Annotated in this window: 53 protein-coding genes and 1 pseudogene (1 of these 54 only partly in view); 28 read left to right on the top strand and 26 right to left on the bottom strand. The window is 60.5% G+C overall.

The genetic code is table 11. The features are described from left to right. Window positions 1–91 precede the first annotated feature (91 nt). From ACX3YF_RS07300 to ACX3YF_RS07270, 7 genes are all read left to right on the top strand, one after another. A complete protein-coding gene (locus ACX3YF_RS07300) occupies window positions 92–952 on the top strand; it encodes a MurR/RpiR family transcriptional regulator (protein WP_130208076.1) in 861 nt (286 codons plus the stop codon). Window positions 953–981: 29 nt separating this feature from the next. Then, window positions 982–1,542, top strand: coding sequence for a D-alanyl-D-alanine dipeptidase (gene ddpX / locus ACX3YF_RS07295; RefSeq protein WP_047535651.1), 561 nt, complete (start codon window positions 982–984; stop codon window positions 1,540–1,542). 153 nt (window positions 1,543–1,695) lie between these two features. Continuing rightward, window positions 1,696–3,276 (top strand): ABC transporter substrate-binding protein, encoded by a 1,581-nt coding sequence (locus ACX3YF_RS07290; RefSeq protein WP_103406888.1) that lies wholly within the window; start codon window positions 1,696–1,698, stop codon window positions 3,274–3,276. 74 nt (window positions 3,277–3,350) lie between these two features. After that, window positions 3,351–4,367: an ABC transporter permease gene (locus ACX3YF_RS07285; protein ID WP_130208074.1), complete on the top strand. Its 1,017-nt coding sequence runs from the start codon at window positions 3,351–3,353 to the stop codon at window positions 4,365–4,367. A 1-nt stretch (window position 4,368) separates the two neighbouring features. Beyond that, window positions 4,369–5,250 carry a D,D-dipeptide ABC transporter permease gene (gene ddpC / locus ACX3YF_RS07280; protein ID WP_458973594.1) on the top strand — a complete coding sequence of 294 codons (882 nt, stop codon included), beginning with the start codon at window positions 4,369–4,371 and terminating at the stop codon, window positions 5,248–5,250. 2 nt (window positions 5,251–5,252) lie between these two features. Then, a complete protein-coding gene (locus tag ACX3YF_RS07275) occupies window positions 5,253–6,236 on the top strand; it encodes an ABC transporter ATP-binding protein (protein WP_130208072.1) in 984 nt (327 codons plus the stop codon). Next, window positions 6,236–7,207: an oligopeptide/dipeptide ABC transporter ATP-binding protein gene (locus ACX3YF_RS07270; RefSeq protein WP_130208070.1), complete on the top strand. Its 972-nt coding sequence runs from the start codon at window positions 6,236–6,238 to the stop codon at window positions 7,205–7,207. Before ACX3YF_RS07275 ends, ACX3YF_RS07270 begins: the two co-directional genes overlap by 1 nt. A gap of 190 nt (window positions 7,208–7,397) precedes the next feature. Here ACX3YF_RS07270 and ACX3YF_RS07265 read toward each other — a convergent pair whose 3' ends face one another. From ACX3YF_RS07265 to glyQ, 4 genes are all read right to left on the bottom strand, one after another. Continuing rightward, entirely contained in the window at window positions 7,398–8,177 is a 780-nt protein-coding gene (locus tag ACX3YF_RS07265; protein WP_196585071.1) for a lysophospholipid acyltransferase family protein, read from the bottom strand. A gap of 91 nt (window positions 8,178–8,268) precedes the next feature. Continuing rightward, window positions 8,269–8,808 (bottom strand): D-glycero-beta-D-manno-heptose 1,7-bisphosphate 7-phosphatase, encoded by a 540-nt coding sequence (gene gmhB / locus ACX3YF_RS07260; protein WP_047535681.1) that lies wholly within the window; start codon window positions 8,806–8,808, stop codon window positions 8,269–8,271. A 6-nt stretch (window positions 8,809–8,814) separates the two neighbouring features. Beyond that, window positions 8,815–10,869, bottom strand: coding sequence for a glycine--tRNA ligase subunit beta (gene glyS / locus ACX3YF_RS07255; protein ID WP_454837602.1), 2,055 nt, complete (start codon window positions 10,867–10,869; stop codon window positions 8,815–8,817). Next, window positions 10,866–11,819, bottom strand: a complete 954-nt coding sequence (gene glyQ, locus ACX3YF_RS07250; protein WP_003213601.1) for a glycine--tRNA ligase subunit alpha — start codon at window positions 11,817–11,819, stop codon at window positions 10,866–10,868. Before glyQ ends, glyS begins: the two co-directional genes overlap by 4 nt. Window positions 11,820–11,899: 80 nt before the next feature. Here glyQ and tag point away from each other — a divergent pair, with 80 nt between their 5' ends. The 3 genes from tag (at window position 11,900) to ACX3YF_RS07235 (ending at window position 13,796) form a co-directional block, all read left to right on the top strand. After that, window positions 11,900–12,457 (top strand): DNA-3-methyladenine glycosylase I, encoded by a 558-nt coding sequence (gene tag, locus ACX3YF_RS07245; protein ID WP_448645487.1) that lies wholly within the window; start codon window positions 11,900–11,902, stop codon window positions 12,455–12,457. A gap of 40 nt (window positions 12,458–12,497) precedes the next feature. Next, on the top strand, window positions 12,498–13,385 hold the full coding sequence (locus tag ACX3YF_RS07240) for a lysophospholipid acyltransferase (RefSeq protein WP_047535688.1): 888 nt from the start codon (window positions 12,498–12,500) through the stop codon (window positions 13,383–13,385). 171 nt (window positions 13,386–13,556) lie between these two features. Then, on the top strand, window positions 13,557–13,796 hold the full coding sequence (locus tag ACX3YF_RS07235; protein WP_448645488.1) for a PilZ domain-containing protein: 240 nt from the start codon (window positions 13,557–13,559) through the stop codon (window positions 13,794–13,796). Here the strand turns inward: ACX3YF_RS07235 and ACX3YF_RS07230 are convergent, their stop codons facing one another. From ACX3YF_RS07230 to def, 5 genes are all read right to left on the bottom strand, one after another. Beyond that, on the bottom strand, window positions 13,797–14,114 hold the full coding sequence (locus tag ACX3YF_RS07230; RefSeq protein WP_161793959.1) for a tetratricopeptide repeat protein: 318 nt from the start codon (window positions 14,112–14,114) through the stop codon (window positions 13,797–13,799). A 160-nt stretch (window positions 14,115–14,274) separates the two neighbouring features. Further along, the gene (gene trkA, locus ACX3YF_RS07225) at window positions 14,275–15,648 is read right to left on the bottom strand and encodes a Trk system potassium transporter TrkA (RefSeq protein ID WP_130208060.1); all 1,374 of its coding nucleotides are present in this window, start codon (window positions 15,646–15,648) and stop codon (window positions 14,275–14,277) included. A gap of 21 nt (window positions 15,649–15,669) precedes the next feature. After that, on the bottom strand, window positions 15,670–16,980 hold the full coding sequence (rsmB, locus tag ACX3YF_RS07220; RefSeq protein WP_288098014.1) for a 16S rRNA (cytosine(967)-C(5))-methyltransferase RsmB: 1,311 nt from the start codon (window positions 16,978–16,980) through the stop codon (window positions 15,670–15,672). Further along, window positions 16,977–17,936, bottom strand: coding sequence for a methionyl-tRNA formyltransferase (gene fmt, locus ACX3YF_RS07215; RefSeq protein WP_458973593.1), 960 nt, complete (start codon window positions 17,934–17,936; stop codon window positions 16,977–16,979). Before fmt ends, rsmB begins: the two co-directional genes overlap by 4 nt. A gap of 70 nt (window positions 17,937–18,006) precedes the next feature. Continuing rightward, on the bottom strand, window positions 18,007–18,513 hold the full coding sequence (def, locus tag ACX3YF_RS07210; protein WP_090326993.1) for a peptide deformylase: 507 nt from the start codon (window positions 18,511–18,513) through the stop codon (window positions 18,007–18,009). 171 nt (window positions 18,514–18,684) lie between these two features. Here def and ACX3YF_RS07205 point away from each other — a divergent pair, with 171 nt between their 5' ends. The 3 genes from ACX3YF_RS07205 to ACX3YF_RS07195 all read left to right on the top strand — a co-directional run bounded on the left by ACX3YF_RS07205 (window position 18,685) and on the right by ACX3YF_RS07195 (window position 21,509). After that, a complete protein-coding gene (locus ACX3YF_RS07205) occupies window positions 18,685–19,710 on the top strand; it encodes a LysM peptidoglycan-binding domain-containing protein (RefSeq protein WP_448645490.1) in 1,026 nt (341 codons plus the stop codon). A gap of 80 nt (window positions 19,711–19,790) precedes the next feature. Continuing rightward, window positions 19,791–20,897 carry a DNA-processing protein DprA gene (gene dprA / locus ACX3YF_RS07200; protein WP_458973592.1) on the top strand — a complete coding sequence of 369 codons (1,107 nt, stop codon included), beginning with the start codon at window positions 19,791–19,793 and terminating at the stop codon, window positions 20,895–20,897. Window positions 20,898–20,951: 54 nt separating this feature from the next. Continuing rightward, window positions 20,952–21,509, top strand: coding sequence for an L-threonylcarbamoyladenylate synthase (locus ACX3YF_RS07195; RefSeq protein ID WP_047535709.1), 558 nt, complete (start codon window positions 20,952–20,954; stop codon window positions 21,507–21,509). A 129-nt stretch (window positions 21,510–21,638) separates the two neighbouring features. Here the strand turns inward: ACX3YF_RS07195 and ACX3YF_RS07190 are convergent, their stop codons facing one another. Continuing rightward, complete coding sequence (locus tag ACX3YF_RS07190) at window positions 21,639–22,616, bottom strand: NADPH:quinone reductase (protein ID WP_130208050.1); 978 nt, start codon at window positions 22,614–22,616, stop codon at window positions 21,639–21,641. A 166-nt stretch (window positions 22,617–22,782) separates the two neighbouring features. Between ACX3YF_RS07190 and hemF the strand changes: the two genes are divergently transcribed. Beyond that, complete coding sequence (gene hemF, locus ACX3YF_RS07185) at window positions 22,783–23,697, top strand: oxygen-dependent coproporphyrinogen oxidase (RefSeq protein WP_454837604.1); 915 nt, start codon at window positions 22,783–22,785, stop codon at window positions 23,695–23,697. A 13-nt stretch (window positions 23,698–23,710) separates the two neighbouring features. Continuing rightward, window positions 23,711–24,532 (top strand): shikimate dehydrogenase, encoded by an 822-nt coding sequence (gene aroE, locus ACX3YF_RS07180; protein WP_130208048.1) that lies wholly within the window; start codon window positions 23,711–23,713, stop codon window positions 24,530–24,532. A 32-nt stretch (window positions 24,533–24,564) separates the two neighbouring features. Here the strand turns inward: aroE and ACX3YF_RS07175 are convergent, their stop codons facing one another. The 3 genes from ACX3YF_RS07175 to betC form a co-directional block, all read right to left on the bottom strand. Continuing rightward, window positions 24,565–26,133 (bottom strand): SulP family inorganic anion transporter, encoded by a 1,569-nt coding sequence (locus ACX3YF_RS07175; protein ID WP_130208046.1) that lies wholly within the window; start codon window positions 26,131–26,133, stop codon window positions 24,565–24,567. A gap of 107 nt (window positions 26,134–26,240) precedes the next feature. Continuing rightward, complete coding sequence (choX, locus tag ACX3YF_RS07170) at window positions 26,241–27,161, bottom strand: choline ABC transporter substrate-binding protein (protein WP_448645491.1); 921 nt, start codon at window positions 27,159–27,161, stop codon at window positions 26,241–26,243. A gap of 16 nt (window positions 27,162–27,177) precedes the next feature. Then, window positions 27,178–28,692, bottom strand: a complete 1,515-nt coding sequence (gene betC / locus ACX3YF_RS07165; protein ID WP_458973591.1) for a choline-sulfatase — start codon at window positions 28,690–28,692, stop codon at window positions 27,178–27,180. Between the two features lie 114 nt (window positions 28,693–28,806). Here betC and ACX3YF_RS07160 point away from each other — a divergent pair, with 114 nt between their 5' ends. After that, window positions 28,807–29,757, top strand: coding sequence for a choline sulfate utilization transcriptional regulator (locus tag ACX3YF_RS07160; RefSeq protein ID WP_198132113.1), 951 nt, complete (start codon window positions 28,807–28,809; stop codon window positions 29,755–29,757). Here ACX3YF_RS07160 and ACX3YF_RS07155 read toward each other — a convergent pair. After that, the gene (locus tag ACX3YF_RS07155; protein WP_458973590.1) at window positions 29,754–30,416 is read right to left on the bottom strand and encodes an NAD(P)-dependent oxidoreductase; all 663 of its coding nucleotides are present in this window, start codon (window positions 30,414–30,416) and stop codon (window positions 29,754–29,756) included. The two genes, ACX3YF_RS07160 and ACX3YF_RS07155, sit on opposite strands and share 4 nt — an antisense overlap. An 84-nt stretch (window positions 30,417–30,500) precedes the next feature. On the opposite strand from ACX3YF_RS07155, the gene ACX3YF_RS07150 reads away from it, so the two are divergent. Next, the gene (locus ACX3YF_RS07150) at window positions 30,501–30,827 is read left to right on the top strand and encodes a DOPA 4,5-dioxygenase family protein (protein ID WP_198132115.1); all 327 of its coding nucleotides are present in this window, start codon (window positions 30,501–30,503) and stop codon (window positions 30,825–30,827) included. On the opposite strand, the gene ACX3YF_RS07145 is transcribed toward ACX3YF_RS07150, so the two are convergent. Then, a complete protein-coding gene (locus ACX3YF_RS07145) occupies window positions 30,828–31,229 on the bottom strand; it encodes a GFA family protein (protein ID WP_458973589.1) in 402 nt (133 codons plus the stop codon). A 322-nt stretch (window positions 31,230–31,551) separates the two neighbouring features. Between ACX3YF_RS07145 and ACX3YF_RS07140 the strand changes: the two genes are divergently transcribed. The 9 genes from ACX3YF_RS07140 (at window position 31,552) to ACX3YF_RS07100 (ending at window position 41,907) form a co-directional block, all read left to right on the top strand. Next, a complete protein-coding gene (locus ACX3YF_RS07140; protein WP_198132119.1) occupies window positions 31,552–32,859 on the top strand; it encodes a CitMHS family transporter in 1,308 nt (435 codons plus the stop codon). An 85-nt stretch (window positions 32,860–32,944) separates the two neighbouring features. Then, window positions 32,945–33,712 carry a TerC family protein gene (locus ACX3YF_RS07135; RefSeq protein WP_130208030.1) on the top strand — a complete coding sequence of 256 codons (768 nt, stop codon included), beginning with the start codon at window positions 32,945–32,947 and terminating at the stop codon, window positions 33,710–33,712. Between the two features lie 288 nt (window positions 33,713–34,000). After that, window positions 34,001–35,659 carry a Na/Pi cotransporter family protein gene (locus tag ACX3YF_RS07130; RefSeq protein WP_458973588.1) on the top strand — a complete coding sequence of 553 codons (1,659 nt, stop codon included), beginning with the start codon at window positions 34,001–34,003 and terminating at the stop codon, window positions 35,657–35,659. Between the two features lie 165 nt (window positions 35,660–35,824). After that, entirely contained in the window at window positions 35,825–37,201 is a 1,377-nt protein-coding gene (locus ACX3YF_RS07125) for a M16 family metallopeptidase (RefSeq protein WP_130208026.1), read from the top strand. Between the two features lie 111 nt (window positions 37,202–37,312). Then, entirely contained in the window at window positions 37,313–38,341 is a 1,029-nt protein-coding gene (locus tag ACX3YF_RS07120; protein WP_198132121.1) for a DUF5924 family protein, read from the top strand. Window positions 38,342–38,395: 54 nt separating this feature from the next. After that, a complete protein-coding gene (locus ACX3YF_RS07115; RefSeq protein WP_448645498.1) occupies window positions 38,396–39,544 on the top strand; it encodes an ABC transporter permease in 1,149 nt (382 codons plus the stop codon). Next, window positions 39,541–40,344 carry an ABC transporter ATP-binding protein gene (locus tag ACX3YF_RS07110; RefSeq protein ID WP_130208022.1) on the top strand — a complete coding sequence of 268 codons (804 nt, stop codon included), beginning with the start codon at window positions 39,541–39,543 and terminating at the stop codon, window positions 40,342–40,344. Before ACX3YF_RS07115 ends, ACX3YF_RS07110 begins: the two co-directional genes overlap by 4 nt. A 1-nt stretch (window position 40,345) precedes the next feature. Beyond that, the gene (locus ACX3YF_RS07105) at window positions 40,346–41,284 is read left to right on the top strand and encodes an MlaD family protein (protein ID WP_130208020.1); all 939 of its coding nucleotides are present in this window, start codon (window positions 40,346–40,348) and stop codon (window positions 41,282–41,284) included. Continuing rightward, window positions 41,281–41,907, top strand: coding sequence for an ABC-type transport auxiliary lipoprotein family protein (locus ACX3YF_RS07100; protein WP_130208018.1), 627 nt, complete (start codon window positions 41,281–41,283; stop codon window positions 41,905–41,907). The genes ACX3YF_RS07105 and ACX3YF_RS07100 overlap by 4 nt, the downstream gene beginning before the upstream one ends. Window positions 41,908–41,924: 17 nt before the next feature. Here the strand turns inward: ACX3YF_RS07100 and ACX3YF_RS07095 are convergent. From ACX3YF_RS07095 to ACX3YF_RS07075, 5 genes and pseudogenes are all read right to left on the bottom strand, one after another. Further along, window positions 41,925–42,002 (bottom strand): annotated as a pseudogene (locus ACX3YF_RS07095) (outer membrane lipoprotein carrier protein LolA); the annotation flags it as partial. Between the two features lie 32 nt (window positions 42,003–42,034). Further along, the gene (locus ACX3YF_RS07090) at window positions 42,035–43,264 is read right to left on the bottom strand and encodes a nucleoside recognition domain-containing protein (protein ID WP_130208014.1); all 1,230 of its coding nucleotides are present in this window, start codon (window positions 43,262–43,264) and stop codon (window positions 42,035–42,037) included. A gap of 226 nt (window positions 43,265–43,490) precedes the next feature. After that, window positions 43,491–44,822, bottom strand: coding sequence for a glutamate/aspartate:proton symporter GltP (gene gltP, locus ACX3YF_RS07085; protein ID WP_130208012.1), 1,332 nt, complete (start codon window positions 44,820–44,822; stop codon window positions 43,491–43,493). 865 nt (window positions 44,823–45,687) lie between these two features. Then, window positions 45,688–45,852: a DUF1328 domain-containing protein gene (locus tag ACX3YF_RS07080; RefSeq protein ID WP_003170804.1), complete on the bottom strand. Its 165-nt coding sequence runs from the start codon at window positions 45,850–45,852 to the stop codon at window positions 45,688–45,690. 72 nt (window positions 45,853–45,924) lie between these two features. After that, window positions 45,925–46,212, bottom strand: a complete 288-nt coding sequence (locus ACX3YF_RS07075) for a hypothetical protein (protein WP_130208010.1) — start codon at window positions 46,210–46,212, stop codon at window positions 45,925–45,927. A gap of 382 nt (window positions 46,213–46,594) precedes the next feature. Between ACX3YF_RS07075 and algB the strand changes: the two genes are divergently transcribed. Further along, the gene (algB, locus tag ACX3YF_RS07070) at window positions 46,595–47,941 is read left to right on the top strand and encodes a sigma-54-dependent response regulator transcription factor AlgB (RefSeq protein WP_198132153.1); all 1,347 of its coding nucleotides are present in this window, start codon (window positions 46,595–46,597) and stop codon (window positions 47,939–47,941) included. Between the two features lie 10 nt (window positions 47,942–47,951). Further along, complete coding sequence (locus ACX3YF_RS07065) at window positions 47,952–49,742, top strand: KinB sensor domain-containing domain (protein WP_454837610.1); 1,791 nt, start codon at window positions 47,952–47,954, stop codon at window positions 49,740–49,742. A gap of 6 nt (window positions 49,743–49,748) precedes the next feature. On the opposite strand, the gene ACX3YF_RS07060 is transcribed toward ACX3YF_RS07065, so the two are convergent. From ACX3YF_RS07060 to ACX3YF_RS07035, 6 genes are all read right to left on the bottom strand, one after another. Further along, a complete protein-coding gene (locus ACX3YF_RS07060; RefSeq protein WP_130208004.1) occupies window positions 49,749–51,362 on the bottom strand; it encodes an EAL domain-containing protein in 1,614 nt (537 codons plus the stop codon). 76 nt (window positions 51,363–51,438) lie between these two features. Further along, entirely contained in the window at window positions 51,439–52,218 is a 780-nt protein-coding gene (locus ACX3YF_RS07055; RefSeq protein WP_448645501.1) for an N-acetylmuramoyl-L-alanine amidase, read from the bottom strand. 103 nt (window positions 52,219–52,321) lie between these two features. After that, window positions 52,322–54,382, bottom strand: coding sequence for a GGDEF domain-containing protein (locus ACX3YF_RS07050; protein WP_458973587.1), 2,061 nt, complete (start codon window positions 54,380–54,382; stop codon window positions 52,322–52,324). Then, window positions 54,379–55,257: an endonuclease/exonuclease/phosphatase family protein gene (locus tag ACX3YF_RS07045; protein WP_103405363.1), complete on the bottom strand. Its 879-nt coding sequence runs from the start codon at window positions 55,255–55,257 to the stop codon at window positions 54,379–54,381. Before ACX3YF_RS07045 ends, ACX3YF_RS07050 begins: the two co-directional genes overlap by 4 nt. Before the next feature lie 14 nt (window positions 55,258–55,271). Then, window positions 55,272–55,913, bottom strand: coding sequence for a thiol:disulfide interchange protein DsbA (dsbA, locus tag ACX3YF_RS07040; RefSeq protein WP_130207998.1), 642 nt, complete (start codon window positions 55,911–55,913; stop codon window positions 55,272–55,274). Between the two features lie 199 nt (window positions 55,914–56,112). Then, on the bottom strand, window positions 56,113–56,664 hold the 3' portion of the coding sequence (locus tag ACX3YF_RS07035) for a c-type cytochrome (RefSeq protein ID WP_198132148.1). 72 nt of this gene lie beyond the right edge of the window; only the last 552 of its 624 coding nucleotides appear in the window; its start codon lies off the right edge, out of view — the gene reads right to left on this strand; the stop codon is at window positions 56,113–56,115.

The following is a 56,664-nucleotide window of genomic DNA, read 5'->3' as shown; positions in this document are numbered from 1 at the left end:
ACGTGGTGTTGTCCTGATGATAGATGTTATACATATAACATGTTTAACGATGATGACATCGCAATAACAATCCCTCGATCGGTGCGCTGACATGTCTACAGAAAAGAACAGCTTCCTTCAGTTGCTCGAGCAAGAGTTTTCGAACCTGACCCCGACTGGCAAACGCATTGCCAGTTACCTGTTGGGAAACCCGGATCAGCTACCGTTCGAGTCGGCCGACAGCATCGCGCAGCAGGCTTCCACCACCGGCATTTCCGTGGGGCGTTTTTTCCGTTCGCTGGGTTATCAGAACATCGATGAGGTCAAACAGAGTCTGCGCGGCGAAGCGCCGGCGTCCTGGTTGATCACTGACCGCATCGGTGCCTTTCGCACCGAAAGCACTCGAGAAGACGCACTCGACCGCTCCATGAGTCGCGAGATCGAGGCCATCCGGCACGTTTATGGCCTGGCGCGCAGCAGTGCCTTCGCTGAAATCGTGCAGCGCATCTACGAAGCCGATGCGGTATTCATTCTCGGCATCCAGTCGACCCGCGGGATTCTCACCGCGTTTCATAGCCACCTCGAATACATCCGGCCCAAGGTCTACTACGTCGACGGCTTGTCCGGCATCTACGCCGAAACCCTGAATTCCGGCTTTGCCAACCCTTACGCAATCATTTCGGATTTCCGGGCCTATTCCAGCGTGACCCGGACCTTCTGCGACGCCGCCATCGATAACAACCTGCCCTTGGCCCTGATCACCGATCTGCAATGCCCGTGGGCACGTGACTACCCGCTGGATCTGCTGCAACTCAAAACCGATGTCGGGCAGTTCTGGGACTCCCCTGCCCCGCTGGCCTGCCTGTTGAACCTGATGGTGTCGGCCGTCGCGGAAAAGTACGGCGACCGCCTCGATGAACGTCTGAGCAAAAATCGACAATTGCAAAAAGCTTTCGGCCAGTTCGAAGGCTAGATCCATCCAATCCCAACTGGAGTTTTTGCGTGAACAACAGCCCCCTTGTAGAGATTGATGCCGAGCGATATCAGGTGCAAATCGATCTGATCTACGCCAGTGCCGACAATCTGGCTGGAAAGGTGATTTACCCGAGTGCCCGTTGCCTGCTGCATCGCCAAGCGGCCGACTGCCTGGGCAAGGCCAGTGAACTGGCGCGGCTGGCCGGTTACACACTGCGTATTTATGACGCCTACCGTCCACCTTTCGCCCAATTTCTATTGTGGGAGGCATTGCCTGACGGTAACTACGTGCGCGATCCCCATTTGGGTTCCCACCATAGCCGTGGCGTGGCAGTGGACTTGACCCTGGTGGGCAGCGATGGACAGCCGCTGGATATGGGCAGCGCCTTCGACACCATGGAAGAGAAGTCCCATCAGTTCTACCCCGACCTTCCCGTTCACGTGCAACGCAATCGTCTGCTGTTGCTGGGAATCATGCTCGCGTCCGGGTTCTGCGCAATTCCCACTGAGTGGTGGCATTACGAACTTCCGGATGCCGATGATTACCCCTTGCTGGAAGACAACCAGACCACGTTCTCGAACAACTAAAACCGCAACAAACCAATAACGAAACCACAGAGTTTCGCAGCCAACGCAGCGCAATAACAACAAGCGTTACCTGCTTCACCTGCAACTGCCCGGTTATAGCTTTTATAAAAAACCTGACGTACTTCCATACATCGAATGATTAAGGAAACCGGCATGACCCCAATGAACACCGTGACCCGAAAAACCTCTCCACGCACCAGCAAGCTGCTGCTTGGTCTACTGTGCAGCGCGATGAGCCTGGGCGCCTGGCAAGCCGCTTCGGCAGCGACGGCTCAGGACACTCTGGTCATCGGCAAGCCCGCCGACCCACAAACGCTCGACCCGGCGGTAACCTTCGATAACAACGACTGGACCATCACCTACCCGTCCTATCAGCGTCTGGTGAGCTACAAAACCGACGGTGACAAGAGCAGCACCGAAGTGACAGGGGACCTGGCGGAAAGCTGGACCGTGTCGCCCGACAACCTGGTCTGGGAGTTCAAGATCAAGCCCGGCAACAAGTTCGATGACGGCACCGCAGTGGATGCCGCCGCCGTGAAGTTTTCCTTCGATCGCCTGATGACCCTCAAGCAAGGGCCGTCCGGTGCATTCCCGGAGGACATGGTGGTGGCGGTGATCGACCCGCAGACTATCCGCTTTACGCTGAAAACGCCGTTCGCCCCCTTCCTGTTCACCCTGGCCCACAACGGCGCCTCGATCGTTAACCCGCTGGTGGCCAACAAGGGCGCCGAAACCAATGCCTGGCTGTCCAGCCACACCGCAGGCTCCGGTCCTTTCCGCCTGACCAGTTGGCAAAAGGGCCAGTCCGTCACGATGGAGCCGAACCCCTACTTCGCCGGCCCCAAGCCTGCGTTCAAGACCGTGATCCTCAAGACGATTGCGGAGCCCTCCGTGCGTCGGCTGCAACTGGAGCGCGGGGACCTGGATATCATCGAAGACATGCCCGAAGACCAATTGGGCGCACTGGGCGGCAAGCCCGGCGTAGTGGTCAAGGATTTTCCTTCGCTGCGCGTCACTTACCTGTACCTGAACAACAAGAAGGGGCCTCTGACGGACGTCAACGCCCGTCGCGCGATCACCGAAGCGGTGGACTACAACGGCATCGTCAAGGGCATTCTCAAGGACAAGGCCAAGCTGCTGAACGGGCCGATCCCGGATGGCATGTGGGGCTACGACAGTTCGCTGCCAGTGATGAAGCAGGACTTGGCCGCCGCGAAGAACAGCCTGGCCAAGGCCCCTCAGAAGATCACCAACCTGAACTACATGTACTCGGACAAGGACGCCAACTGGGAACCGATCGGCCTGACCTTGCAGGCGGCCCTGGCACCCTTGGGCATCAACCTCAAACTGGAGAAAACCGCCAACGCCACCCTGCGTGAACGCGTTGGCCAGGCCGACTACGACATCGCGGTGGGAACCTGGAGCCCGGACTTCGCTGACCCGTACATGTTCATGAACTTCTGGTTCGACTCCAAGATGCAGGGCCTGCAAGGCAATCGCTCGTTCTACAGCAACCCGGAGGTCGACAAGCTGATTCGCGAAGCGGCCGCTGTCAGCGACACCGCCAAGCGCGTCGAGCTTTACCAGACTGCGCAGAAAAAGGTGCTCGACGACAGCGTCTATGCCTACCTCTATCAGAAGAGCTACTCCCTGCCGATGCGTGATTCGGTCAAGGGCTACGTGTTCAACCCCATGCTCGAACAGGTGTTCAACCTGGGAAGCATGAGCAAGTAAACATGCTCCTTCGCGCCAGCCCCCGGCGGCTGGCGCGGCTTCTGATTTCGTCGCTCGTGTAACTGAGGTGCCAGATGGCCTTCCTGACATTGTTGCGCAAGCGCCTGCTCGGCTTGATGTTGGTCGTGTTCGGTGTTTCGCTGATTACCTTTTCAATTTCCCACCTGATCCCGGGCGACCCTGCCCGATTGATCGCCGGCGACCGCGCCAGCGACGCTCTCGTGGCCGGCATCCGTCATCAACTCGGATTGGATCTGCCGCTGTATCAACAATACGGTCGCTACCTGATGGATCTGTTGCACGGGGACCTGGGAACCTCGATACGCACCAACCGTCCCGTCCTGGAAGACTTGCAAGCGTTCTTCCCGGCCACACTCGAACTGGCGCTGGTCGCACTGACATTGGCGATTCTGGTCGGTGTGCCGCTGGGCGTGTTGTCAGCGGTTTACCACAACCGGCTGATCGATCAGATCGCCCGGACCCTGGCGGTCACCGGTATTTCCACCCCGGCCTTCTGGCTCGGCCTGGGTGCAATCGTGTTGTTCTACGGCCATCTGGGCTGGCTGCCCGGTGGTGGCCGGCTATCTGAAGGGCTCTCGCCGCCACCGGCGATCACGGGCTTTTATTTGATCGACTCGCTGCTGGCGGGGGATGTCCGACTGTTTCTCGATGCGGCCGAACACCTGATTCTTCCAGCCGCAACGCTGGGCTTCGTGACCCTGGGGGTTATCGCCCGGCAGATCCGCTCGGCCATGCTGGATCAATTGGGCGAGGACTACATCCGCACCGCGCGCGCCTATGGCCTGTCCCGGTGGACAGTGATCCTGCGTCACGCCCTGCCCAACGCTCTCATCCCTTCGGTGACCGTCCTCGGGTTGACCCTGGGGGATTTGTTGTACGGCGCGGTACTGACCGAAACCGTATTTGCCTGGCCCGGCATGGGGGCCTATGTGGTCAAGTCGATCCAGTCGCTGGATTTCCCGGCGGTGATGGGCTTCGCGATTCTGGTTTCGTTCATCTATGTCCTGTTGAACATGGCTATCGACCTTTTGTATCGCGTGATCGACCCACGCATCGGCGAGGTGAATTGAAATGTCTGTGACTCTGACGGCGGCACGTGGCCCGCGCAGGGCTGAAAAACTCGCCTACCTGGCGTACCAGATCCGCCGGAGCCCGCTGACCATGGCGGGCCTGCTGATCACTTCTATCGTATTGCTGTGCATGATCTTCGCGCCCTGGCTCGCCAGCCACGACCCGAATGCACTGAACCTCGGCGAACGCCTGGCGCCGCCATCCGCCGACCATTGGTTCGGCACAGATGAAGTGGGTCGCGACCTGTTCAGCCGGGTGCTGTTCGGCAGCCAGCAGTCGGTGGGCGTCGGCCTGTTCGTGGCTTTCGCCTCCTGTTTAATCGGCGGGCTGCTGGGGTGCTTTTCGGGGGTGATCGGTGGGCGTTTCGACGCCTTCATCATGCGCCTGATGGACATCATGCTTTCGGTCCCGTCACTGGTGCTGATCATGGCATTGGCGGCCGCATTGGGCGCGAGTCTGTTCAACGCCATGCTGGCCATTACCCTGGTGCGAATCCCATCCTACGTACGACTGGCCCGTGGCCAGGCCTTGAGCATTCGACAGATGGGGTACGTCAAGGCCGCCCATACGTTCGGGGCCGGACGCTGGCACGTGGTGCACTGGCACGTGGCGCGAAACGCAATGCCGCCCTTGCTGGTGCAACTGAGCCTGGATATCGGTAGCGCCATCCTCATGGCCTCGGCCCTTGGATTCATCGGCCTGGGCGCGCAGCAGCCAACCGCCGAGTGGGGCGCAATGGTCGCCACCGGGCGCAATTACATCCTCGATAACTGGTGGTATTCGACCTTTCCAGGCATGGCGATTCTGATCACCGCCACCGGTTTCAACCTGCTGGGCGATGGTGTACGCGACCTGCTCGACCCACGGCAACAGGGGAAATGACGATGCAGACTTCAAGCCCAGTGCTGGCCATCGACAATCTGAGCCTGGAATTCCCGGCTTACAAAAACAATGTGAAAGCCTTGAATGGCGTGACGTTGCACGTCAATCCCGGCGAAATCGTCGGCGTGGTGGGTGAGTCCGGGTCGGGCAAGTCGGTCACGGCCATGCTCAGCATGCGTCTGCTGCCCGAGCGCAGCTATCGCATTACCGCGGGCAGCCTCAGCATGCTCGGCCGCGACATGCTCACAACGCCTGAAAAGGAACTGCTGCAGATTCGCGGACGCGATGCAGCGATGATTTTCCAGGAGCCGATGACCGCCCTGAACCCGACCCGGCGCATCGGTCGACAAATGCTCGATGTGATCATCCATCACCAGAAAATCAGTGCTGCCCAGGCGCGACTCAAGGCGATTGCCCTGTTGCGCGACATGCACATCGCCAGCCCCGAGCACGTATTGGAGAGCTACCCGTTCGAACTGTCCGGGGGCATGCGTCAACGGGTGATGATTGCGCTGGCGTTCTCCTGTGAACCGCAACTCTTGATCGCCGACGAGCCGACCACCGCGCTCGACGTGACGGTGCAACGCCAGGTGCTGTTGCTGCTGCGAGAAAAGGCCAGGCAACGGGGGACTGCCATTTTGCTCATCACCCATGACATGGCATTGGTGTCGCAGTTCTGTGACCGGGTGTATGTCATGTACACCGGCGCTGTGGTCGAAGAAGGCCGCACCGTCGACGTGATGAACAACCCGCAACACCCCTATACCCGTGGGCTGCTCAGCGGCCTTCCGGAAATGGTGGAACCGGGCCAGCCGTTGCTGACCATTCCCGGGCAAGTCCCCAACCTCGCCTCTTTACCCGAGGGCTGCACGTTTCAGGAGCGGTGCTCTTACGCCATGCCGGTCTGTGCCAAACGTCCGCCCCTCAATGCCATCAACGACCAACGTAAAAGCGCTTGCTGGTTGCCCGTCAAGGAGCTTTCGTGATGAACAATGCTGTCCTTTCTAGTGCTATCGACATGGCTCCCCCGATTCTTCAACTCAACGATGTTCGTGTGCGTTTCCCCGTCAGTAACGACTGGCTGGGTCGGCCGCGAGGCTTTGCTCATGCCCTGAATGGCATTGATCTTCAGGTACGGGCGGGCGAAACCCTGGGGATCGTGGGTGAGTCAGGCTGTGGAAAAAGCACATTGGCGCAGCTGTTGATGGGCTTGATTGAGCCCAGCAGCGGCGATTTGAACTGGGCCAGTCGCACCGGCAGCGAAGGCCGCAACAACGTGCAGATTGTGTTCCAGGACCCTCAGTCTTCGCTCGACCCGCGTCTGCCGATCTGGCGGATCATCACCGAGCCACTGTACGCCCGGGGTCATGTCGATCGGGCACAGATGCGCGAGGTGGCAGCCAAGGTCGCGTCCCAGGTCGGTATCCGCCCGGAATACCTGGACCGCTTCCCCCACCAGTTCTCCGGCGGCCAGCGTCAGCGGATTGCCATTGCCCGGGCCCTGTCCTCCGACCCGGATATTATCGTGCTAGACGAACCCACATCGGCGCTGGATATCTCGGTTCAGGCGCAGATCCTCAACCTGCTCGCAGAACTGCAACGCGCCCGCAACCTGACCTACATCCTGATTTCCCATAACGTGTCCGTCGTGCGTCATATGGCAGACCGGGTAGCGGTGATGTATTTGGGGCAAATCGTCGAGCTGGGCCAGGCTGCCCAGGTGCTCGATCAGCCACGCCATCCCTATACCCGCCTGTTACTCGAAGCGGTGCCACGACTGGGCGTTGCGCTGCATGCAGAGCAGGTGGCGGCGCCTACCGAATTGCCGGGCAACCGTCATCTGCCGACTGGCTGCTTCTTTCGAGAGCGGTGCAGCCTGTGCACCGTTGGCTGTGACAAACCTCAGGTTCTGCAGGGAGATGAGCGGCAGCGGGCGCGGTGTCATTTACAGGGCTGATTTCCTGTCGGCGGAAGCCTGTTGTGGCGCATAAAAAAACCGGCTTTATTAGCCGGTTTTTTGACCTTCGGGAAAACCTATGCACATTTTTCCGAATTTTATGAAGATAAGAAATATATAGTTAAATCATAGTCTTAGCATAAAAATGCGGCCTGTTTGAGCAAAACGGCACACAGGTTATCCACAGAATTCAGACAGCCACTTGATCGCTGGCCACCGGGGCTTGTGGGGCGGGTGGAAGTGATCCCATTTCCCGTTGCATCTGCTCGTTCCAGGCCTGAACCCGATCGTTGAGCTCGGCAATGGCGCGCGGCCCGCTACCCTCGGCATGCATCGGCTTGCCGATGATCACGGTAATGACACCTTGCTTCTTCGCCCAGCCGGTTTTTGGCCAAAACTTGCCGGCGTTATGGGCAATAGGCAGCACCGGAAGTGCGGCGTTGACCGCCAGTGCGGTACCGCCGCGAGAGAACTTCCCGATGGTGCCGAAAGGGACCCGCGTGCCCTCAGGAAAGATCAGCACCCAGACGCCATCCTTGAGCAGCTCATCGCCCCTCTTTGCCACTTGCTTGAGCGCGGCTTTCGGGTTGTCACGGTCGATTGCAATCGGTCGCAACATGGCCATGGCCCAGCCGAAAAAAGGGACAAACAGCAACGAGCGCTTGAGCACCTGGCTCAACGGCTCGAAGTAGGCCGAGAGAAAGAATGTTTCCCAGGTGCTCTGATGGTTCGATTGAATCACGCAGGGCTGGTCGGGCACGTTCTCGGCGCCTTTCACTTCGTAACGGATACCCAGGAATACCTTGCTCAGCCACAAGGCGCAGCGGCACCAGTAAACGTTGATGAAGCGATAACGCGCCTTGAATGGCAAAAACGGCGCGACAAAAAAGCTCAGGCTGCACCACAGCAACGAACTGGTGCCCAGCAGCAGGTAAAAGAGGAAGGTTCTGATGGCCTGCAATATCGACATGGTAACGTTTACCGTTGCGGGAACTGCCCGTCCTATATAAAGCGCACTTCCCTTTCATCCCTGATCAGGACCAATCGAAGCGCACCCTTACTCAAGGGCATGTGTGGATAAGTTCTGCGGCTATCGCCGCCAGATCGTCAAAAATCAATGTGCCTACCGGAAGGGTCTTGCCCAAAGTCTTCACGCCTTTTCCGGTCTTTACCAAAACTGGCTGAGAATCGACGGCTTTGGCAGCTTCCAGGTCACCGAGACTGTCGCCGACGAACCATAGATTAGTCAGCGATACGTTGTAATGTGCGGCGATGTTTTTCAACATCCCGGGTTTTGGCTTGCGGCAATCACAGCCATCGTCCGGCCCGTGCGGGCAGTAGACGATCAGGCCGACTTCACCGCCCTGCTCCGCCACCAGCGAGCGCAAGCGCTCGTGCATGGCGTCCAGGGTGGCGATGTCGTAATAGCCGCGAGCGATGCCGGACTGGTTGGTAGCAACCGCTACCGTCCAGCCGGCCTTGCTCAACTGCGCGATGGCCTCGATCGACCCGGGGAGCGGTATCCACTCCTCCACTGACTTGATGTAAGCGTCGGAGTCGTAGTTGATCACCCCGTCCCGATCGAGTATCAGCAGTTTCAAACAGTCTTACCCCAGCAACGAAATATCGGCGACGCCGAGGAACAGGCCGCGCAGACGCGCCAGCAACGCATAACGGTTGGCGCGAACTTTCGCGTCTTCCGCGTTGACCATCACGGCTTCGAAGAACGCATCCACCGGCTCGCGCAAGGCGGCCAGGCGTGCCAGGGATTCGCTGTACTGACGCGCTGCGGCCATTGGCTGAACCGCCTGGTCTGCCTGCTGGATCGCCGAGTACAGGGAGAACTCGTTGGCATTGTCGAAGAACTTGGCTTCCACGACGGTCGGCACGGAGCCTTCCACCTTGCTCAGCAGATTCGAAACGCGTTTGTTCACGGCAGCGAGGGCAGCGGCTTCCGGCAACTTGCGGAAGGCCTCTACCGCTTGTACGCGCTGGTCGAAGTCCAGGGCGGAACCCGGCTTCAGGGCACGCACCGAGAGGTAGGTCGCAACGTCGACGCCTTCGTCCTCGTAACGGGCACGCAGACGGTCGAAGATGAACTCCAGCACCGTGTCGTTCAGGCCGGCAGCCTTGACCTTGGCACCGAACGCATTCACGGCGAAAGCCACGGCGTCGTTCAAGTCGAGGTCGAGTTTCTTGTCGATCAGGATGCGCAACACACCCAATGCGGCACGGCGCAAGGCGTACGGATCTTTACTGCCGGTAGGCAGCATGCCGATGCCGAAAATACCGACCAGGGTATCCAGCTTGTCAGCGATGGCCACGGCCGCACCGGTCAGGGTGGTCGGCAGCTCGGCGCCGGCACCGCGCGGCATGTATTGCTCGTTCAGTGCCAGTGCAACGTCTTCCGGCTCGCCATCGTTGAGGGCGTAATAGTAGCCGGCGACACCTTGCATTTCCGGGAACTCGCCGACCATTTCGGTCGCCAGGTCGCACTTGGACAGCAGGCCGGCGCGAGCCGCCCACGCGGCGTTGCCGCCGATGCGCTGAGCGATGAACGCGGCCAGTTTGGAAACGCGTTCGGCCTTGTCATAGACGCTGCCGAGTTTTTCCTGGAACACCACGTTTTGCAGGCGCAGGTTGAAGTCTTCGAGTTTCTGCTTCTTGTCTTGCTTGAAGAAGAACTCGGCGTCGGTCAGGCGTGGACGAACCACTTTCTCGTTACCGGCGATGATCTGCTGCGGGTCCTTGCTCTCGATGTTGGCCACAGTGATGAAACGTGGCAGCAACTTGCCGTCGGCATCCAGCAGGCAGAAATACTTCTGGTTGTCCTGCATGGTGGTGATCAGGGCTTCTTGCGGTACGTCGAGGAAACGCTCTTCGAACGAGCACACCAGCGGCACCGGCCATTCAACCAGCGCGGTCACTTCGTCGAGCAGGTCCGGCGGCACGATCGCCGTGCCTTCCTGACGGGCGGCCAGCTCTTCGGTGCGCTTGCTGATGATGTCGCGACGCTCGTTGGCGTCAGCCAATACATAAGCGGCACGCAGGTCAGCCAGGTAGCTGGACGGCGAACCGATGCGCACGCTTTCCGGATGGTGGAAGCGGTGACCACGGGAATCGCGGCCGGCCTTCTGGGCGAGGATGGTGCAGTCGATGACCTGGTCACCGAGCAGCATGACCAGCCATTGGGTCGGGCGAACGAATTCTTCCTTGCGAGCACCCCAGCGCATGCGCTTGGGGATCGGCAGGTCATTCAGGGAATCTTCGACGATGGTCGGCAGCAGGCTCGCGGTCGGCTTGCCGGCGATGTTTTGGCTGTAGCGCAGTTTCGGGCCGCTCTGATCGATTTCGCTCAGGTCGACGCCGCACTTCTTGGCAAAGCCCAGTGCCGCCTGGGTCGGATTGCCTTCGGCATCGAACGCGGCCTGACGTGGCGGGCCATCGAGGTTGATGCTGCGATCCGGCTGCTGGGTGGCCAGCGAGGTGATCAGCACGGCCAGGCGACGCGGCGCGGCATAAACGGTTTTGGTCTCGTAGTTCAGGCCGGCCGCTTGCAGGCCCTTGTCGATACCGGCCAGAAACGCTTCGGCCAGGGTGTTCAGGGCTTTGGGTGGCAGTTCTTCAGTGCCCAGTTCAACCAGAAAATCCAGAGCACTCATTGTGCAGCCTCCAGCTTGGCCAGTACTTCATCACGCAGGTCCGGGGTTGCCATCGGGAAGCCCAGCTTGGCGCGAGCCAGCAGGTAGGCTTGCGCAACGGAACGCGCCAGGGTGCGCACACGCAGAATGTATTGCTGACGCGCGGTCACCGAGATTGCCCGGCGCGCATCCAGCAGGTTGAAGGTATGGGACGCCTTCAACACCATTTCGTAGCTCGGCAACGGCAGCGGCTGGTCGAGTTCGATCAGGCGCTTGGCTTCGCTTTCATAGAAATCGAACAGTTCGAACAGCTTCTCGACGTTGGCGTGTTCGAAGTTGTAGGTCGACTGCTCCACTTCGTTCTGGTGGAACACGTCGCCGTAGGTCACCTTGCCGAACGGACCGTCAGCCCAGACCAGGTCGTAGACCGAGTCCACGCCTTGCAGGTACATGGCCAGACGTTCGAGGCCGTAAGTGATCTCGCCCGTCACCGGGTAGCACTCGATGCCGCCCGCTTGCTGGAAGTAAGTGAACTGCGTCACTTCCATGCCGTTGAGCCAGACTTCCCAGCCCAGGCCCCAGGCACCGAGGGTCGGCGATTCCCAGTTGTCTTCGACGAAGCGGATGTCGTGCACCAATGGGTCCAGGCCCACGTGCTTGAGGGAGCCCAGGTACAGCTCCTGGAAGTTGTCCGGGTTCGGCTTCAGGACTACCTGGAACTGGTAGTAGTGCTGCAGACGGTTCGGGTTTTCGCCATAGCGGCCGTCAGTCGGGCGACGGCTTGGCTGCACGTAGGCGGCGTTCCAGGTTTCCGGGCCAATGGCGCGCAGGAATGTTGCGGTGTGGAAAGTGCCGGCGCCTACTTCCATATCGTAGGGCTGAAGTACCACACAACCTTGCTCGGCCCAGTATTGCTGGAGGGCGAGGATCAAGTCTTGGAAGGTACGCACGGCTGGCGTAGGCTGGCTCACGAATTCACCTGTTTCTTGGGCTGCGATTTAAAGAGCGGGAGTATACCCGATTCATTGCTGCGCACGCCCCCTGGAGCCTTATGCCACGCTGCTTTTGGTGTTCCGAAGATCCGCTGTACATGGCTTATCACGATCAGGAGTGGGGCACGCCGCTACGCGATGCGCAGGGATTGTTCGAGTTGCTTTTGCTCGAAGGGTTCCAGGCCGGGCTTTCCTGGATCACCGTTTTGCGCAAACGCGAGCACTATCGCCGAGTGATGTACGGCTTTGACGTGCAGCGCGTGGCGCAGATGAGCGACGCCGAAATCGATGATTTGATGCTCGATCCGGGCATTATCCGCAATCGCCTCAAACTCAACGCGGCCCGGCGCAATGCCCAGGCCTGGCTGGCGCTGGAAGACCCTGTCGAGTTTCTCTGGTCGTTTGTCGGCGGCGCCGCAAAGATCAATCATTTCAAGGATCGCACCGAAGTCCCGGCCATCACGCCCGAGGCGGTGGCGATGAGCAAAGGCCTGAAAAAGGCCGGCTTCACCTTCGTTGGCCCGACCATTTGCTACGCCCTGATGCAGGCTTCGGGCATGGTCATGGACCACACGCGCGATTGCGACCGCTACGCGCTGCTGGCGAACGGCGGTTAGAATAGCCGCCTCGCGCACAGCACAAGATCAGGAGTGACCTGTGGATAAGTTTAAAGGCGCCTTGCTGGTAGGCGCTCTGCGGCTGTTTGCCCTGCTCCCGTGGCGGGCGGTGCAGGCTGTCGGCTCGGCGATTGGCTGGGTGATGTGGAAAACCCCTAACCGTTCCCGCGACGTGGTGCGGATCAACCTGTCCAAATGCTTTCCGGAGATGGACCCCGCCGAACGTGAGCGTCTGGTCGGCCAGAGCCTGAAAGACATCGGCAAGTCACTGACCGAAAGCGCCTGCGCCTGGATCTGGCCGGCCCAGCGCTCCATCGACCTGGTGCGTGAAGTCGAGGGGCTCGACGTTCTGAAGGATGCACTCGCCTCCGGCAAGGGCGTGGTCGGCATCACCAGCCATCTGGGCAACTGGGAAGTGCTCAACCACTTCTATTGCAGCCAGTGCAAACCGATCATTTTCTACCGTCCGCCCAAATTGAAGGCGGTGGATGAATTGTTGCGCAAGCAGCGGGTACAACTGGGCAACAAAGTGGCCGCCTCCACCAAGGAAGGCATCCTCAGCGTCATCAAGGAAGTGCGCAAAGGTGGTGCAGTGGGCATTCCCGCCGACCCGGAACCGGCCGAATCCGCCGGGATCTTCGTGCCGTTCTTCGCCACTCAGGCACTGACCAGTAAATTCGTACCGAACATGCTCGCGGGCGGCAAAGCGGTCGGCGTCTTTCTGCACGCCCTGCGCCTGCCCGACGGTTCAGGCTATAAAGTGATCCTCGAAGCCGCGCCAGAGGCCATGTACAGCACTGACACCGAGGAATCCTGTGCCGCCATGAGCAAGGTGGTCGAGCGTTATGTGCGGGCGTATCCAAGCCAGTACATGTGGAGCATGAAGCGCTTCAAGAAGCGTCCGCCCGGCGAAGAGCGCTGGTATTGAAACAATTGGCACAGTCTGTGGATAACTTGTAGGAGCGAGCTCGCGATGGTCGTGAACGATGACGCGGGAAGTCTGATTCCCCGTGGTGTTCTCAGGTCCATCGTCAGACCGCCGCCCGGAGCCGGCTCGCTCCTGCAAGTTATCCACAGTACGTTCATAAGGGCGCAGTAGATGTCCGAACACCGCAAATCATTTCGCATCAAGATCAGTCACGACAGCTTTGGCGAATGCCTGGGTCAGACGCGCAATCTGTCGGCCACGGGTGTCTACGTCAAACATCCGGCGTTGTCGGCTCTGCACAGGGGCGCGGTGGTTTACGGACAGGTACAGGGCTTGCCGGCCGGTGCGCCGCGTGTACGCATGGAAGTGGTGCAAGTGGATGCCGAAGGCATTGATTTGCGTTATCTCTGATCAGTGCGCCTGACGATCGAGCTTTTTCAGGAAGACCGTCATTTCCTTTTCTGCCTGTTTATCGCCATGGGCTTTGGCGGCCTCCAGGCCTTGCTCCCAGGCCTGTCTTGCGGCGGGATAGTTCTCCAGGGCCTGATGGGCCTTGCCCAATAGCTTCCACGCGGCCGAATACTTCGGATCAATCTCGACGCAACGCTGAAAATGCTCCACAGCCTTCGCGTTCTCCCCCAGATCCAGATAGCCCTTGCCCAGGCCGAAGCGCAGCAATGAGTTATCCACACCCTTGGCGAGCATTTTTTCCAGGGATTCGATCATCAGTGAATTCCTTGTTGAGATTATTCGGGGATATTTATGTGTTCTCGCGGGCAAGCCCGCTCCCACAGTGTTTTGCGGCGAACACACAGATTGTGTACGCCTGGATTCCTGTGGGAGCGGGCTTGCCCGCGAAGAGGCCAGTCAGGCCACCGCAGAATGCCGATCAGAAGAAACTGAGTCCCACATGGAACAGCTTCTCCACATCCCGAATATGCTTTTTATCCACAAGGAACAGAATCACGTGGTCGCCAGTTTCGATCACCGTGTCGTCGTGGGCAATGATCACTTCTTCGTCGCGGATGATCGCGCCGATGGTCGTGCCCGGCGGCAGGCCGATGTTCTCGATGGCTTTGCCGATGACCTTGCTCGATTTCGCATCACCGTGGGCAATGGCCTCGATGGCTTCCGCCGCGCCCCGGCGCAGTGAGTGCACGCTGACGATATCGCCGCGGCGCACGTGGGCCAGCAAGGTGCCGATGGTCGCCAGTTGCGGACTGATGGCGATGTCGATGTCGCCGCCCTGAATCAAGTCGACGTAGGCCGGGTTATTGATGATGGTCATCACCTTCTTCGCGCCCAGGCGTTTGGCCAGCAGCGACGACATGATGTTGGCTTCGTCGTCATTGGTCAGGGCCAGGAAGATGTCCGCATCGGCGATGTTTTCTTCTATCAACAAGTCGCGGTCGGAGGCACTGCCCTGCAGCACGACGGTGCTGTCGAGGGTGTCCGAGAGATGGCGGCAGCGTGCCGGGTTCATCTCGATGATTTTCACCTGGTAACGGCTCTCGATGGCCTCGGCCAGGCGCTCGCCGATCTGCCCGCCGCCGGCGATGACGATGCGTTTGTAGGTCTCGTCGAGACGGCGCATTTCACTCATCACCGCGCGAATGTTCGCTTTGGCGGCGATGAAAAACACTTCGTCGTCCGCTTCGATCACCGTATCGCCCTGCGGCAGGATCGGCCGGTCACGACGGAAAATGGCCGCCACGCGGGTTTCGACATTCGGCATGTGCTCGCGCAACTGCCGCAATTGCTGACCCACCAGCGGTCCGCCGTAGTAGGCCCGCACCGCGACCAGTTGCGCCTTGCCCTCGGCGAAGTCGATCACCTGCAACGCACCCGGATGCTGGATCAGGCGTTTGATGTAGTTGGTGACCACTTGTTCCGGGCTGATCAGCACGTCCACCGGAATCGCTTCGTTATCGAACAGTTCGGAGCGCGTGAGGTACGCCGCTTCGCGTACGCGGGCGATTTTGGTGGGGGTGTGGAACAGGGTGTGGGCCACCTGGCACGCGACCATGTTGGTCTCGTCACTGTTGGTCACGGCCACCAGCATGTCGGCGTCGTCCGCTCCAGCCTGGCGCAGTACCGTCGGCAGTGAGCCGCGACCCTGAACCGTGCGGATGTCCAGGCGGTCGCCGAGATCGCGCAGGCGCTCGCCGTCGGTGTCGACCACCGTGATGTCGTTGGCCTCGCTGGCCAAATGCTCCGCCAGCGAACCGCCGACTTGCCCTGCACCGAGGATGATGATTTTCATCCAGTCACTCCATTGAATCCGTTAACCGCGCGCGGCGGCGATCTTGATCAGCTTGGCGTAATAGAAGCCGTCGTGTCCGCCTTCCTGCGCGAGCAATTGGCGACCATGGGGTTGCTTGATCCCGGCTGCCGTCGCGAGGTCCAGTTCACGGGCGCCCGGCGTGCGCGCAAGGAACGCTTCGATGACTTCGGTGTTCTCGGTCGGCAGCGTGGAGCAGGTGGCGTAGAGCAAAATGCCGCCGACCTCCAGGGTTTTCCACAGGGCGTCCAGCAGTTCGCCTTGCAGCACAGCCAGTGCGGCGATGTCATCGGGCTGGCGGGTGAGTTTGATATCCGGGTGCCGGCGAATCACGCCGGTGGCCGAGCATGGGGCGTCCAGCAGGATGCGCTGGAACGGCTTGCCGTCCCACCAGGTAGCGGTGTCGCGACCGTCGGCGGCGATCAGCTCGGCGCTCAGGCCCAGGCGTTCGAGGTTTTCACGCACGCGTACCAGGCGTTTGGCTTCCAGGTCCACGGCCACCACGCCTGCCAATGCCGGCTCCGCTTCGAGGATGTGGCAGGTTTTGCCCCCCGGTGCGCAGCAGGCGTCCAGCACCCGTTGACCGGGCGCCAGGTCAAGCAGATCGGCGGCCAGTTGCGCCGCCTCGTCCTGCACGCTGATCCAGCCGTCGGCGAAACCGGGCAGGCTGCGCACGTCGGTGGCGGCGTCGAGGATGATGCCATCGCGGCTGTAAACGCATGCACGGGCGGCGATGTCGGCCTCGCTGAGCAAGCCGAGGTAGGCATCGCGGGTGTGATGGCGTCGATTGACGCGCAGGATCATCGGCGGGTGCGCGTTGTTCGCCGCGCAAATGGCTTCCCATTGTTCAGGCCAGAACGCTTTCAGGGATTTTTGCAGCCAGCGCGGATGAGCGGTACGCACCACCGGGTCGCGTTCCAGCTCCGCCAGCAGCGCTTCGCTTTCCCGTTGGGCGCGGCGCAGTACGGCGTTGAGCAAGGCTTTGGCCCAGGGCTTTTTCAGCTTGTCGGCGCAACCGACGGTTTCACCGATGGCGGCGTGGGCCGGCACGCGGGTGTAGAGCAACTGGTAGAGGCCGACCAGCAACAAGGCTTCAACATCGGCGTCCGCTGCCTTGAAAGGCTTCTGCAACAGTTTGGCCGCCAGTGCCGACAACCGCGGCTGCCAGCGTGCGGTGCCGAACGCCAGGTCCTGGGTGAAACCACGATCGCGGTCTTCGACCTTGTCCATTTGCGTAGGCAGCGAACTGTTTAGAGAGGCTTTGCCGCTGAGAACAGCAGCCAGTGCCTTGGCGGCGGCCAGACGCGGGTTCATTGAGCGTCCGCCGTTTGACCGAGGACGGTGCCCACCGCGAATTTCTCACGACGGCTGTTGAACAAGTCGCTGAAGTTCAGCGCTTTGCCGCCGGGCAATTGCAGGCGGGTCAGGCACAGCGCCTGCTCGCCACAGGCAACGATCAGCCCGTCCTTGCTGGCGCCGAGGATTTCACCTGGAGTGCCCTTCCCTTGTGCGAGGCTCGCGGCCAACACTTTCAGCGCTTCGCCGTTCAAGGTGCTGTGGGTGATCGGCCACGGGTTGAAGGCCCGGACCAAGCGTTCCAGCTCAATCGCCGGACGGGTCCAGTCGATGCGGGCTTCGTCCTTGTTCAATTTGTGCGCATAGGTGGCCAGGCTGTCGTCCTGCACTTCGCCTTCCAGCGTGCCGGCAGCGAGGCCGGCAATGGCTTGAATCACCGCAGGCGGGCCCATTTCGGCCAGGCGATCATGCAGGCTGCCGCCGGTGTCTTCGGCGCTGATCGGTGTGATGACCTTGAGCAGCATCGGCCCGGTGTCGAGCCCCGCTTCCATGCGCATCACGGTCACGCCGCTCTCGGCGTCGCCCGCTTGCACGGCGCGCTGGATCGGCGCCGCACCGCGCCAGCGCGGCAGCAGCGAGGCATGGCTGTTGATGCAGCCCAGGCGCGGAATATCCAGTACCACTTGCGGCAGGATCAGGCCGTAGGCGACCACCACCATCAAGTCCGGTTTCAGTGCGGCCAGTTCAGCCTGGGCGTCTTCGTTGCGCAGTGTTGGCGGTTGCAGCACCGGGAGGTTGTGTTCCAGAGCAAGCTGCTTGACCGGGCTCGGCATCAGCTTCTGGCCACGACCTGCCGGGCGATCCGGTTGGGTGTAGACCGCAACGATCTCATAAGGGCTGTTCAACAGGGCCTTGAGGTGTTCAGCGGCGAATTCCGGGGTGCCGGCAAAGACGATGCGCAGTGGCTCAGTCATGAAGGGCTCTCTATTGCAAAGCATCTTGAAAAGAAAAAGGCTTGCCGCAGCAAGCCTTTGAAGGAGGGCATCAAGCGTTCTGGCGATGGAGCTTTTCCAGCTTCTTCTTGATCCGGTCGCGTTTGAGCGTCGACAGGTAATCGACGAACAATTTGCCGTTCAGGTGGTCGCATTCGTGTTGGATGCACACCGCGAGCAGTTCTTCGGCGATCAGTTCGTAAGGTTGTCCGTCGCGGTCCAAAGCCTTGACCTTGACCCGTTGTGGGCGATCGACGTTTTCGTAGAAACCCGGCACCGACAGGCAGCCTTCCTGATACTGACCCATGTCGTCGGTCAGGGGCTCGAGCTCCGGGTTGATGAACACGCGCGGTTCGGTGCGGTCTTCGGAGAGGTCCATCACGACGATACGTTTGTGCACGTTGACCTGGGTCGCGGCGAGGCCGATGCCCGGTGCTTCATACATTGTTTCAAACATGTCATCGACCAACTGACGCACTTCGTCGTCCACTACGGCCACTGGTTTGGCGATAGTGCGCAGGCGCGGATCAGGGAATTCGAGGATGTTTAAAATGGCCATAAGCTTGATGACTGCACGTGTGAAGTAAGGTCGGATCGATGGCCTGGCGAGTCCGAAGATGCAGGCTATCTATGTAAAACGTAGCTCCCTTCTTTTTATAAGCAAGCCGGGAGCGAGCCACTGACGGCTCTGGCGTTTCACGCGAACGCACATAATAAAGGGATTCACCGCATGAGGAAATCACTACTCGCCTTGCTCCTTCTGGCCTCGGCAGGCTGGGCGCATGGGCAAGTGCAGCTCAGGGAAGGTTTTCCACAGACTTACACAGTGGTCGCAGGGGACACGCTCTGGGACATCTCGGCAAAATTCCTTCGTGAGCCGTGGCAGTGGCCCGAGCTCTGGCAGGCCAATCCCCGGATCGAAAATCCCGACCTTATTTATCCCGGCGATTCGCTGTCGCTCGTCTACGTCAATGGCCAGCCACGGTTGACCCTCGATCGCGGTGCGTCCCGAGGCACCCTCAAGCTCTCGCCAAGGGTGCGCAGCAGCCCGGTGGCGGAAGCCATTCCGAGCATTCCTCTGAGGTCGATCAAAAGCTTTCTGCTGAGCAACCGCATCGTCGACAAGGTCGAGGATTTCGACCAGGCGCCCTACATCGTGGCCGGGGACGCCGAGCGGGTGCTCAGTGGTAGTGGCGATCACATCTTCGCTCGCGGCCAATTCGACCCGGCACAGCCGGTCTACGGCATCTTCCGTCAGGGCAAGGTCTACACCGATCCGCTGACCCAGGCATTTCTGGGGATCAACGCCGATGACATCGGCAGCGGCGAAATCCTCGCCACCGAAGGCGACGTCGCCACGCTGGCGCTGCAGCGCACGACTCAGGAGGTGCGCCTGGGCGATCGCTTGTTCAGCGGTGAAGAACGCTCGATCAACACGACCTTCATGCCCAGTGCCCCGAAAAACGAAATCAACGGCTTGATCATCGATGTCCCGCGCGGCGTCACCCAGGTTGGCGCGCTCGACGTGGTCACCCTGAACAAGGGCCAGCGCGACGGTTTGGCCGAAGGCAATGTCCTGGAGGTGATGAAGACCGGCGAAACCGTGCGCGACCGGATCACCGGCCAACCCCTGAAAATCCCCGATGAGCGTGCCGGACTGCTGATGGTTTTCCGCACCTACGACAAGCTCAGCTACGGGCTGGTACTCAAGGCATCGCGCTCGTTGGCCGTGATGGACAAGGTACGAAATCCGTAAGGTGCTTCACAAGTTACCAACAGAGTTATCCACAGCTTATTCCCGTTTGTATGGATGCTCATAACGATCAAGGATGATCCATGTCGATGCCTGCCCCTGCACCGGTTTCCCCTGCGGAACTGGAAGCTCGTTTACGTCTGCACCGTCTACCAGAACTGGGGCCGGCGCGTTTCAGGAAACTGCTGGAAGCGTTCGGTTCGGCGTCCAAAGCCATCAGCGCGCCCGCCAGTGCCTGGCGTGCGCTGGGCTTGCCACTGGCCTGTTCCGAGGCCAGGCGATGCGCTGAAATCCGCGATGGCGCCAGCCACGCTTTGGCCTGGCTAGAGCGTCAGGGCCAGCATTTACTGATGTGGGACCAGCCTGACTATCCTTCACTGCTGGCACAAATAAGCGACGCACCGCCGCTGTTATTCGTCGCCGGCACCCCCGGCATTCTGGAAAAACCGCAGTTGGCGATGGTCGGCAGTCGTCGTGCATCACGACCGGGCATGGACACCGCCGCAGCGTTTTCCCGCAGCCTGGCCGGCGCCGGTTTTGTCATTACCAGCGGTCTGGCCCTGGGCATCGACGCGGCCGCTCATCAGGCGGCGTTGGACATTGGCGGGCAAACGGTCGGCGTGCTTGGCACGGGTCTTGAAAAGTTTTATCCACAGCGCAATCGACGATTGGCCGACGCGATGATCGCCTCGGGTAGTGCGGTGCTTTCGGAGTTCCCGCTGGATGCCGGTCCGACCGCCAGCAACTTCCCGCGACGCAACCGGATCATCAGCGGTTTGTCCCTCGGCGTGCTGGTGGTGGAGGCCAGTGTGGCCAGCGGTTCGTTGATTACCGCGAGGCTCGCGGCGGAACAGGGGCGCGAGGTGTATGCGATTCCCGGGTCGATCCATCACCCCGGCGCCCGCGGTTGCCATCAACTGATCCGCGACGGCGCCGTGCTGGTGGAAACTATCGAGCATATCCTCGAAGCCCTGCGCGGCTGGCAGCAGCTGCCGTTTTCCACGGAAGCGCCCGCGACGGCGGCGCCTCACCCGTTGCTGATCCTGCTTCACGCCGCGCCGCTCTCCAGTGAGGCACTGGCCGATGCCTGCGGCTGGGCTTTGCCCAAAGTGCTGGGGGCGTTGACGGAACTGGAGATGGAGGGGCGTGCGGTTTGCGAAAACGGCCGCTGGTTTGCACGAGTGAGCTAGGTTTTATAAACAAGATCGGTAAACTGCGCAGAGCCTTATTCTGGAGTGTTTTTCATGGTCAACAGTTGGCGTGTGCAACAAGCCGCGCAAGCAATTCGCGCCGGGGCGGTGATTGCCTACCCAACCGAAGCAGTCTGGGGCCTGGGTTGCGACCCGTGGGACGAAGAGGCCGTGGAGCGGCTGTTGCTGCTCAAGGGCCGGTCTGTGGATAAGGGCCTGATTCTGGTCGCCGACAACATCCGTCAGTTCGACTTCCTCTTCGAAGACTTCCCTGAGCTGTGGATGGATCGCATGGCCAGCACCTGGCCTGGGCCGAACACCTGGCTGGTACCGCATCAGAACATGTTGCCGCAGTGGATTACCGGCGTGCACGAAACCGTGGCCCTGCGGGTCAGCGATCACCCGCTGGTGCGGGACTTGTGCTCACTGGTCGGGCCACTGGTATCGACGTCCGCCAACCCTCAGGGCCGGCCGGCGGCGCGCACGCGGATTCGCGTGGAGCAGTATTTCCGTGGACAGCTTGATCTGGTGCTGGGCGGGAATCTCGGCGGGCGCAAGAATCCGAGTGTGATTCGCGATTTGGCGACCGGCCAGGTGATGCGCGCGGGTTGACGTCGCGTCATCGTTCGCCGGCAAGCCAGCACCCACAGTGATTTCGGGTGTTCACAGTATTTGTATTCACCACCGAAACCTGTGGGAGCTGGCTTGCCAGCGATGAGGCCCTGCCAGTCGCTGAAAATCTTAAGGCAGCAGAACAACCGACCCCGTCGTGCGCCGCGCCGACAACTCGGTCTGCGCCTTCGCTGCTTCGGCCAGTGGATAACGCTGGCTGATATCGACCTTCAGCTTGCCGCTGATGATCATCTCGAACAGTTCGTCGGCCATGCGCTGCAGGTTCTCGGCGTTGTTGGCGTAGGTCGCCAGTGTCGGGCGGGTCACGTACAGCGAACCCTTCGCCGCCAGAATCCCCAGGTTCACCCCGTCCACCGCACCGGACGCATTGCCGAAACTCACCACCAGCCCCCGGGGCGCCACACTGTCGAGCGAAGTCAGCCAGGTGTCCTTGCCGACGCCGTCGTACACCACCGAGACCTTTTTGCCGTCAGTCAATTCCAGTACGCGCTGTGCGACGTTTTCATGGCTGTAGTCGATGGTCGCCCAGGCGCCGTTGGCCTTGGCCAGCGCGGCTTTTTCCGCTGAACTCACGGTGCCGATCAACTTAACGCCCAGTGCCTTGGCCCATTGGCACGCCAGGGAGCCCACGCCACCGGCAGCGGCGTGGAACAGGATGGTTTCGCCGCCCTTGAGTTCATAGGTCTGACGCAACAGGTATTGCACGGTCAGGCCTTTGAGCATGACCCCGGCCGCCTGTTCGAAGCTGATGGCGTCCGGCAGATGCACCAGGTTGGCTTCGGGCAATACATGCACGTCACTGTAGGCGCCCAATGGCCCGCTGCCATAGGCCACGCGATCACCGACCTTGAACCGGGTCACTTCGCTGCCGACGGCTTCGACCACGCCTGCCCCTTCGGAACCCACACCCGATGGCAGGGACGGCGGCGAATAGAGGCCGCTGCGGTAATAGGTATCGATGAAGTTCAGGCCGATGGCCTTGTTGCTCACGCGGACCTGCTGCGGGCCGGGCTCGGCGGGTTGGTAATCCACATACTCGAGCACTTCGGGGCCGCCATGGGCGCGAAACTGGATACGCTTTGCCATCTGCACTCTCCTGAGTTCGTTTTCTGCCAAAGCGTCCTATCGGACTCCTAAGCTTGATCTTCGTCAACTGCGACGAGCGCATCGGCGGTGGTATGCTACGCGCCCATTTGCGCAGGCTGAGCTCCAATGGAGCGCCGCGTAGCTTTGCCCGATCCAAGGTGATGCCATGACTACCCGCACCGAGGCCGTAAAAGCCTACCTGCTCGACCTGCAAGACCGCATTTGCGCTGCGCTGGAAGCCGAAGACGGCGGCACGCGCTTCGTTGAAGACGCCTGGAACCGGCCTGCCGGTGGAGGCGGACGTACGCGGGTGATCGAAAACGGCGCAGTCATCGAAAAGGGCGGCGTCAATTTTTCCCACGTTTTCGGCAGCGGCCTGCCCCCGTCCGCCAGTGCCCATCGGCCAGAACTGGCCGGGCGCGGGTTCGAAGCCCTGGGCGTGTCCCTGGTGATCCACCCGCACAACCCGCACGTGCCGACCTCCCACGCCAACGTGCGGTTTTTCATCGCCGAAAAAGAAGGTGAAGAGCCGGTCTGGTGGTTCGGCGGCGGCTTCGACCTGACCCCTTACTACGGCAATGAAGAAGACTGCGTGCACTGGCACCGCATCGCCGAGCAGGCCTGCGCGCCATTCGGTCCGGAGGTCTATTCGCGCTACAAGGCCTGGTGCGACAGCTACTTCCACATCAAGCATCGCCACGAGCCACGTGGCATCGGCGGCTTGTTTTTCGATGACCTGAACGAGTGGGACTTCAACACCAGTTTCGCCTTCATGCGCGCCATCGGTGACGCCTATATCGAGGCTTATCTGCCGATCGTGCAACGGCGCAAGAACGACGCGTTCACCGCCAAACAGCGAGAGTTCCAGGAGTTCCGCCGCGGGCGCTACGTCGAGTTCAACCTGGTTTACGACCGTGGCACCTTGTTCGGCCTGCAATCGGGCGGGCGTACCGAGTCGATCCTCATGTCCCTGCCGCCGCAAGTGCGCTGGGGTTATGACTGGAAAGCCGAACCGGGCAGCGAAGAAGCACGCCTGACTGAATACTTCCTGCAAGACCGCGATTGGTTGGCCAAGGCCTGAACGAGGAATCCTGATGGACCGTTACGTCGTATTCGGCAACCCGATTGGTCACAGCAAGTCGCCATTGATCCATCGCCTGTTTGCCGAGCAGACCGGGCAGAAACTCGACTACAGCGCCTCGCTGGCGCCGCTCGACGATTTTTCCGGCTGTGCCCGGGCGTTTTTCCTCGAGGGTCGTGGGGCCAATGTCACAGTGCCGTTCAAGGAAGAAGCCTACCTACTGGCCGATAGCCTGACGGCGCGGGCACGACGGGCCGGGGCGGTGAATACCCTGAGCAAACTGGCCGATGGCAGCCTGCTGGGCGATAACACCGACGGTGCCGGCCTCGTGCGCGACCTGACGGTCAATGCCGGGTTCAGCCTCAAGGACAAACGCATCCTGCTGCTCGGTGCTGGCGGCGCGGTGCGCGGTGCATTGGAGCCTTTGTTGGCGGAGCAACCGGCGTCGGTGATCATCGCCAACCGTACCGTGGACAAGGCCGAGTTGCTGGCGGAACTGTTCTGTGACCTGGGCCCGGTATCGGCCAGCGGTTATGACTGGTTGCAGGAATCGGTGGACCTGATTATCAACGCAACGTCCGCCAGCCTCTCGGGCGAAGTCCCGCCGATTGCCAGCAGCCTGATCGAGCCGGGCAAAACGGTGTGCTACGACATGATGTACGGCAAGGAACCGACCTCGTTCTGCCGCTGGGCCAGCGAACACGGTGCAGCGGTGGCGATGGATGGCTTGGGTATGCTCGCCGAACAAGCGGCGGAGGCTTTTTTCCTGTGGCGCGGCGTGCGTCCGGATACGGCGCCGGTGCTGGCCGAGCTGCGCCGGCAGTTGGCCCTCTAGGCCGTTGTGGCGAGTGTTTCCCGTGCAGTGTTTCAGTCTTCAAACCGAATCGGGCATTTCTCCGCGCCTTCGAGCTTGCGCAGCTCTTCCACCACCTGCGGTCGCGCCTGTCGCAGGGTCAGGCTGCGATTCTGGCGCAGCAGTCGCCGCGCTTCCTGATGCAGCATTTCCACGCCCGAATAGTCGATGAAGTTGATCTGCTGCGCCTCGATCACCACCCGCGCGCCGTGCATCAGTTGCAGGCGCACTTGCAGGTAATGGCTGGCGCCGAAAAAGATCGACCCGCCGACTCGCAGAATGTCTTCGTCGCCATTGCGTATATGTTGAACCCGTGGCTGTGAGGTGCGTTTGAGGTAGAAGAACAACGACGCCAGCACGCCGGCATAGATCGCCGTCTGCAATTCCAGGAGCAAGGTCGCGACACAGGTCAGCGCCATCACCACGAACTCGGCACGGCTGACCCGCAGCAAGGCGCGAATGCCGCGATGGTCGACCAATCCCCAGGCGATCAACAGGATGCTGCCGGCCATGGCCGGGATTGGAATGTGCGCGATCAGGCTGGCGCCGAAGATCGCGAACAGCGCCACCCACAACGCCGAAAAAACTCCCGCCAACGGCGAACAAGCGCCTGCGTCATAGCTCAGGCCTGAGCGGGTGAACGAACCGGCTGACAGCGATCCGGAGAAAAAGGCCCCGACAATGTTCGACAAGCCTTGGGCGCGTACTTCCTGATTGGCATCGAGCAACTGCTGTGAACGTGCGGACAGCGAGCGGGCGATCGACAGGCTGGTCACCAACCCGAGCATGCCCACGGCCACGGCACTGGGCAGCAGGCGCAGGACCAGGTCGAGGTCCAGCGGCAACGGGCTGAATGGCGGTAACTTGCCGGTGAAGGCGCTGACCCGTTGCACATGACCGAACATCGCGGGCCAGAGCCAAACCAGCAGCGCGCCCAGCATCAGGGTGATCAACAGGGTCGGCCAGCGCGGCAACAACCGTTTCAGGATCGCGCCAATCACGACGGTGGCCAGGCCCAGCACGAGCGACGGTTTGTCCACCTTGTCGAGATGCCTGAATAAATTGATGAAGCTGTCCAGGGCAGTGGCCTGGCTCGGCAAGTCCAGCCCCAACAGGTTGGGCAACTGGCCGACGGCGATCACCACGGCCGCACCCAGCGTGAAACCCAGCACCACCGAGTGCGAGACGAAATTCACCAATGCGCCGAACCGCAACAAACCCAGCAGCCATTGGAAAATCCCGGCCAGGAATGTGAGCAGCAGGATCAAGGTGACGTAGTCCTGCGTCGCCGGAACGGCCAGAGGACTGACGCTGGCGTACAGGACGATGGAGATGGCCGCTGTAGGACCGCAGATCAAATGCCACGACGAACCCCACAGACAGGCAATCAGCACCGGGATGATCGCCGCGTACAGACCGTATTCCGGTGGCAGGCCGGCAATCAGCGCGTAGGCAATGGATTGTGGCAACGCGAGAATCGCGCCACTGAGACCGACAATCAGATCGCGACCAACGCTGGCGCGGGTTTGCCGGGGTAACCAGGTGAGGAACGGAAAGAGTGAGTGGCGGCTGGGAAGGGCCATGGAGCCTCTCGGTCGGGAATTTTCGCAAGGGTAGCAGGGCGACAAAATTTATGTGGCGACGGTGCTTGCTGTGGCGAGGGGCAAGCGCCCTCGCCACACAGGTGTTGTCAGAGCTTGGCTTTCACCGCCGGTAATGCATCCTTGCCGTCCACGGTCTTCACGCCATCAAGCCACTTGTCCAGCACCGCCGGGTTGGCCTTGATCCATGCCTTGGCCGCGTCGGCATTGCTGACTTTCTTGTTCACCACCTCGGCCATGATGCTGTTTTCCATCTCCTGGGTGAAACTCAGGTTGGTCAGCAGCTTGCCAACGTTCGGACAGGCCTGTGCATAACCTTTGCGGGTCAGGGTGTGGACGCTGCCGGTGTCGCCAAAGTATTTCTCGCCGCCCTTGAGGTAGTGCATTTTCAACTGCACGTTCATCGGGTGCGGGGTCCAGCCGAGGAAGGTCACGAACTTCTGTTTTTTCACTGCGCGAGACACTTCGGCGAGCATGGCCTGTTCGCTGGATTCGACCAGTTTCCACTGACCCATGTCGAAGTCGTTCTTCTTGATGATTTCCTGCAACGAGGCGTTCGCTGGCGCGCCGGAGCCGATGCCGTAGATCTTCTTGTCGAACTTGTCGGCGAACTTGTTCAGGTCGGAAAAGTTATGCACACCCGCATCCCACACGTAGTCCGGGACGGCGAGGGTGAATTCGGTGCCGTCGAGGTTCTTCGCCAGTTGCGTGACATCACCGGTGGCCACGAATTTGTCGTAGAAGCCCTGCTGCGCCGGCATCCAGTTACCCAGGAACACATCGACCTGGCCATCCTTGAGCCCACCGTAGGTGATCGGCACCGCAAGCGTGTCGACCTTGGCCTTGTAGCCCATGCCGTCCAGCAGAAACCCGGTGATGGCGTTGGTCGCGGCGATGTCGCTCCAGCCAGGATCGGCCATTTTCACCGTGTCGCAGCTCTGATCGGCAAACGCCGAAGCGCTGCCCAGAGCCAGGAGCCCGACCGTCAGTACTGTGGATAACCTTTGCATGGACTTCCCCTTAACATTATTGGTTTTGGCAGGGTTGTGGATAACGTGCTTTACGCTCCAGATCATCAAGGTCGATGTGGTTGCGCATGTATTGCTGACTGGCGTCCACCAGCGGCTGGTGATCCCAGCTCTTCAGCTTGCCGATGGTCAGCGCATCGGCGACGAAACGCCGGCGTCGCTGGCTCGCGAGCACTTGTTGGTGGATCGCGGGAACGTCCCATCGAGCCCGCGCTTCGGCGAGAAAATCGTCGAACAGCTGGCGATGTTGCGGTGACTGGCTGAGTTCTTCCAATTCGTGTGGGTCATTGTGCACATCGAAGAGCAGGCAAGGGTCGTCTTCGCTGTAGATGAATTTGTAGGCGCCGCGGCGAATCATCATCAATGGGCTGATGGTGCCTTCGGCCATGTACTCGCCGAACACTTCGTCGTGCCCGCCCTGTCCTTGCAGGTGCGGAACCAGTGAGCGGCCATCCAGCGGCAAGCCCGGTTCCAGCGAACCGCCCGCCAGTTCGACGAAGGTCGGCAGCAGGTCGGCAGTGGACACCGAGGCGCTGACCCGGCCGGCGCCGAATTGCCCAGGGGCACTTATCAACAGGGGCACGCGGGCCGCCATTTCATACCAGTGCATTTTGTACCAGAGGCCACGCTCGCCGAGCATGTCACCGTGGTCGCCGGAGAACACGATGATGGTGTCGTCGATAAGCCCGGTATCGTCGAGTGTTTGCAGGAGTTTGCCGACGTTACTGTCGATATAGCTGCACGCCCCGAAATAGGCGCGGCGGGCGTCGCGGATCTTATCCACAGGCAGCGGCTTGTTCCACAGGTCGTAGACCTTGAGCAAACGTCGTGAATGCGGGTCGAGTTCGTGTTGATCCGGCGTCACAGGCAACGGGATATCGGCATCGTCGTACAGATCCCAGAATGCCTTGGGAATGGTGTACGGGTCATGGGGGTGAGTCATCGAAACGGTCAGGCAGAACGGCTGGTCGCCCTCTTCGCGGATGTGATCGAACAGATACTGCTGGGCCTTGAACACCACTTCTTCGTCGAAATCGAGTTGATTGGTGCGTACGCAGGGGCCGGCTTGCAGCACCGAAGACATGTTGTGATACCAGGACGGGCGCACGTCTGGCTCGTCCCAGTTCACTGCCCAGCCGTAGTCGGCGGGATAGATGTCGCTGGTCAGACGTTCTTCATAGCCATGCAGTTGGTCCGGGCCGCAGAAATGCATCTTGCCCGATAGCGCGGTGCGGTAGCCGAGGCGACGCAGGTAGTGGGCATAGGTCGGTACATCGGCCGGGAAATCCGCCGCGTTGTCGTAGGCGCCGATTTTGCTCGGCAACTGGCCGCTGACCAGAGTGAAGCGCGATGGTGCGCACAGAGGGCTGTTGCAATAAGCGGCGTCGAATACCACGCCTTGGGCGGCGAGGCGGCTCAGATTAGGCAGTTTGATCGGTGAAGGACCGTAGAACGGCAACATTGGCGCGGCCATCTGATCGGCCATGATGAAAAGAATGTTCTTGCGCTTCATGTGATCGCGGCATTCCATAGTGGATGTTTATGCGAGAGTGCTGCGATCGAGCATGTAACCCATGCACATTGCGGTAAAGCCCATGTACGGCAATGACTAGGATAAGCACAGCTTATGTATGACGCCCTGGGTGACCTGTCCCTGGATTTGCTTCGCGCGTTCGAGTCCGCGGCCCGCCAACGCAGTTTCACCGCCGCGGCCGTTGAACTCGGCACCACGCAACCGGCCATCAGCCAGCAGATCAAACGGTTGGAAGAACAACTGGCGACCCGTCTGTTCGACCGCATCTATCGCGGTATCGAACTGACCGAGGCCGGGATGGTTCTTTTCGAGCAAGTTCAGCTCGGTTTGCAGCAAATCGATGCCGGATTAAGCGCTATCAGCGCACAACAACAGCATGAGGTGCTGCAAGTCGCCACCGATTTCGCATTCGCGGCCTATTGGCTGATGCCGCGCCTGCACCGCTTTCACGCGGCCCATCCGCAAGTGGATGTCAGCCTGGTGACCAGTGAGCGCAGCCATAACATGCTACGTACCGATATCGATGTGGCGGTACTGTTCGGTGATGGCCGCTTCAAACAGGGCGAAAGCCATTGGCTGTTCAGTGAAGAAGTGTTCCCGGTGTGCAGTCCGCAGTTGTTGAGTGAGCGATCCCTGCCCTTGCCTGCCCAGTCGCTGCTGGAGTTTCCCTTGCTGCACCTTCGCGGTGAAAACAGCAGTAACTGGTTCGACTGGAGCGGCGTGTTTCGCGAGTTGGGCATCACCTCTCCGCCGGCGCCGGGCCAGTTGCGCTTCGACAACTACACCCTGTTGATACAGGCCGCGATTGGCGGTCAGGGCGTGGCCATCGGCTGGCGCCACCTTGTGGATAACTTGTTGGCGCAAGGCCTGTTGTGCCGCCCCATCGCCGAGACGGTGATTTCCAGGCTGGGCTATTACGTGGTCCTGCCGCAACGCAAGCGGCGTGGGGCATTGATTCAACAGTTTGTCGACTGGTTGATGGCCGAGCAGGCCCGCAGTGCGCAATCGCTCAATGGTCTGGCGCTGCCTTCTATCGCGGTTTAGGGTTCAGTCGCGATGAAGTTGACGTGCTCGCCGATGTGCAGGTTTAAACGCAATTCATCGGCGATCCCCACGGCAGTCCGGGCCAGACGATTCAATGGCTCTGCCAGGCCCGGCTCGAGGCGGCTGCTGACCTGACTGAAATGTTCGATGGTCAAGCCCGGCACCCCACGCGGTGCGTTCACCAGTGTCCACTGCAAGGCACTGCTTTGCAGTGCTTCACGCATTTCCTCGGCTGCGTGGCGTTGCAGGACGTCGTCAATCTCGGGATCGTCCAGCACCTCGAAGTCCCCCACCAGAAACAACCGTGCAACGCCCGCCGCCTGCATGCCATCGATCAACGCATCCACCGCCAGCACCTGCTCGACCGGGCCTGGCACGAAGGTCTTTTCCACATGTTCGCTGTTGAAGGGCAATCCCGGTGCGTCCAGTAAACAGACAACAGCCGAGCTGCCCGCCACGCTTTGCTTGACCCGCTCGGCCTCAAACAGGTCGCCCGTCTTGGTGCGCAAGCCCGGACGTGGCGCGAGGGCGGTCAGGTCATCGAGAATGGCGATCACTTCATGTTGGCGGCGCAGCATTTCAGCCATCAGCGCGCTGCCGAAGCTACTCATGGCACCATATAGCACCACTTTCACCACCGGTGTTTCAGCATTTTTCATGGCCAGGCTCCGTTGTTTCCTGTGTATACGGCGTGTGACCTGTGGGAAACGGTGAGGGTTCGACTGGGTTTTGGAGGGATTCACATGCAACGGATCAAGGGCTATCACGCCCATGTTTACTTCGATGCCAGCACCATCGATCAGGCACGGGCGTTGTGTGAGCAGGCTGCACGGCTGTTCCCGCTGCAGATGGGCCGCGTCCACGAGCGCTTGGTCGGCCCCCATCCGGACTGGAGTTGCCAGCTGGCCTTCGGGCCTGAGCTCATCGGCGATGTGTTGCCGTGGCTGGCGCTCAACCGCAAGGGGCTGGTGGTGTTCCTGCACCCGGACACCGGCGACGATCTGCTGGATCACAGCGAGCACGCCATCTGGATGGGCGCGATTCGCCCATTGGACCTGTCTGTTTTTTGATCAGATGCTTTCTTCGGGCTCGCCCGGCAAATGCTCATCCAGGTGCAGCCAGGGCAAGCGGTTGTCGGTCCAGATGTGGCGCTCGGCCGGCGCCTGTTCGGGATGGTCGAGGGTGGCGATGGTCACGTCGATGCTCTCCGGGCTCAAGTGGGTCACCAGCGCCAGTTGCGCGCCGCAGTGGCCGCAGAAGTATCGTGCGCAGGTGGCTGAAGAGTCGTACCGCGTCGGTGTTCCGGCCAACCATTGAAAGGCGGACGCCGGCACTGTGATCCAGGTCGTCACGATGCCGCCGCTGACCCGACGGCAAATCGAGCAATGGCAATGGGCGATATCGCGCAATGGCCCACTGAATTGGTAGCGCAGTTGTCCGCAGTGGCAACCGCCGGTGTGAAGCGCATTCATCTCGTTTTTCTCCCGGGCCCGAATCGATGGGCTCAAAACCTGTCCGACGACCGGTTATACATCCGGTCAAAGCTTTCATCGGCGAAAGCTGGCTGAAAGCTTCCCCGATTAGGATCGCCCCCACTGCCGGCAACAGACCGGTTGGCCAACACGAGTGTTCGATTGCTCGCCCGGCCCATTTAACAACAACAATGGTGATCCTGATGTCCTCTTCTATCCGCCGCTTCGCTCTAACTCCGTCCGTACGCCTCGTGCTTGCCGTTCTGCGCTGATCCCGCCCGATCCGCCCTTTCCCTAGCCGCGCTATGCCTGGAGTATTCCCATGCTGACTTTCCTTGGCTTCGCCATGGTCATCACGTTCATGTTCCTGATCATGACCAAGCGCCTGTCCGCGCTGATCGCCCTGATCATCATTCCGATCGTCTTCGCCCTGTTCGGTGGTTTCGGCCCGAAAATCGGCCCGATGATGCTTGAAGGCATCACCAAGCTCGCGCCGACCGGCGTGATGCTGATGTTCGCCATTCTGTACTTCGCCCTGATGATCGACTCGGGTCTGTTCGACCCGGCCGTGCGCAAGATCCTCAAACTGGTCAAGGGCGACCCGTTGAAAGTTTCGGTCGGCACCGCCGTACTGGCGCTCGTCGTCTCCCTCGATGGTGACGGCGCGACCACTTATATGATCTGCGTGGCCGCCATGCTGCCGCTCTACAGCCGCATCGGCATGAGCCCGCGGATCATGGCCGGCCTGATCATCCTCGCCGGTGGCGTGATGAACATGACCCCATGGGGTGGCCCGACCGCCCGCGCGGCCAGTGCGTTGCATGTGGACCCGTCGGCGATCTTCGTGCCGATGATTCCGGCGATGGCTGCCGGTGTGCTGGCGATCCTCGTGATTGCCTACTTCTACGGCAAGCGTGAACGGGCGCGTCTGGGTGAGCTGCACCTGGTTGGTGATGAAATCGACCACAGTGAAATCACTGTTTCGCAGTTCCCGGATGCCCGTCGTCCGAACCTGATCTGGTTCAACGGCGCCCTGACCCTGGCGTTGATGTGCACCCTGATTGCCGGTTTGCTGCCGCTACCGGTGCTGTTCATGGTGGCGTTCAGTATTGCGATGATCGTCAACTATCCGTGCCTGCAACAGCAGAAAGATCGTGTCGCGGCCCATGCCGGCAGCGTGCTGGCAGTGGTCGGGCTGATCTTTGCCGCTGGTATCTTCACCGGTATCCTGTCGGGCACCGGTATGGTCGATGCCATGTCGAAAAGCCTGCTGGCAGTGATCCCTGACTTCCTCGGCCCTTACCTGGCCGTGATCACGGCGCTGGTGAGCATGCCGTTCACGTTCTTCATGTCGAACGATGCGTTTTATTACGGCGTGTTACCGGTACTTGCCGAAGCCGCCAGCCACTACGGTATTACCGCAGTGGAAATGGCACGTGCCTCGATCGTCGGTCAGCCCGTCCACTTGCTGAGCCCGCTGGTACCATCGACTTACCTGTTGGTGGCCCTGGCCGGTATCGATTTCGGTGACCACCAGCGTTTCACGCTGAAGTGGGCAGTTCTGGTGTGCATGTGCATACTGGTTGCCGCGTTGCTGATGGGGATTTTCCCGCTGTTCAGCACTCTATAAGCCCAAGACTCACCGCATCGGGTCCAGGCTTCGCTGTTTGAAGCCCGGGCCCTTTGTGGTTTAACACTCGCTCAAAGGAATACACATGGAATGGCTGACCAACCCTGAAATCTGGGTTGCCTTCTTTACCCTGACCGCCCTGGAAATCGTCCTGGGCATCGATAACATCATCATGATTTCGATCCTGGTCAGCCGCATGCCCAAGCACATGCAGCAGCGCACCCGGATTTTCGGGCTGGCGCTGGCCATGATCACGCGGATTCTGTTGTTGCTGTCGATCACCTGGGTCATGCGCCTCACCGCCGACCTGTTCGTCGTGTTCGGCCAGGGTATTTCCGGGCGAGACCTGATCCTGTTCTTCGGTGGCCTGTTCCTGTTGTGGAAAAGCTCGCAGGAGATGTACCACGCGCTGGAAGGTGAGGACGAAACCAACGACGAGCCGAGTGGCGCGGGCGGCAACTTCCTCTACACCATTATCCAGATCGCGATCATCGACATCGTGTTCTCCCTGGACTCGGTGATCACCGCAGTCGGCATGGTCTCCCACGTACCGGTCATGGTCGCGGCCATCATCGTGGCCGTATTGGTGATGATGTGGGCTTCCGGCACCATCAGCGATTTCATCGACAAGCACCCTTCGCTGAAAATGCTGGCGCTGTCGTTCCTGTTGGTGGTCGGTACGGTGCTGATTGCCGAATCCTTCGACGTGCACGTGCCAAAAGGCTACGTCTACTTCGCCATGGCGTTCTCGCTGGCGGTGGAAGCGATCAACATCAAGATGCGCACCGCAATTGCGAAAAAGAAAAAGCAGCGAGACCCGGTGAAGCTGCGCAAGGACATCCCGGGCCAGTAACCCGGTAATACGCAACACCCTGTGGGAGCGAGCTTGCTCGCGATAGCGGTCCATCCGTCAACATCAATGTTGAATGTGAGGGCCCCATCGCGAGCAGGCTCGCTCCCACATTTGTTTTGGGTGGCCGGAGGGCCAGGGTCTCATGACAGTTTTGTTTCAATCGCTACTTTAGCTGTGCGATGCTGGCGCCCGGACCGTTAGCCAACTACAGCTTAACTACAGAACGTAGAAAAAAGCGCGGCACCGTCAACTTGCTCCTTTGGGGCGCTACCACCACAGGGGGCCTGTATGCTCACCCTGCTCAATTTATTATCTGCCGTGGCCCTGTTGATCTGGGGCACGCACATCGTCCGAACCGGCATCCTGCGGGTCTACGGTTCCAACCTGCGCCACGTGATTGGCCAGAACATGTCCAGGCGCGGGCTGGCGTTCATCGCGGGGATCGTGGTGACGGCCATGGTCCAGAGCAGCAACGCCACCGCCATGCTCGTCACCTCGTTTGTCGGTCAGGGCCTGATGGCGCTGACCCCGGCGCTGGCGACCATGCTGGGCGCCGATGTCGGCACGGCGCTGATGGCGCGGGTGCTGACCTTCGATCTGTCATGGCTGTCGCCGCTGCTGATCTTTCTCGGGGTGATTTTTTTCCTGTCGCGCAAACAGACCCGGTTGGGTCAGATGGGCCGTGTGGCCATTGGCCTGGGTTTGATCATTCTGGCGCTGCAATTGATCGTCGAAGCCGCTGCACCCATCACTCACGCCCAAGGGGTGAAGGTGATCTTCGCCTCGCTGACCGGCGATATCCTGCTCGATGCCCTGGTCGGCGCGCTGTTCGCGATGATTTCCTACTCGAGCCTGGCGGCGGTCCTGTTGACCGCAACCCTGGCCGGCGCCAGCGTGATCAGCCTGCCGGTGGCCATCGGCCTGGTGATCGGCGCCAACATTGGCAGCGGCGTTCTCGCGTTCCTCAGCACCAGCATGCAGAACGCCGCCGGTCGCCAGGTGGCGCTGGGCAGCCTGTTGTACAAGCTGATCGGCCTGTTGCTGATCATTCCTGTGCTCGACCCGCTGGCGCACTGGATCGATAGCCTGGACTTCAGCCCGCAGGAAATGGTCATTGGTTTCCACCTGCTCTACAACACTGCGCGCTGTCTGATCCTGTTGCCCAGCGTCGGGCCGATGGCCCGGTTCTGTGCGTGGGTACTGCCGGAGCGCCCGCAAACCAACGGCATGGCCAAGCCCCGGCACCTGGATCCGACGGCGTTGGTCACGCCAAGCCTGGCGCTGGCCAACGCCGCCCGGGAAACCCTGCGCATGGGGGATCTGATCGACAACATGCTGGAAGCCATGCTCGATGTGCTGCACGGCAAGCAAACGGCCGTGACCCAGGAAGTGCGACGTCTGACCGATGACGTCGAGGCGCTCTACAGCGCGATCAAACTGTATCTGGCGCAAATGCCCCGGGAAGACCTCAGCGATCAGGACAGTCGGCGCTGGGCGGAAATTATCGAGCTGGCGATCAACCTCAAGCTCGCCAGCGACTTGATCGAACGCATGCTGCGCAAGGTGCAACAGCAGAAAACGTCCCAGCGTCGGTCGTTTTCCGAAGTGGGCGTGGAAGAGTTGGCAGGGTTGCACAGCCAGTTGATCTCCAACCTGCGCCTGGGATTGTCAGTGTTCCTCAGTGCCGACAAAGAAAGTGCCCGCCAGTTATTGCGCGAGAAACGTCGCTTTCGCGCTCAGGAACGCCGCATGGCCCATGCGCATGTCAGCCGTTTGCAACGTAAGATTGTGCAGAGTATGGAGACCAGTTCGCTGCACCTGGAGCTGATCGCCGATATGAAGCGTCTGAACTCACTGTTCTGCAGCAGTGCCTATGTGGTGTTGGAAACGTCCGAAACCGGTGCGCTGGCTGTCGACGATTTGACCGACATAACACATTCGCCTTGAACGTCTGGCAGTGTGGTCAGTCAGTAGCATTGATTCAGTTCCAAGGCCGTCATCGCGGGCAAGCCCGCTCCCACAGTTCCGCGATGTTCCTGTGGGAGCGGGCTTGCCCGCGATGACGGACTGAAGGACGAAACGGATCTCCGATTGGTTGCCGGGAAGCTTGTTATGCGTTGTCTGTTGTTCGCCTGTCTGTTGCTTGGCTCACTCCCTTCGTTTGCCCTGGATCGCTTCCAGGTCGAGGGTTATTCCCTGCGCAACGGTCTGCAATTGCTGCTCAAACCCGGTGTGGAACGCGGTCATGTGGCGATTCGGCTGGTGGTGGGCGTCGGCCTGGATGACTTCAGCTGCGCCGATAAGGAACTGCCACACCTGCTTGAACACTTGTTGTTCAGCGGCATCGACGCCAGCGGTGAAGGTGGCCTCGAAGAGCGCATGCAGGCGTTGGGTGGTGAATGGAACGCCTACACCAGCAATGCCGACACCACGTTCGTGATCGAGGCCCCGGCGAAAAACCAGCGCCAGGTACTCGACCTGCTGCTGGCGCTGCTGACCCAGACCCGTTTCGACGACAACGCCATCAACGCCGCCAAGCAGGTGGTCGAGCGCGAAGACGGTGGCCATTACTCTCACCTGCAGCGCTGGCTGGATCGCCAGGACCTGGGCCACACCGCCAGCAACCAACTGGCAGTGGAGCTGGGCCTCAAATGCCAGGAGCGGGCAGAAGTTGACTACCTGACCCATGAACAACTGGAGAAGGTGCGCAAGGACTGGTACGCGCCGAACAACATGACGCTGATCGTCGTCGGCGATCTGGACCGTTTGCTGCCAGCCTATCTGGAGCGGGCTTACGGCGCGCTCGAAGCGATCAATCCCACCGACCACCCGCCTCTGCCACAGATCCAGGCCAGCGCTGCCCATGAGCGAAACCTGATCCATGGTTTTGTCGGTGGCGGCGCCAAACTGCACTGGCTGGTGCCGGAGCCGGTGCTGGAGGATGAGCACGATGAAACCTTCGACCTGCTCAAGGACTATCTCGATTGGGCGCTTTATCGTGACCTGCGCCTGGCACACGGCCTGTCCTATGGCCCATGGGCCGAGCGCGAGGTCTTCGGTGGCGTGGGTTTCATGAGCCTGAATGCCGATCTGGAGCGCGGCGATGTGGCCGAGGCGCAACAGGTGCTGGATGAACTGAAAGCCGGTTTGCTCAAGGACGGTCTCAATGCCGAGACCTTCAACCGCCTCAAACAGGCCGCCATCGCCCGCCAGGCCTGGGCCGTGCAAGGCAACAGCGCGTTGGCCGATTACTATTGGGGCGCCCTTGGGGACTATGAGGACGGACGTTTCGTCGACCCGGCCCGCGAGCTGCAAGGCGTGACGCTGGAGGAAGCCAACAAGGCGATGCGCGAGTTGCTCATGCAACCCGGGTATCTGCGGATCGAGAAGCCGTTGTTGAGTTATGACCAGGTGCTGTGGGTGATCGGCGGGGTGTTGGGCCTGCTGTTATTGAGCCTGGCGGCTTGGCGCTTTCATCGCAACCGATAACTGATCCCCCGTTGGCAGCCGGCGCCTATGGAAGTCAGTGGCCTCTCGCCACACTGCCCTGCCGGCAGTAACCTGTCGGGGATTTTTCCTACGACTACTGTGAACCGCCGAATGCCGACCCTGACCCTTTATATCCAGCGCATCCTCGAACTGATGAAGCGCTACCCCGGGGTCATTGCGCTCGGCGGTTTTATCTCCGGCGTTTGCAGCTTCATCCTGGTGGACCGTCAACAAGGTCTGGCGAGCTGGATTACCACGATCATGCTGGTGAGCTGGGTCTGGCTGATGCTGGAAAACAGCCTGACCAAACTGTTCACCAAGGTCTTCAAGCGGGAAATTCCCCAGCCCCTGCTGCGTTATGCGACGCAGATGATCCACCAGGAAAGCCTGTTTTTCGTCCTGCCGTTCTTTTTCATCACCACCACCTGGAACAGCGGCCAATTATTGTTCACCGGGCTGTTGGGGATTGCGGCGCTGATTTCCATCACCGATCCGCTCTATTACAAATGGCTGGCGCCACGGCGATGGGCGTTCCTGGCGCTGCATACCCTGACGCTGTTCGCCACCCTGCTCACCGCCCTCCCCGTGATCATGCACCTGACCACGTCCCAGAGTTTCAAACTGGCGCTGGGCACCGCCGTCGTACTGTCATTCCCGAGCCTCGCTTCGATTTTCCCGATTCGGACCCTGCGTAACGCCTTGGCGATTCTGAGCATTACCGTGGGGATCGGCGGCGTCGGCTGGGTGCTGCGGTCGTGGGTGCCGCCAGCGACCCTGTGGATGACCGACGTGGCCATCAGCATGCAATTGCAGGACCGCACACCCGGTGACAGCCTGGAAGAGGTCAGCGCCGAGCAGATTCGAGGCGGCGGTCTGTACGCCTACACCGCGATCAACGCCCCCCGTGGCCTGGATGAGCGCATTTATCACGTCTGGCAGTTCAACGGTAAAGAAGTCGACCGCATCCCTCTGGATATTCATGGCGGTCGCAAGGAAGGCTACCGCGCCTGGACCCACAAGCAGAACTTCCCCGGCAACCCCGCAGGCAACTGGCAGGTTCGGGTGTTGACCGAGGACGGCCAATTGATCGGCGTGCTGCGCTTCAAGGTCACCGACAGCACAGCGATCAAAGAAAAGTAATTCGGTTCGTGCTATTACGTAGGTCAGCGTAACAGCCGAAAAAGCACGGAGCTTATGACCAGCAACACTGCGGCGGGCAATGCCCAACTGGATACCTCGCGCACCCCGCCCCAGATACGGGTCACAGGGGACTGGACGCTCGCCCATTACGCCGACCTCAAACTGCTGAGCGAAAAGCTCGACGGTCGATACGACGACAGCACCCGCATCGACCTCAACGGCCTCGGTGCCCTCGATACGGCAGGTGCTTCGCTGTTGGTTGAACTGTTGGGCTCCGAGCGCCTGGGCCGCTCAGCCGAACACCCCGATTGCACCATTTCTTCTGCCGACCGCGCGTTGTTGCAAACGGTCTACCACTCGCTGACGGATTTCTGTGTGCCGATCAAGGAACCGGAAATCAGCGTTGGCGTTCAACTCCTGACCCGCATCGGCCGTGCCGTGGATGCGGTCTGGCAAGACACCCTGCAGTTGCTCGGTTTCGTCGGCCTGATTCTGGAAACCATCGCCCGCAACCTGTTTCGCCCCAAGCGCTGGCGCATCACGCCGATGGTGGCGCACATCGAGCAGACCGGCCTCGACGCGGCGCCCATCGTTGCCCTGCTGACTTTTCTGGTGGGCGCCGTGGTGGCATTTCTCGGGGCGACAGTGCTGGCCAAATTCGGCGCCACGGTGTTCACCGTGGACCTGGTGGCGTTTTCTTTCCTGCGCGAATTCGCCGTGTTGCTCACCGCGATTCTGATGGCCGGGCGCACCGCCAGTGCGTTCACCGCGCAGATTGGCTCGATGAAGGCCAACGAAGAAATCGACGCGATTCGCACGCTGGGCCTCGATCCAATGGAGTTGCTGGTGGTGCCGAGGGTCCTGGCGCTGCTGGTCTCGCTGCCGATGCTGACCTTTCTGGCGATGCTGTCGGGGATTGTCGGCGGTGGTGTGGTCTGCGCGGTGACGCTGGATATTTCGCCGGCGATGTTTTTATCGCTGTTGCAATCGGACATCGGTGTTCAGCACTTTTTGGTGGGGATCGTCAAAGCGCCGATCTTCGCGTTCCTGATCGCCGCCATTGGTTGCCTGGAGGGCTTCAAGGTCAGCGGCAGCGCCGAGTCTGTCGGCGCGCACACGACATCGAGCGTGGTGCAATCGATCTTCGTGGTGATCGTGCTCGACGCCGTGGCCGCGCTGTTTTTCATGGAGATGAGCTGGTGAGCCGTTTACCCCGAGCGCCTGCCGAGGCGGTGATCGAAGTCCGCGGGCTGTGCAATCGTTTTGGTCGCCAGAGTGTGCACGAGAACCTCGATCTGGATTTGTACAAGGGCGAGATCCTTGCCGTCGTCGGCGGTTCCGGCAGCGGCAAGTCGGTGCTGCTGCGCAGCATTGTCGGTTTGCGCCAGCCCAGCGAGGGCGTGGTGAAAGTCTTTGGCAAGAACCTGCCGACCCTGCCCGAGCACGAGCGCTCGATGGTCGAACGGCGTTTCGGCGTGTTGTTCCAGAAAGGCGCGTTGTTCTCTTCGCTGACCGTGACCGAGAACGTCGCCCTGCCCCTGATCGAACACGCCGGCCTGAGCCGCAATGATGCCGAGCACCTGGCGGCGGTGAAACTGGCGTTGGCCGGGTTGCCGCTGTCGGCGGCGGACAAATACCCCGCCTCCCTGTCCGGCGGCATGATCAAACGTGCGGCGCTGGCGCGGGCCTTGGCGCTGGACCCGGACATCCTGTTTCTCGACGAACCCACCGCCGGCCTCGATCCGATCGGTGCCGCGGCCTTCGATCAACTGATCCTGACCCTGCGCGATGCCTTGGGCCTGAGCGTGTTCCTGGTGACTCACGACCTCGACACGCTCTACACCATCACGGACCGGGTCGCGGTGCTGGCGCAGAAGAAGGTGCTGGTGGCGGACGCCATCGACAAGGTTTCGGAAACCGACGACGCGTGGATTCACGAATACTTCCATGGCCCTCGCGGCCGCGCGGCGTTGAGTGCCGCTAAACAGTTCAACGAGGTCTGACATGGAAACCCGAGCCCATCATGTATTGATCGGCCTGTTCACCGTGATTGTGGTGACGGGCGCCCTGCTCTTCGGCCTGTGGCTGGCCAAGTCCAGCGTCGACACCGAGTTCAAGGATTACGAAGTGGTGTTCAACGAGGCGGTCAGCGGCCTGTCCAAGGGCAGTTCCGTGCAGTACAGCGGGATCAAGGTCGGCGACGTGGTGTCGCTGCGACTGGACCCGAAAGACCCGCGCCGGGTGCTGGCGCGGATTCGCCTGGGTGGCGATACCCCGATCAAGGAGGATACCCAGGCCAAACTGGCGCTGACCGGCGTTACCGGAACATCGATCATCCAGCTCAGTGGCGGCACGCCGCAAAGCCCGGCGTTAAAGGGCAAGGACGGTAAATTGCCGACCATCATCGCGGCACCCTCGCCCATCGCCCGTTTGCTGAACGACAGCAATGACCTGATGTCCGGGGTGAACATGCTGATGCACAACGCCAATCAGATGTTTTCCGAAGAAAACATCGAGCGCATCAGCAAGACCCTGGAGCATCTGGAACAAACCACCGGCACCATCGCCGATCAGCGTGGCGACCTGGGTCAGGCGATCAAGCAACTGGCATCGGTCGGCAAGCAGGCCAGCACCATGATGGAGCAGACGTCGGCGCTGATGCGCAACGCCAATGGCTTGCTCAATGATCAGGGCAAGCAGATGTTCGGCAGCGCCGAGCAGGCGATGAAGTCGCTGGAACAGAGCAGCGCGACCATCAACAAACTGCTGGCCACCAATCAGGACTCGCTCAACAGCGGCATGCAGGGCCTCAATGGCCTGGCCCCGGCTGTGCGGGAGTTGCGTGAAACCCTGAGCTCGCTGCGTGCCATCTCCCAGCGTCTGGAGGCCAACCCCAGTGGCTACCTGCTGGGCAGTGACAAGAACAAGGAATTTACCCCATGAAGCTGACCCGTCTTGCCCTCCTCGCCAGCTTCACGCTGATCAGTTCGTGCTCGATCCTGCCCAAGTCCGAGCCGTTTGATGTCTATCGATTGCCTTCGGCCCAATCCAGCACGGCAACCAGCCATGGGGCGCCGCAGCGCTGGTCGTTGCGCCTGAACAAACCCCAGGCCAGCGAAGCGTTGAACAGCCCGAACATTGCGGTGATCCCCCAGGGCAATGTGATCATCAGCTACAAGGCTTCGCGCTGGAGCGATCCGGCACCGGTGCTGTTGCGTAATCGTCTGCTCGACGGGTTTCAGCGTGATGGCCGCGTGACGCTGCTGAGCACCGACGACAGCAATTTCCAGGCAGACCTGGAGCTGGGCGGCAGTCTGCAGGCATTCCAGACCGAGTATCAGGGCACCAGCGCCAGCGTGGTGGTGCGCCTGGATGCCTTGCTGGTGCGTGGCGCCGACCAGCGAATCCTCGCCAGTAAGCGCTTTGAAGTGCGCCAGCCGCTGAGCGATGTGAAGGTACCGGCGGTAGTGGCCGGGTTCGGTCAGGCCAATGATTTGTTGACGGCGCAAGTGGTGGGTTGGGCGGTCGAGCAAGGGCAGAAACTCGCGCCGCCAGCGCGACTTTGACGTCTACACAGACCCCCTGTAGGAGCGAGCCTGCTCGCGATGAACCTGAGAGCACCGAGGGGTGTCAGGTGCCCCGTGTCATCGTTCACGATCATCGCGAGCAGGCTCGCTCCTACGGGGGGCTCTGTTAACCGAAGAACCAGTAGCAAACGCCAATGGCGCCCAGGACCCCCGCCAGCTCCGCCAGCAATGCACACCCCACCGCATGCCGCGCGCGCTGGATGCCGACCGAGCCGAAGTACACCGCCAGCACATAGAACGTCGTTTCAGTACTGCCCTGAACCGTCGCCGCGACCAGCGCCGGGAAGCTGTCCACGCCGGAGGTCTTCATGGTTTCGATCAGCATCGCCCGGGCGGCGCTGCCAGAGAACGGCTTGACCATCGCGGTCGGCAGCGCATCGACAAAACGGGTGTCGAGGCCCGCCCATTGCACCAGATGACGAATCCCGTCGAGACCGAAATCCAGGGCCCCGGATGCGCGCAAAACCCCCACGGCACACAGCATCGCCACCAGATACGGCAGCAGGTTTTTCGCCACGTCGAAGCCTTCTTTGGCGCCTTCGACGAATGCCTCGTAAACCTTCACTTTGCGCAATGCGCCGATCACCAGAAACACCATGATCAGCCCGAATAGCGTCAGGTTGCCGAGGATCGACGACAGACCGGCCAGCGCAGTGGCCGATAGCGTCGCCAGCAGCGCCATGAAGCCACCGAGGGCGAGGGCGCCGGGGATCAGATAGGCCAGCACCACCGGGTCCCAGACGCGCAGGCGCTGCATGAACGCCACGGATAGAAAGCCGACGATGGTCGAGCAACTGGTGGCCAACAGAATCGGCAGGAACACCAGCGTCGGGTCGGGCGCGCCTTGCTGGGCGCGGTACATGAAGATCGTCACCGGCAGCAGGGTCAGGGAAGAGGCGTTGAGCACCAGGAACAGGATCTGCGCATTACTGGCGACCGTTGCGCTGGGGTTGAGCTCCTGCAGGGCTTTCATGGCCTTGAGGCCGATTGGGGTGGCGGCATTGTCCAGGCCCAGGCCGTTGGCGGCGAAGTTGAGGGTGATAAGGCCTATGGCGGGGTGGCCGGGCGGGACTTCCGGCATCAAGCGCAGAAACAGCGGGCCAAGGGCCCTGGCCAGCCATTCGACGATCCCGGCTTTTTCGGCGATTCGCAGGAAGCCCAGCCAGAGGGTCAGCGTGCCGAACAGCAAGACCATGACTTCGACCGATAACTTGGCCATGGCGAATATGCTTTCCACCATCGCTGCGAAAATCCCGGCGTTACCGCCGATCAACCACTGCGCCAGCGCCGACACGGCTGCCACGATGAAGAAGCCAAGCCAAAGGCCGTTTAGCATCAGTTAAATCCCCCAAAAGATGCGCGAATGATAGCGGGGTGGCCAGAAACGACAAACCCCGGAATTCTCCGGGGTTTGTTTAATACGGCATGCGCGGACCCCTGTAGGAGCGAGCCTGCTCGCGATGAACGTCAACGATGACGCGGGCATTCTGGATGAGCGCGGTGCTCCTGTTGCCATCGCGAGCAATCGAGCGTCGACCGACTGCTCTTACAGGGGGCATGCGTCAGTGACGGGAAATCTCGCCAGCCGGCAGCTTTTCTTTGCTGCGCCAGTGCGGCAGGGAGTTCCAGTAGCGCTGGCCCTTGGCGTCGTCGTACATGCCTTCCCAACGCGCGATGACCAGCACGGCCAAGGCATTGCCAATCACGTTCAGGGCCGTACGGGCCATGTCCATGACGCGGTCGACACCGGCGATGAACGCCAGGCCTTCCAGTGGAATACCCACACTGCCCAGGGTGGCCAGCAGCACCACGAAGGACACGCCCGGTACACCGGCGATGCCTTTGGAGGTCACCATCAGGGTCAGGACCAGCAGCAGTTGCTGGCTGATCGACAGGTCGATGCCGTACAGCTGGGCAATGAAGATTGCCGCGATGCTCTGGTACAGGGTCGAACCGTCAAGGTTGAAGGAGTAACCGGTTGGCACCACGAAGCTGCAAATGGCCTTCGGTGCGCCGTAGGCTTCCATCTTCTCGATGACGCGTGGCAGCACGGTTTCGGAGGAGGCGGTGGAGTAGGCCAGTACCAGCTCGTCCTTGAAGATGCGCATCAGCTTGATCACGGAGAAGCCGAACAGGCGAGCGATCAGGCCCAGCACCACGAAGGCGAAGAAGGCGATGGCGACGTAAACCAGGATCACCAGTTTCGCCAGTGGCAGCAGCGAGGCGAAACCGAAGTTGGCCACGGTCACCGCGATCAGTGCGAAAACGCCGATCGGGGCGTAGTTCATGATCATGTGAGTGACCTTGAACATGCTTTCCGATACGCCCTGGAACATCTTCACCAGCGGTTCGCGCAGGTCCGCTTGCAGGCTCGACAGACCAAGACCGAACAGCACGGAGAAGAAGATGATCGGCAGCATTTCACCGCGGGCCATGGCCGCGAAGATGTTCGACGGAATCAGGTTGAGGATGGTTTCGATGAACGCGTGTTCATGCTGAACCTCGGCTGCGGTCGCCTGGTACTTGGAGATGTCCACGGTCCCCAGGGTGCTCATGTCGATGCCCGAGCCCGGATGGAACAGGTTGGCCAACAGCAGGCCGACCACAATGGCGATGGTGGTGACGATTTCGAAGTAGACGATGGTCTTCAGGCCGATGCGCCCGAGTTTCTTCGCGTCGCCGACGCCTGCGATGCCGACGATCAACGAGGAGATCACGATCGGGATCACAATCATCTTGATCAGTCGGATAAAGATATCGCCTGCCGGTTGCAGGACGTTGCTGATCCACCAGGCTTTCTCGGCACTGAAATGGTTGAGCAGTGCACCGATTGCTATCCCCAATACCAGACCGATGAGGATCTGCCAGGCGAGGCTAAGCTTTGCCTTCTTCATATCTTTACCCTTACTTCAGTTTGACTCGAGCGGATGCATGAACCGGGTCGCTTGTGGCGAAAAAGTCTGTGCATCCGCCCCCGTATAAGGAGCCCCGGAGCGCTTGTTAATGGCTCTCTGGCAGGCGAAAAAAGGCGCAACTATTCCGATGCAAGGAAGCGACGTCTAATGCCGTAAACGCCTACCCTATGCCGAATCGGCATGAGGTTTTTTTACTGAAACCCGCGTCCCAATCGGTTCGAATGTGACATTTCGGCAGGCATAAGTGCCGTGAACCGGCCATCACAGCGCAGATTGATTATTTATTGAGCAATAGAATAGACGACAAATTTCGGGAAAATCCCGCGAGGTTCAGGGAAAACCGACAAGCGAAAAATGGCCATTTTTCTCGATATACGGTCAGTCGCGAGCAACCGGTAAAAGTACTTGAGGGGAGAAGAGGGGGATTTTCGGCGGGAGGGGGCTAAACAAATGCGTCGCTCTGGCTCGACGCTTTGGGCGTGCAAGCTCTCCGCAAGTCCGTCGAGCCATGCTTGACCGGCGAACTTGCGTCGCAGCTTTTACCTGACCCGGCCCTTGCGCAGGCACTCCATGTACCCGTAGGTCACTCCGCCCCTGAAACAGGCAGAACGTCCCGACCCCTTGGTCATGCGCCGACCTTCCTCAGGTGGGCGCAGTGGAAGAGGCATTTAGCCCCTTTCATATTTCAAATTCGGTATCGATGCCTCAATACCAACGTGATCTTTTTTCAGTCGGCATTCCATTGCTGGTTGACCCGCGTCTGCCCGTCATTGGCAGACCATGGCCATGGCGCTGCCGCCCGGTAGCAGGGCGGCTGCCAGTGTCTTTAACCCAACGTTCATGCTTAGCCTCGACCGCGACGGCCAAAGAAGAAGGAAGCAATGAACATCACCAGGAACACGACAAAGAGAATCTTGGCGATACCCGTGGCGGTGCCCGCGATACCACCGAAGCCCAGTACGGCAGCGACAATGGCAATGATCAAGAATGTGATTGCCCAGCTCAACATGGTGATTCTCCTTACGCTTCTATTTAGAGGTGTTGCTCGTTACGGCGCGGCGATCGCGCCAAAGGTGTGAAACTAGAACACCCAGCGCTCCTGACGAGGCCTCTCATCGTCTGGCCGAGCCTGATCGACATCCATCATTCGTATGGAGGTGTTGTCGCTCATGCCGCTGCTGGCGGCGCTGAAGTGAGTCTGTGTCGGATGTTGAAAGGAAACGCGCGACGCTTCCTGCTGTTGGTTCTGCTCCCAGCGCAGGAACTGCTGGCCGGCGATCAGCGTGATCAGCAGCGCGAGCACGGCGAACAGACCTTGCTGAAGATGCAGTGGCGAGAAACGCAATTGGGCGGCACGTTGGCAATTCATCCTGAGGCTCCTCCCACGCTGGGGTCATTTCGTTGAGGGCGTTTGTTGTTGCCCTGCGTTACTCAGGTTGTTGCAGCCTGCATGCCAGCTTTTTTTATATGTAAAACTCTTTATAAATCAATCTGTTAAGTAATTCGCGCAAAGGGCTGCGGACGCATCCTGCACGATGGCCCTTTGCGCCGTCGTGCGTAATGCACGATCGATTTGAGCGATGTCGCATTATTTTTGAATTGAGAGTAGGGCGCCGGTGTCAGAAATGGACACAAGGCATCGTGTCAGCAGAGAGCTAACCTGCCATGGAAGGAATGCATCAGAATAAACCATGCAACTTGCCCGATTTTTCCGGGACTAACCAAGATCATTCATTAAGGAGCGTAGGAAAATGGAATCCGCCACTGAGCACCAAGGTCGTATTCTTCTGGTGGATGATGAGTCTGCCATCCTGCGTACCTTTCGCTATTGCCTGGAAGACGAGGGCTATAGCGTGGCGACCGCCAACAGTGCTGCGCAGGCCGACGCGTTGTTGCAACGTCAGGTCTTCGATCTGTGCTTCCTCGATTTGCGTCTGGGTGAAGACAACGGTCTGGATGTGCTGGCGCAGATGCGGATTCAGGCGCCCTGGATGCGCGTGGTGATCGTCACCGCGCATTCGGCCGTTGACACTGCCGTGGATGCTATTCAGGCCGGTGCTGCCGATTATCTGGTCAAACCCTGCAGCCCCGATCAATTGCGCCTGGCAACCGCCAAACAGTTGGAAGTACGGCAATTGTCGGCGCGTCTGGAAGCCCTGGAAGGCGAGGTGCGCAAAACCAAGGACGGCCTGGATTCCCACAGTCCGGCGATGAAGGTGGTGCTCGAAACCGCCCGCCAGGTGGCGGTGACCGATGCCAATATTTTGATTCTCGGCGAATCCGGCACCGGTAAAGGCGAGCTGTCCCAGGCGATTCACGGCTGGAGCAAACGGGCGAAAAAATCCTGCATCACCATCAATTGTCCGTCGCTGACTGCCGAACTCATGGAAAGCGAGCTGTTCGGTCACAGCCGTGGCGCGTTCACCGGGGCCAGCGAAAGCACCTTGGGGCGTGTCAATCAGGCAGACGGCGGCACGCTGTTTCTCGATGAGATCGGCGATTTTCCCTTGATTTTGCAACCCAAGTTGCTGCGATTCATCCAGGACAAGGAATACGAGCGTGTCGGCGATCCGGTCACCCGCCGCGCCGATGTCCGCATTCTCGCGGCCACCAACCAGAACCTCGAAGACATGGTCCGCGATGGCCGTTTCCGGGAAGACCTGCTCTATCGTCTGAACGTCATCACCTTGCACTTGCCGCCGCTGCGCGAACGCAGAGAAGACATTTTGACCCTGGCCGACCGGTTCCTGGCGCGGTTCGTCAAGGAGTACGCGCGTCCGGCCCGGGGATTCAGTGATGAGGCGCGTGAAGCGCTGTTGAGCTATCGCTGGCCGGGGAACATTCGCGAGCTGCGTAACGTGGTGGAGCGAGCGAGCATTATCTGCCCGCAGGAGCTGGTCGAGATCGTTCACCTGGGGATGGCCGACACGCCGGTCAATAATGCGCCACGTATCGGCGCGGCGTTGAGCCTGGATGAATTGGAAAAGGCCCACATCGGAGCCGTCCTGGCCACTGCCGGTACGCTGGATCAAGCGGCGAAAACCTTGGGCATCGACGCTTCGACGCTGTACCGCAAGCGCAAACAGTACAACTTATGAGTCGCCGCCGATGAAACTGGCCATGAAGTTGCGGACCCGGCTGTTCCTCAGCATTTCCGCACTGATCACGGTGGCGCTGCTCGGGCTCCTGCTCGGGCTGGTCAGCGTGATGCAAATGGCCGGGAGCCAGGAAGCCCTGGTGCGCAACAACTTCAGCACCCTGGACCTGGGCCTCAAATTGCGCCAGACCCTGGGCGATCAACTGATCATCATGCTCAGTGAAAACCATGACGCCGCGGCCCTTGAGGCTTCCAAGCAGCATTACCTTGAGCTTCTGGATCAAGCCATTGCCCAAGAGCCGCCGGTCGAAGGCAGTGAGAACGGCTTCAGAAAAGCCAAGGCTGACTACTTGAGCTTCATCCAGGCGTATGAAGCGGCCGATGAACCGACGCATGTGCTGAGTGGCAACCAGGAGCTCACTGAAAAATTCAATGCGCTGCGAACGGGTTTGCTCAATGAGCACAAGCAGGCGCTGGATAACATCAGCGCGACGGAGCGTTCGTCCCGTGAGCGTGCGCTGCTGATCGCCGGGTTGCTGGGGTTGGTCGGGCTTGCGGTGCTGATCATTGGTTTCGTGACGGCTCATGCCATCGCCCGGCGTTTCGGGGAGCCCATCGAAGCCTTGGCGCAGGCGGCGGACAATATCGGCCAAGGCAAATTCGACGTCACGCTGCCGATTTCCTCGGCGGTGGAGTTGAACCAGTTGACCAAGCGTTTCGGGATCATGGCCGAGGCGCTGCGTGAACATCAGGCCACTAATGTCGATGAGTTGCTGGCGGGCCAGCAGCGGTTGCAAGCCGTGCTCGACAGCATCGATGACGGCTTGCTGATGATTGATCGCCAAGGGCGCCTGGAGCACCTCAACCCGGTGGCGCAGCGTCAGTTGGGTTGGGACACCGATCGCCTCGGCCAGGGGCTGGGCACCGCACTGGAGCGTCCCGAGCTCGATGAGCAGCTGCAACTGGTGCTGCGTGGCGGCACGCTGGAGCGGGCGCCGGAGGACTTGAGTGTCGAGGTCGATGGCGAGTCGCGCCTGTTGACCTATAGCCTGACGCCGGTCAGCCACACCCAGGGCCATATTCTCGGCGCGGTGATGGTGTTGCATGACGTCACCGAGCAGCGCGCTTTCGAGCGGGTACGCAGCGAGTTCGTGTTGCGCGCCTCCCATGAGTTGCGCACCCCGGTCACCGGCATGCACATGGCGTTCGGCCTGTTCCGCGAGCGCACGCATTTCCCCCCGGAATCCCGTGAGGCCGATCTGCTGGACACGGTGAATGAAGAGATGCAGCGGCTGATGCAGTTGATCAACGACCTGCTGAATTTTTCCCGTTACCAGAATGGCCTGCAAAAGCTGACGCTGGCGCCCTGTTCCATCGAGGATCTGTTGGAGCAGGCGCAGTTACGATTTGCCGAAGGCGCCGAGCAGAAGGGCATTGAGTTGTTGGTGGAGATGCAGGGGCCATTGCCGCACTTGCAGGCGGACCAGCCGCAACTGGACCGTGTGCTCGATAACCTGATCGACAATGCGCTTCGCCACACCGCCCGTGGTGGGCTCATCCGTTTGCAGGCCCGGCGCCACGGCGAGCGGGTCATTATCAGTGTCGAAGATAATGGAGAAGGCATCGCCTACGGGCAGCAAGGGCGTATTTTCGAGCCCTTTGTGCAGGTGGGTCGCAAAAAAGGCGGAGCGGGGCTCGGCCTGGCGTTGTGCAAGGAAATCGTGCAGCTGCATGGTGGGCGGATGGGGGTTTATTCGCGGCCGGGGCAGGGCACTCAGTTCTATATGGCGCTGGCGGTGTAGCGGCTTTCAGGCCTCGTCATCCAGGCGTCGCTTGTTCACCCGGCGACCCCGGGTAATCAGTTCGATGAGTTGTACTGCACTCAGCGCATGGGCGAACAACCAGCCCTGGCCGAACTTCACGCCCTCACTGCTCAGCAACGCGGCCTGGGATTCATGCTCGATGCCCTCGGCGATGACCTTCAAGTGCAGTGACTGAGCCATGTGGATGATGTGCGGGGCCACGCCGCTGCTCGCCGCGTCATGACCCAGTGCATCAATAAAGGCCTTGTCGATTTTCAGGCAATCCACGGGCAGGGTTTGCAGGTAGGCAAGGCTGCAATAGCCGGTGCCGAAGTCATCGATCAACACCTGATGCCCGACGTCCCGCAAGGCTTGCAGGTTTTCCCGCGCCACCTCGACATCGATCAGTCCGCGTTCTGTGACTTCGAAGGCAATTTGCTTGGCCGCGACCCGGTGCAAGGTGAGCAGGCGTGCCATCACCTGGCCGATGCGCGGGATCATGACATCACACGCCGCCAGGTTGACCGAGATGTAGAGCTGCGGATTGGCCCGCAGCACTTGCCCGAGCTGCTCAAGCAGGCGTTGCAGGACGAAGTCGGTCATCTGCCGGATCTGGCCGGTGTTCTCGGCCATGGGGATGAACAGGTCGGGACTGGTCAGGCTGCCGTCCGGCCTGCGCCAACGCAGCAAGGCCTCGGCCCCGACGCAGTTGCGACTGTCGAGATCGAAAATCGGCTGATACAACACTTGCAGCTCGCCGCGGCGAATGGCCCCCGTCAGTTCCGCATCCAGCGACTGTCGCTGGCGTACCAGCAGGAACACCAGGAAGCCGACAAAGGCAGCCAGCACCAGACTGACCGGTAACAACCACCACCACATCGGCGGTATATGGGTGCTGGTGCGGGGGCTGATCAGCACCAGTTGGAATTCCGGGTTGGCGGTGGGCATGCGGTAAATCAAACGGTACTGCGTGACTTGCAGTGCGTCGCGGCTATTGAGTGGCCAAGGTTCGGTCAGCGACCAGACCTGTGAGTCACCCAACACCGGAATCGCCCGGGTGCCATGATCGAGAACCACCAACAAACTGCTGCCCGGTGACAGGTCGACCATGTCGGTCAGGTGGCCGCGAGACGTGGCCACACGAAAATTGCCACGGCCGAGCATCAGCGCCGCACGGTTTTCATCGGGTTCCGTGGTGGTGTTCAGCCAGTAACTGTAGGTGGGCCCCTTGATGTCCGGTGGCCGGGTCAGCGACAAACCTTCCTGGCGTGGGCGGTTCGAGCAGATCCGCTCCGCGTCCATATAGGCGGCTTCATACACAAAGCGGTAATTGAAGCTGACTTGCTGCAGGGTCGCGATCATCTCGTCATTGCAGGTTCGCAATGGCTGCGCTTCCAGGTCATCGAGGCTTTCGCGCAATTGCCCGAAAAGTTGCTCCAGGCGGGCGAGGAAACGTTCGCCCTGAGCATTCATTTCCTGACTTTCGTTTTGTTCGACCTGCTGGATGGCCACGAAGTAGCTGCCGGCCAACAGCAGTGAAGCACTTAAGACAGCAGCGAGCATCGCCAAGAACCAGGGGCGATAGAACCAGCTACGGAGCATGTCTCGAGCAGCAGTCATTTTGGAATATCCGATGGATTACCAATGAGTTATAGCTGCTGATTGAGAAAGTGCGTTGACCGCCGGGCGGGCGTCATTATTTTGTCTGATTAAGCACCTGAAGGAGGGCTGCCGTCTGCGCGTCCGGGGTTCCGTCGTAGCGTGACGGCCGGAAGTGCATTTGAAAGGCGGCGAGCACGTGGCGGGTTGCCACGTCCAGTTCGCCGGTTTGCGGCGTGTCGTAACCGACGCGGGCCAGCTGTGTCTGAAACCAGGTGATGCTCGGCAACTGTGCCTCGAATACCGCTTGTTGCCTCGCGACGGCTTGCTCGTTCGGCCAAATGCCGATGCCTTCGCTCGCCAGGCGTTTCCAGGGAAACAACGGCCCGGGATCGAGTTTGCGCAGCGGTGCGATGTCGCTGTGGCCGATGATGCTGCGAGGGTTGATGGCGTGGCGCTTGCTGATGTCCTTGAGCAGGACGATCAGCGACTGGACCTGGGCTTCGCTGTAGGGATACCAGAGACGTCCGGTCGGAGTGTCCTTGAATCCCGGATTGACGATTTCGATGCCGATGGAACTGGAGTTGAGCCAGGTCCGTCCTTGCCATTGGCTGTCCCCGGCGTGCCAGGCGCGCTGGTTTTCGTCCATCAGTTTGAAGATGGTCGCGTTCTTGTCGTCGCCGATCAGGTAGTGGCTACTGACTTCACCGTGGGTGAGCAGTTGCAGAGAGCGCTCCTGGGATGCATTGGTGTAATGCAGCACCACGAACTGAATGCGGCTGTCGTGGTTGGCGGAGGGGTGGCTGGTGTCGAAACGGGGGCTGCTGGCGCAGCCGGCCAGCAGAATCAGCGACACGATAAGAGCGAAATATTTCATGGTGGAGGGCGATACGCGCAAGACAGTAATGCAACAGTGTAACGTACTGCCTCGCGCGCGGCCGCCATTCGCGCAGTTTTAAACAAAATGGAACAATTGCCCGTCAGCCCAGTTCCACCCGGTTTCGTCCTGCATTTTTTGCCCGGTATAGCGCCTGATCGGCTCTCTTAAGCACCAGGTCGCTATGTTCCCCCGGTTTGAACGCCGTCAGGCCCATGGAAATAGTGATCGTCACCCGCTCACCCTTGAAGTGGAAAGGGCAGGCTTCAATGGATGCGCGCAGGTATTCCAGCAGCTTCATGCCGGCCGCCGGCACGGTGGAGGGCATCAACAGGACAAACTCTTCACCGCCGAAGCGTGCAATGAAATCCGTGCCACGCAGGCGCTTGCGCAGCACGCTGGCGATGAGTTTCAGCACTTTGTCGCCCGCCAGGTGACCGTAGTTATCGTTGATGCGCTTGAAGTGATCGAGGTCGAGCATCGCCAGCATCAGCGTGTTGCCGTGTTGCTGCCACTCGCTGATTTCGTGGTCCAGGCGTTCGCTCCAGGCGGCGCGGTTGGGCAGACCGGTCAGCGGGTCGATCAAGGCTTTCTGGCGTTGCTCTTCGAGGTGTTCGCGAAAGCCCAGGGCCTCCTGCTCCATGAGGGCCACCCGTTCGGCCAGGCTTTTCAGGCGGCCCGCCACCTCCTGCTCACGCTCGTCGCGTTGCTTGCGGTGCTGGTCCATGGTGCCCAGCAGACCTTCGAGTTGGTTCTCCAGTACTTGCTTGAGGTCATCCAGGTCTGCCGCTTCATGCATGCTGTTCTGCAAGCCGTCGACTTGTTCGCGGATCTGCGTGTCCATGGCTTGCGCGGCAGACCGGTTGTCGGCATGACCGTCGCTGGCAGCCTGCAGATTGCTCTGGAACGATTCGAGTCGTTCATTGAGTCGTTGCAGGTAAGTCTCGAATTCGTGCTGACCGCTGTCGGAGATCGCCAGCATCAAGGTGGCGAGATCGTCGAGGATCGGTAGCAACTCGTACCAGTTCAAACCATTTTTCAAGCGGTCACGCATCGATTCGGCTTGCGGGCGGTGACGTTCAGGTAGCGTCAGGTCGTCGAGCAGGCCCAGCAAGGTGTCTTCGATGTGTTTGGCTACCGAGCTGTACGACGGCTCGGGCGAGTCCGGCAGGGCATAGAGTATGTCGTCCTCGGATTGCTCCGGATCGATGGCCGCCAGTGCCTGGGCCATGGGCGCCGGGAGTGGCAGGGTGTCGAGAAACACCACCGGGTTCAGTTCGTCAGGGTTGGTCCCCAGGTCAGTCTGCGCCAGCGGCACGACGGAGGAGAATTCCGCCTCCCTGGGTGCCTCTGAAGCAGGTGGGGCCGTCGTCTCGATGGGCGATTCGGGCTCTTGTTGAGGCTCCGGGGTTGGCGGAACAACTGCGTGTACGGCTGACGATTCTGTCGTTTGCGATGAAGTGTCGATGGCCGGTGGGGTGGAAACCGCTTCGGGAGAGACCGGAAGCGCCTTCGGCGGCTCATCGAGGGCGGGCACGAGATCCACAGGTACTGAGGGTGTCGCGGCAACCGGTGCGCAAACGGCTTCGGCGGACGGCGCGATGGGGGCCTGTTCCAGGGCGACGGCCGCTTCCTCGGTTTCGCGGTGACCGAACAGCCGCTGCAGCAGCCCCGGTCGATCGGGTTCTGTCGGGCTATCCAGCTGACTCAGGGCCTTGCCCTGCAGACCGCTGAGCTCACTCAGGAGCAAAGGGATCTCGCGGGCCTGGCTGACCCGACTATCCAGTTGTTTGGCGAAATGCTTCAGTGGTCGCCGGACTTCTCGGGGCAGCGGCAATTTTTGCAGTTGAGTGACCAGTGCGGTCAGTGCGGCGCTGGTCTGGTTGACACGTGTCTCCCGGCGCTGCTCGGACTCGAGCACGGCTTTTTCCAGGCGCGGGAGCAGGGCGGCCAGGCCGGCGTCCATGTCGTCGGTGCGCACCACTTCGCGCATTTCCTTCATGCACTGGTCGACGGCGCGGTCGGTGCCTTCCGCCGCCAGGGTGCTGCGTACCAGGCCGCGACGCAGCAAGTCGAGGCGTGCGTCCCAGCGACGTTCGAGCTTTTCCTGTTGTTCGATGCTTTTGAGGTATTTCTCTTTCCAGCGCTGTGTTTCGTCGCTCATTCAAGGGATCCGCGAGGGGCAGGACTCAACGCGGGCAATGCATCGGCCGTGAGCGAACCCGGCAGACGAATCTCTACCGCGACCGGCAGGTGATCGGAAATGGGCTGGGCCAGCACTTCGACCTTTTCAAGGGTCAGGGTCGGGCTCAACAGAATATGGTCCAGACAGCGCTGCGGACGCCAGCTGGGGAAGGTCGCTTCCAGTTGCGGGGCCAGCAGGCCGAGGTCACGCAATGGCGAGTTTTGCAGCAAGTCGCTGGCATGGGTGTTCATGTCGCCCATCAGTACCTGGTGCTTGTAATCGCCGATCAGATCACGGATATAGGCCAGTTGCAGGCTGCGGGCGCGGGCGCCCAGTGCCAGGTGCATCATGACCACCACCAACGCCTCCGGGCCTTCGCCGAAGCGCACCAGAATCGCCCCGCGGCCTTTCGGCCCCGGCAGCGGATGATCTTCAATCGCCCACGGGCGCAGACGGCTCAGCACGCCGTTGCTGTGCTGAGCGAGACGCCCGAGATTTCGATTGAGTTGTTGATACCAGTAGGGGAAGGCGCCGAGCTGGGCCAGGTGTTCGACTTGATTGACGTAGCCTGAACGCAGGCTGCCGCCATCGGCTTCCTGCAACGCGACCAGGTCGAAGTCGCCGAGCAGATTGCCGATTTTCTGCAGATTGTCGGCACGCCCGGGGTGCGGCAACAGGTGTTGCCAGCCTCGGGTCAGGTAGTGCCGATAGCGCTCGGTGCTGATGCCGACCTGAATGTTGAAGCTGAGCAAGCGCAGACGGCTGTCCGCCGGCAAGCCCGTAGACTCCAGATGGTGTTCGTTGACCTGCGGATCATGCAGGCCAACGACGCGTTCGGTTCCCCAGCGGCGCATGGTGAGTACCGCGCTTAGTTGGCGGCAGCCTTGTTAGCCGCTCGCTCTTTGTCTACCAGTTTGTCGGCCAGTTGCAGGGCCTGTTCGGCACCGCCGGCAGAACCGACGTCAAAACGATACTTGCCGTTGACGATCATGGTTGGAACGCCGGAGATTTCATATTTCTTGGCCAGTTCTTTGGCCTTGTTGATCTGGCCCTTGATGGCGAAGGAGTCGAAGGTGGCCAGGAACTTGTCCTTGTCTACGCCCTGGGTGGCCAGGAAGTCCGCCATGTCATTCTTGTCGGTCAGCTTTTTGTGTTCTTTCTGGATGGCGTTGAACACCGCAGCGTGCACCTTGTGCTCGACGCCCATGGCTTCAAGGGTCAGGAACATTTGGCCGTGGGCGTCCCATGGACCACCAAACATGGCGGGGATGCGTACGAAATTCACGTCGGACGGCAATTTTTCAACCCACGGATTGATCACTGGCTCGAAGGCATAGCAATGCGGGCAGCCGTACCAGAACAGCTCCACCACTTCGATCTTGCCAGGCACGGCAACCGGAACCGGATTAGTCAGTTCGACATAAGGGGTAGCGGGGGCTTCGGCGGCCTGGGCAGTCATGCCGAACAGGCTGGCAGCGACGAGTGCGGCGCTGATGATCAGATTACGCATGCTTTACTCCTGGACAAATTTATCGCCACGCGCGACCTCTTTTCAGACAGGTCCGGGCGGGCTTGAGTTCTGTAGTGTAACGGCAGCGGCCACAAAAAAGGGCGGCCAAAGCCACCCTTTTTATACTTGCTGCGATGGATTAATCGAGCGTTAACGTGGCAGGCGATAGACACCCTGCGCAACGCCCGATTCGCCGGTCTTAGTGCAGGCCCTGAATGTAGCTGGACACCGCTTCGATGTCTTTGTTGCTGAGCTTCGCGGCAATACTGCGCATGACCATGGTGTCACCGTCGTTCGTACGGTTACCTTCACGGAAGTCAGTTAGTTGCTTGGTCACGTATTGAGCATGCTGACCACCCAAGTGCGGGAAGCCGGCTGCCGCGTTACCCGCGCCATTGGGCGAGTGGCAACCGGTGCACGCAGGCATGCCCTGATCCACTTTGCCGCCACGGAACAAATCCTGACCGCGAGCCACAAGCTTCTCATCGGCGGCACCGACACTGCCTTTCTGGCTGGAGAAATAGGCAGCGATATCGGCCAGGTCCTGATCGCTCAGGTTGGTCAGCAGGCCTGTCATTTCCAGAACCGTGCGCTTGCCCGACTTGATGTCGTGCAGTTGCTTGGTCAGGTAGCGTTCACCCTGGCCGGCCAGTTTTGGAAAGTTAGGCGCCATGCTGTTGCCATCCGGGCCATGACAGGCACCACATACGGCGGCTTTTGCCTGGCCTGCAGTGGCGTCACCAGGTTTTGC

Source organism: Pseudomonas fluorescens group sp. PF-69 (genome assembly GCF_054481235.1).
This window is presented reverse-complemented; position numbering and strand designations above follow the sequence as displayed.

Excerpts from the sequence above, each read along its gene's own strand:
- ACX3YF_RS07300 (WP_130208076.1), top strand. The coding sequence starts at position 92 with ATGTCTACAGAAAAGAACAGCTTCCTTCAGTTGCTCGAGCAAGAGTTT.
- ACX3YF_RS07290 (WP_103406888.1), top strand. The coding sequence starts at position 1,696 with ATGACCCCAATGAACACCGTGACCCGAAAAACCTCTCCACGCACCAGC.
- ACX3YF_RS07285 (WP_130208074.1), top strand. The coding sequence starts at position 3,351 with ATGGCCTTCCTGACATTGTTGCGCAAGCGCCTGCTCGGCTTGATGTTG.
- ddpC (WP_458973594.1), top strand. The coding sequence starts at position 4,369 with ATGTCTGTGACTCTGACGGCGGCACGTGGCCCGCGCAGGGCTGAAAAA.
- ACX3YF_RS07275 (WP_130208072.1), top strand. The coding sequence starts at position 5,253 with ATGCAGACTTCAAGCCCAGTGCTGGCCATCGACAATCTGAGCCTGGAA.
- ACX3YF_RS07270 (WP_130208070.1), top strand. The coding sequence starts at position 6,236 with ATGAACAATGCTGTCCTTTCTAGTGCTATCGACATGGCTCCCCCGATT.
- ACX3YF_RS07265 (WP_196585071.1), bottom strand. The coding sequence starts at position 8,177 with ATGTCGATATTGCAGGCCATCAGAACCTTCCTCTTTTACCTGCTGCTG.
- glyS (WP_454837602.1), bottom strand. The coding sequence starts at position 10,869 with ATGAGTGCTCTGGATTTTCTGGTTGAACTGGGCACTGAAGAACTGCCA.
- tag (WP_448645487.1), top strand. The coding sequence starts at position 11,900 with ATGCCACGCTGCTTTTGGTGTTCCGAAGATCCGCTGTACATGGCTTAT.
- ACX3YF_RS07235 (WP_448645488.1), top strand. The coding sequence starts at position 13,557 with ATGTCCGAACACCGCAAATCATTTCGCATCAAGATCAGTCACGACAGC.
- trkA (WP_130208060.1), bottom strand. The coding sequence starts at position 15,648 with ATGAAAATCATCATCCTCGGTGCAGGGCAAGTCGGCGGTTCGCTGGCG.
- rsmB (WP_288098014.1), bottom strand. The coding sequence starts at position 16,980 with ATGAACCCGCGTCTGGCCGCCGCCAAGGCACTGGCTGCTGTTCTCAGC.
- fmt (WP_458973593.1), bottom strand. The coding sequence starts at position 17,936 with ATGACTGAGCCACTGCGCATCGTCTTTGCCGGCACCCCGGAATTCGCC.
- def (WP_090326993.1), bottom strand. The coding sequence starts at position 18,513 with ATGGCCATTTTAAACATCCTCGAATTCCCTGATCCGCGCCTGCGCACT.
- ACX3YF_RS07205 (WP_448645490.1), top strand. The coding sequence starts at position 18,685 with ATGAGGAAATCACTACTCGCCTTGCTCCTTCTGGCCTCGGCAGGCTGG.
- dprA (WP_458973592.1), top strand. The coding sequence starts at position 19,791 with ATGTCGATGCCTGCCCCTGCACCGGTTTCCCCTGCGGAACTGGAAGCT.
- ACX3YF_RS07195 (WP_047535709.1), top strand. The coding sequence starts at position 20,952 with ATGGTCAACAGTTGGCGTGTGCAACAAGCCGCGCAAGCAATTCGCGCC.
- ACX3YF_RS07190 (WP_130208050.1), bottom strand. The coding sequence starts at position 22,616 with ATGGCAAAGCGTATCCAGTTTCGCGCCCATGGCGGCCCCGAAGTGCTC.
- hemF (WP_454837604.1), top strand. The coding sequence starts at position 22,783 with ATGACTACCCGCACCGAGGCCGTAAAAGCCTACCTGCTCGACCTGCAA.
- aroE (WP_130208048.1), top strand. The coding sequence starts at position 23,711 with ATGGACCGTTACGTCGTATTCGGCAACCCGATTGGTCACAGCAAGTCG.
- ACX3YF_RS07175 (WP_130208046.1), bottom strand. The coding sequence starts at position 26,133 with ATGGCCCTTCCCAGCCGCCACTCACTCTTTCCGTTCCTCACCTGGTTA.
- choX (WP_448645491.1), bottom strand. The coding sequence starts at position 27,161 with ATGCAAAGGTTATCCACAGTACTGACGGTCGGGCTCCTGGCTCTGGGC.
- betC (WP_458973591.1), bottom strand. The coding sequence starts at position 28,692 with ATGAAGCGCAAGAACATTCTTTTCATCATGGCCGATCAGATGGCCGCG.
- ACX3YF_RS07160 (WP_198132113.1), top strand. The coding sequence starts at position 28,807 with ATGTATGACGCCCTGGGTGACCTGTCCCTGGATTTGCTTCGCGCGTTC.
- ACX3YF_RS07155 (WP_458973590.1), bottom strand. The coding sequence starts at position 30,416 with ATGAAAAATGCTGAAACACCGGTGGTGAAAGTGGTGCTATATGGTGCC.
- ACX3YF_RS07150 (WP_198132115.1), top strand. The coding sequence starts at position 30,501 with ATGCAACGGATCAAGGGCTATCACGCCCATGTTTACTTCGATGCCAGC.
- ACX3YF_RS07145 (WP_458973589.1), bottom strand. The coding sequence starts at position 31,229 with ATGAATGCGCTTCACACCGGCGGTTGCCACTGCGGACAACTGCGCTAC.
- ACX3YF_RS07140 (WP_198132119.1), top strand. The coding sequence starts at position 31,552 with ATGCTGACTTTCCTTGGCTTCGCCATGGTCATCACGTTCATGTTCCTG.
- ACX3YF_RS07135 (WP_130208030.1), top strand. The coding sequence starts at position 32,945 with ATGGAATGGCTGACCAACCCTGAAATCTGGGTTGCCTTCTTTACCCTG.
- ACX3YF_RS07130 (WP_458973588.1), top strand. The coding sequence starts at position 34,001 with ATGCTCACCCTGCTCAATTTATTATCTGCCGTGGCCCTGTTGATCTGG.
- ACX3YF_RS07125 (WP_130208026.1), top strand. The coding sequence starts at position 35,825 with ATGCGTTGTCTGTTGTTCGCCTGTCTGTTGCTTGGCTCACTCCCTTCG.
- ACX3YF_RS07120 (WP_198132121.1), top strand. The coding sequence starts at position 37,313 with ATGCCGACCCTGACCCTTTATATCCAGCGCATCCTCGAACTGATGAAG.
- ACX3YF_RS07115 (WP_448645498.1), top strand. The coding sequence starts at position 38,396 with ATGACCAGCAACACTGCGGCGGGCAATGCCCAACTGGATACCTCGCGC.
- ACX3YF_RS07105 (WP_130208020.1), top strand. The coding sequence starts at position 40,346 with ATGGAAACCCGAGCCCATCATGTATTGATCGGCCTGTTCACCGTGATT.
- ACX3YF_RS07100 (WP_130208018.1), top strand. The coding sequence starts at position 41,281 with ATGAAGCTGACCCGTCTTGCCCTCCTCGCCAGCTTCACGCTGATCAGT.
- ACX3YF_RS07090 (WP_130208014.1), bottom strand. The coding sequence starts at position 43,264 with ATGCTAAACGGCCTTTGGCTTGGCTTCTTCATCGTGGCAGCCGTGTCG.
- gltP (WP_130208012.1), bottom strand. The coding sequence starts at position 44,822 with ATGAAGAAGGCAAAGCTTAGCCTCGCCTGGCAGATCCTCATCGGTCTG.
- ACX3YF_RS07080 (WP_003170804.1), bottom strand. The coding sequence starts at position 45,852 with ATGTTGAGCTGGGCAATCACATTCTTGATCATTGCCATTGTCGCTGCC.
- ACX3YF_RS07075 (WP_130208010.1), bottom strand. The coding sequence starts at position 46,212 with ATGAATTGCCAACGTGCCGCCCAATTGCGTTTCTCGCCACTGCATCTT.
- algB (WP_198132153.1), top strand. The coding sequence starts at position 46,595 with ATGGAATCCGCCACTGAGCACCAAGGTCGTATTCTTCTGGTGGATGAT.
- ACX3YF_RS07065 (WP_454837610.1), top strand. The coding sequence starts at position 47,952 with ATGAAACTGGCCATGAAGTTGCGGACCCGGCTGTTCCTCAGCATTTCC.
- ACX3YF_RS07060 (WP_130208004.1), bottom strand. The coding sequence starts at position 51,362 with ATGACTGCTGCTCGAGACATGCTCCGTAGCTGGTTCTATCGCCCCTGG.
- ACX3YF_RS07055 (WP_448645501.1), bottom strand. The coding sequence starts at position 52,218 with ATGAAATATTTCGCTCTTATCGTGTCGCTGATTCTGCTGGCCGGCTGC.
- ACX3YF_RS07050 (WP_458973587.1), bottom strand. The coding sequence starts at position 54,382 with ATGAGCGACGAAACACAGCGCTGGAAAGAGAAATACCTCAAAAGCATC.
- ACX3YF_RS07045 (WP_103405363.1), bottom strand. The coding sequence starts at position 55,257 with ATGCGCCGCTGGGGAACCGAACGCGTCGTTGGCCTGCATGATCCGCAG.
- dsbA (WP_130207998.1), bottom strand. The coding sequence starts at position 55,913 with ATGCGTAATCTGATCATCAGCGCCGCACTCGTCGCTGCCAGCCTGTTC.